56 protein-coding genes and 1 tRNA gene (1 of these 57 only partly in view) are annotated in these 57671 nt (G+C 41.4%); 9 read left to right on the forward strand and 48 right to left on the reverse strand.

The window, feature by feature from the left end:
* Positions 1 to 1072 carry the start of a DNA polymerase III subunit alpha gene (gene dnaE / locus HMPREF0623_RS02590; protein WP_036671240.1) on the reverse strand. The gene continues 2264 nt to the left of window position 1, outside the view, so the window shows 1072 of its 3336 coding nt (coding positions 1-1072); it begins with the start codon at positions 1070 to 1072; its stop codon lies off the left edge, out of view.
* 126 nt (positions 1073 to 1198) lie between these two features.
* Between dnaE and HMPREF0623_RS09370 the strand changes: the two genes are divergently transcribed.
* Positions 1199 to 1375 (forward strand): YjzD family protein, encoded by a 177-nt coding sequence (locus tag HMPREF0623_RS09370; RefSeq protein ID WP_002831889.1) that lies wholly within the window; start codon positions 1199 to 1201, stop codon positions 1373 to 1375.
* Positions 1376 to 1482: 107 nt separating this feature from the next.
* Here the strand turns inward: HMPREF0623_RS09370 and clpB are convergent, their stop codons facing one another.
* The 14 genes from clpB to rpsU form a co-directional block, all read right to left on the reverse strand.
* Positions 1483 to 4086 carry an ATP-dependent chaperone ClpB gene (clpB, locus tag HMPREF0623_RS02600; protein ID WP_004165937.1) on the reverse strand — a complete coding sequence of 868 codons (2604 nt, stop codon included), beginning with the start codon at positions 4084 to 4086 and terminating at the stop codon, positions 1483 to 1485.
* A gap of 11 nt (positions 4087 to 4097) precedes the next feature.
* On the reverse strand, positions 4098 to 4889 hold the full coding sequence (locus tag HMPREF0623_RS02605; RefSeq protein ID WP_004165938.1) for a Nif3-like dinuclear metal center hexameric protein: 792 nt from the start codon (positions 4887 to 4889) through the stop codon (positions 4098 to 4100).
* The gene (locus tag HMPREF0623_RS02610; RefSeq protein WP_004165939.1) at positions 4867 to 5577 is read right to left on the reverse strand and encodes a tRNA (adenine(22)-N(1))-methyltransferase; all 711 of its coding nucleotides are present in this window, start codon (positions 5575 to 5577) and stop codon (positions 4867 to 4869) included. The genes HMPREF0623_RS02605 and HMPREF0623_RS02610 overlap by 23 nt, the downstream gene beginning before the upstream one ends.
* A gap of 95 nt (positions 5578 to 5672) precedes the next feature.
* The gene (gene rpoD / locus HMPREF0623_RS02615; RefSeq protein WP_002830329.1) at positions 5673 to 6812 is read right to left on the reverse strand and encodes an RNA polymerase sigma factor RpoD; all 1140 of its coding nucleotides are present in this window, start codon (positions 6810 to 6812) and stop codon (positions 5673 to 5675) included.
* A gap of 17 nt (positions 6813 to 6829) precedes the next feature.
* Positions 6830 to 8686: a DNA primase gene (gene dnaG, locus HMPREF0623_RS02620; RefSeq protein WP_002830330.1), complete on the reverse strand. Its 1857-nt coding sequence runs from the start codon at positions 8684 to 8686 to the stop codon at positions 6830 to 6832.
* A gap of 346 nt (positions 8687 to 9032) precedes the next feature.
* Positions 9033 to 11105, reverse strand: a complete 2073-nt coding sequence (gene glyS / locus HMPREF0623_RS02625) for a glycine--tRNA ligase subunit beta (RefSeq protein ID WP_004165941.1) — start codon at positions 11103 to 11105, stop codon at positions 9033 to 9035.
* Positions 11105 to 12004 carry a glycine--tRNA ligase subunit alpha gene (gene glyQ / locus HMPREF0623_RS02630; RefSeq protein WP_002830333.1) on the reverse strand — a complete coding sequence of 300 codons (900 nt, stop codon included), beginning with the start codon at positions 12002 to 12004 and terminating at the stop codon, positions 11105 to 11107. Before glyQ ends, glyS begins: the two co-directional genes overlap by 1 nt.
* 285 nt (positions 12005 to 12289) lie before the next feature.
* Positions 12290 to 13051 carry a DNA repair protein RecO gene (gene recO, locus HMPREF0623_RS02635; protein WP_002830334.1) on the reverse strand — a complete coding sequence of 254 codons (762 nt, stop codon included), beginning with the start codon at positions 13049 to 13051 and terminating at the stop codon, positions 12290 to 12292.
* Between the two features lie 2 nt (positions 13052 to 13053).
* Positions 13054 to 13968, reverse strand: coding sequence for a GTPase Era (era, locus tag HMPREF0623_RS02640; protein WP_002830335.1), 915 nt, complete (start codon positions 13966 to 13968; stop codon positions 13054 to 13056).
* Between the two features lie 24 nt (positions 13969 to 13992).
* Positions 13993 to 14376, reverse strand: coding sequence for a diacylglycerol kinase family protein (locus tag HMPREF0623_RS02645; RefSeq protein ID WP_004165942.1), 384 nt, complete (start codon positions 14374 to 14376; stop codon positions 13993 to 13995).
* On the reverse strand, positions 14360 to 14830 hold the full coding sequence (gene ybeY, locus HMPREF0623_RS02650) for an rRNA maturation RNase YbeY (RefSeq protein WP_002830337.1): 471 nt from the start codon (positions 14828 to 14830) through the stop codon (positions 14360 to 14362). Before ybeY ends, HMPREF0623_RS02645 begins: the two co-directional genes overlap by 17 nt.
* Before the next feature lie 4 nt (positions 14831 to 14834).
* Positions 14835 to 15803, reverse strand: a complete 969-nt coding sequence (locus HMPREF0623_RS02655) for a PhoH family protein (RefSeq protein ID WP_002830338.1) — start codon at positions 15801 to 15803, stop codon at positions 14835 to 14837.
* An 11-nt stretch (positions 15804 to 15814) separates the two neighbouring features.
* Complete coding sequence (locus HMPREF0623_RS02660) at positions 15815 to 16258, reverse strand: GatB/YqeY domain-containing protein (RefSeq protein ID WP_002830339.1); 444 nt, start codon at positions 16256 to 16258, stop codon at positions 15815 to 15817.
* 58 nt (positions 16259 to 16316) lie between these two features.
* Positions 16317 to 16502, reverse strand: a complete 186-nt coding sequence (gene rpsU, locus HMPREF0623_RS02665) for a 30S ribosomal protein S21 (RefSeq protein ID WP_002830340.1) — start codon at positions 16500 to 16502, stop codon at positions 16317 to 16319.
* 199 nt (positions 16503 to 16701) lie between these two features.
* Here rpsU and HMPREF0623_RS02670 point away from each other — a divergent pair, with 199 nt between their 5' ends.
* Together HMPREF0623_RS02670 and HMPREF0623_RS02675 are read left to right on the forward strand one after the other, a co-directional pair.
* Complete coding sequence (locus tag HMPREF0623_RS02670; RefSeq protein ID WP_002830341.1) at positions 16702 to 17511, forward strand: pyruvate, water dikinase regulatory protein; 810 nt, start codon at positions 16702 to 16704, stop codon at positions 17509 to 17511.
* A 22-nt stretch (positions 17512 to 17533) separates the two neighbouring features.
* Positions 17534 to 17938, forward strand: coding sequence for a hypothetical protein (locus tag HMPREF0623_RS02675; RefSeq protein ID WP_004165943.1), 405 nt, complete (start codon positions 17534 to 17536; stop codon positions 17936 to 17938).
* Between the two features lie 217 nt (positions 17939 to 18155).
* On the opposite strand, the gene HMPREF0623_RS02680 is transcribed toward HMPREF0623_RS02675, so the two are convergent.
* The 6 genes from HMPREF0623_RS02680 to hisS all read right to left on the reverse strand — a co-directional run bounded on the left by HMPREF0623_RS02680 (position 18156) and on the right by hisS (position 25648).
* On the reverse strand, positions 18156 to 19046 hold the full coding sequence (locus HMPREF0623_RS02680) for a deoxyribonuclease IV (protein ID WP_004165944.1): 891 nt from the start codon (positions 19044 to 19046) through the stop codon (positions 18156 to 18158).
* Between the two features lie 2 nt (positions 19047 to 19048).
* A complete protein-coding gene (locus tag HMPREF0623_RS02685) occupies positions 19049 to 20254 on the reverse strand; it encodes a CDP-glycerol glycerophosphotransferase family protein (RefSeq protein ID WP_002830344.1) in 1206 nt (401 codons plus the stop codon).
* Positions 20247 to 21404, reverse strand: coding sequence for a CDP-glycerol--glycerophosphate glycerophosphotransferase (locus HMPREF0623_RS02690; protein WP_004165945.1), 1158 nt, complete (start codon positions 21402 to 21404; stop codon positions 20247 to 20249). The genes HMPREF0623_RS02685 and HMPREF0623_RS02690 overlap by 8 nt, the downstream gene beginning before the upstream one ends.
* A gap of 12 nt (positions 21405 to 21416) precedes the next feature.
* Entirely contained in the window at positions 21417 to 22295 is an 879-nt protein-coding gene (locus tag HMPREF0623_RS02695) for a YitT family protein (RefSeq protein ID WP_002830347.1), read from the reverse strand.
* 281 nt (positions 22296 to 22576) lie between these two features.
* Positions 22577 to 24358 carry an aspartate--tRNA ligase gene (aspS, locus tag HMPREF0623_RS02700; protein WP_002830349.1) on the reverse strand — a complete coding sequence of 594 codons (1782 nt, stop codon included), beginning with the start codon at positions 24356 to 24358 and terminating at the stop codon, positions 22577 to 22579.
* Between the two features lie 15 nt (positions 24359 to 24373).
* Positions 24374 to 25648, reverse strand: coding sequence for a histidine--tRNA ligase (gene hisS / locus HMPREF0623_RS02705; protein ID WP_004165948.1), 1275 nt, complete (start codon positions 25646 to 25648; stop codon positions 24374 to 24376).
* 413 nt (positions 25649 to 26061) lie between these two features.
* Here hisS and HMPREF0623_RS02710 point away from each other — a divergent pair, with 413 nt between their 5' ends.
* Positions 26062 to 26931: an N-acetylmuramoyl-L-alanine amidase gene (locus tag HMPREF0623_RS02710; RefSeq protein ID WP_002830352.1), complete on the forward strand. Its 870-nt coding sequence runs from the start codon at positions 26062 to 26064 to the stop codon at positions 26929 to 26931.
* On the opposite strand, the gene HMPREF0623_RS02715 is transcribed toward HMPREF0623_RS02710, so the two are convergent.
* From HMPREF0623_RS02715 to HMPREF0623_RS02760, 10 genes are all read right to left on the reverse strand, one after another.
* On the reverse strand, positions 26916 to 27539 hold the full coding sequence (locus HMPREF0623_RS02715; RefSeq protein ID WP_002830353.1) for an HAD-IA family hydrolase: 624 nt from the start codon (positions 27537 to 27539) through the stop codon (positions 26916 to 26918). The two genes, HMPREF0623_RS02710 and HMPREF0623_RS02715, sit on opposite strands and share 16 nt — an antisense overlap.
* Positions 27540 to 27629: 90 nt before the next feature.
* Positions 27630 to 28079, reverse strand: coding sequence for a D-aminoacyl-tRNA deacylase (dtd, locus tag HMPREF0623_RS02720; RefSeq protein ID WP_002830354.1), 450 nt, complete (start codon positions 28077 to 28079; stop codon positions 27630 to 27632).
* 9 nt (positions 28080 to 28088) lie between these two features.
* Positions 28089 to 30320 carry a RelA/SpoT family protein gene (locus tag HMPREF0623_RS02725; RefSeq protein ID WP_002830361.1) on the reverse strand — a complete coding sequence of 744 codons (2232 nt, stop codon included), beginning with the start codon at positions 30318 to 30320 and terminating at the stop codon, positions 28089 to 28091.
* Between the two features lie 107 nt (positions 30321 to 30427).
* Positions 30428 to 30757 carry a hypothetical protein gene (locus HMPREF0623_RS02730; RefSeq protein ID WP_002830362.1) on the reverse strand — a complete coding sequence of 110 codons (330 nt, stop codon included), beginning with the start codon at positions 30755 to 30757 and terminating at the stop codon, positions 30428 to 30430.
* Between the two features lie 14 nt (positions 30758 to 30771).
* A complete protein-coding gene (locus HMPREF0623_RS02735; RefSeq protein WP_002831910.1) occupies positions 30772 to 31509 on the reverse strand; it encodes a 16S rRNA (uracil(1498)-N(3))-methyltransferase in 738 nt (245 codons plus the stop codon).
* A 9-nt stretch (positions 31510 to 31518) separates the two neighbouring features.
* Positions 31519 to 32466 carry a 50S ribosomal protein L11 methyltransferase gene (gene prmA / locus HMPREF0623_RS02740; protein WP_004165951.1) on the reverse strand — a complete coding sequence of 316 codons (948 nt, stop codon included), beginning with the start codon at positions 32464 to 32466 and terminating at the stop codon, positions 31519 to 31521.
* A 325-nt stretch (positions 32467 to 32791) separates the two neighbouring features.
* Positions 32792 to 34090: a uracil-xanthine permease family protein gene (locus tag HMPREF0623_RS02745; protein ID WP_002831914.1), complete on the reverse strand. Its 1299-nt coding sequence runs from the start codon at positions 34088 to 34090 to the stop codon at positions 32792 to 32794.
* 223 nt (positions 34091 to 34313) lie between these two features.
* Entirely contained in the window at positions 34314 to 34613 is a 300-nt protein-coding gene (locus HMPREF0623_RS02750; protein WP_171030834.1) for a hypothetical protein, read from the reverse strand.
* A 284-nt stretch (positions 34614 to 34897) separates the two neighbouring features.
* Positions 34898 to 35362, reverse strand: coding sequence for a DUF6773 family protein (locus HMPREF0623_RS02755; protein ID WP_002831917.1), 465 nt, complete (start codon positions 35360 to 35362; stop codon positions 34898 to 34900).
* On the reverse strand, positions 35359 to 35559 hold the full coding sequence (locus tag HMPREF0623_RS02760; RefSeq protein WP_002830367.1) for a helix-turn-helix transcriptional regulator: 201 nt from the start codon (positions 35557 to 35559) through the stop codon (positions 35359 to 35361). Before HMPREF0623_RS02760 ends, HMPREF0623_RS02755 begins: the two co-directional genes overlap by 4 nt.
* A 536-nt stretch (positions 35560 to 36095) precedes the next feature.
* Here HMPREF0623_RS02760 and HMPREF0623_RS02765 point away from each other — a divergent pair.
* A complete protein-coding gene (locus HMPREF0623_RS02765) occupies positions 36096 to 37280 on the forward strand; it encodes an aminotransferase class I/II-fold pyridoxal phosphate-dependent enzyme (RefSeq protein WP_002831920.1) in 1185 nt (394 codons plus the stop codon).
* Positions 37281 to 37510: 230 nt separating this feature from the next.
* Here HMPREF0623_RS02765 and rfbB read toward each other — a convergent pair whose 3' ends face one another.
* From rfbB to HMPREF0623_RS02795, 6 genes are all read right to left on the reverse strand, one after another.
* Positions 37511 to 38506, reverse strand: coding sequence for a dTDP-glucose 4,6-dehydratase (rfbB, locus tag HMPREF0623_RS02770; RefSeq protein WP_004165952.1), 996 nt, complete (start codon positions 38504 to 38506; stop codon positions 37511 to 37513).
* Positions 38507 to 38528: 22 nt separating this feature from the next.
* Entirely contained in the window at positions 38529 to 40112 is a 1584-nt protein-coding gene (locus tag HMPREF0623_RS02775; RefSeq protein ID WP_002830371.1) for a cation:proton antiporter, read from the reverse strand.
* 174 nt (positions 40113 to 40286) lie between these two features.
* Positions 40287 to 40745 (reverse strand): flavodoxin, encoded by a 459-nt coding sequence (locus tag HMPREF0623_RS02780; RefSeq protein WP_004165953.1) that lies wholly within the window; start codon positions 40743 to 40745, stop codon positions 40287 to 40289.
* 101 nt (positions 40746 to 40846) lie between these two features.
* On the reverse strand, positions 40847 to 41296 hold the full coding sequence (locus HMPREF0623_RS02785; protein WP_004165955.1) for a GNAT family N-acetyltransferase: 450 nt from the start codon (positions 41294 to 41296) through the stop codon (positions 40847 to 40849).
* A gap of 227 nt (positions 41297 to 41523) precedes the next feature.
* Positions 41524 to 42261, reverse strand: coding sequence for an NADPH-dependent oxidoreductase (locus tag HMPREF0623_RS02790; RefSeq protein ID WP_004165956.1), 738 nt, complete (start codon positions 42259 to 42261; stop codon positions 41524 to 41526).
* Positions 42262 to 42472: 211 nt separating this feature from the next.
* On the reverse strand, positions 42473 to 42850 hold the full coding sequence (locus HMPREF0623_RS02795; RefSeq protein WP_002830377.1) for a KGG domain-containing protein: 378 nt from the start codon (positions 42848 to 42850) through the stop codon (positions 42473 to 42475).
* A 592-nt stretch (positions 42851 to 43442) separates the two neighbouring features.
* Here HMPREF0623_RS02795 and HMPREF0623_RS02800 point away from each other — a divergent pair.
* Together HMPREF0623_RS02800 and HMPREF0623_RS02805 are read left to right on the forward strand one after the other, a co-directional pair.
* Entirely contained in the window at positions 43443 to 43952 is a 510-nt protein-coding gene (locus tag HMPREF0623_RS02800) for an HdeD family acid-resistance protein (protein WP_002831926.1), read from the forward strand.
* A 122-nt stretch (positions 43953 to 44074) separates the two neighbouring features.
* On the forward strand, positions 44075 to 44341 hold the full coding sequence (locus HMPREF0623_RS02805; RefSeq protein ID WP_002831927.1) for a SemiSWEET family transporter: 267 nt from the start codon (positions 44075 to 44077) through the stop codon (positions 44339 to 44341).
* Positions 44342 to 44509: 168 nt separating this feature from the next.
* Here HMPREF0623_RS02805 and HMPREF0623_RS02810 read toward each other — a convergent pair whose 3' ends face one another.
* From HMPREF0623_RS02810 to HMPREF0623_RS02820, 3 genes are all read right to left on the reverse strand, one after another.
* Positions 44510 to 45148: a carbonic anhydrase family protein gene (locus HMPREF0623_RS02810; protein ID WP_002831928.1), complete on the reverse strand. Its 639-nt coding sequence runs from the start codon at positions 45146 to 45148 to the stop codon at positions 44510 to 44512.
* Between the two features lie 404 nt (positions 45149 to 45552).
* Positions 45553 to 46662 carry a lactate oxidase gene (locus HMPREF0623_RS02815; protein WP_002831929.1) on the reverse strand — a complete coding sequence of 370 codons (1110 nt, stop codon included), beginning with the start codon at positions 46660 to 46662 and terminating at the stop codon, positions 45553 to 45555.
* A 356-nt stretch (positions 46663 to 47018) separates the two neighbouring features.
* Positions 47019 to 47106, reverse strand: a tRNA-Ser gene (locus HMPREF0623_RS02820).
* A gap of 385 nt (positions 47107 to 47491) precedes the next feature.
* Here HMPREF0623_RS02820 and HMPREF0623_RS02825 point away from each other — a divergent pair.
* On the forward strand, positions 47492 to 48940 hold the full coding sequence (locus HMPREF0623_RS02825) for a BglG family transcription antiterminator (RefSeq protein ID WP_002831930.1): 1449 nt from the start codon (positions 47492 to 47494) through the stop codon (positions 48938 to 48940).
* Positions 48941 to 49172: 232 nt separating this feature from the next.
* Here the strand turns inward: HMPREF0623_RS02825 and HMPREF0623_RS02830 are convergent, their stop codons facing one another.
* On the reverse strand, positions 49173 to 49556 hold the full coding sequence (locus HMPREF0623_RS02830; RefSeq protein ID WP_002831931.1) for a YxeA family protein: 384 nt from the start codon (positions 49554 to 49556) through the stop codon (positions 49173 to 49175).
* A gap of 197 nt (positions 49557 to 49753) precedes the next feature.
* Positions 49754 to 50002: a GlsB/YeaQ/YmgE family stress response membrane protein gene (locus HMPREF0623_RS02835; protein ID WP_002830441.1), complete on the reverse strand. Its 249-nt coding sequence runs from the start codon at positions 50000 to 50002 to the stop codon at positions 49754 to 49756.
* Between the two features lie 223 nt (positions 50003 to 50225).
* Here HMPREF0623_RS02835 and HMPREF0623_RS02840 point away from each other — a divergent pair, with 223 nt between their 5' ends.
* On the forward strand, positions 50226 to 50822 hold the full coding sequence (locus HMPREF0623_RS02840; RefSeq protein WP_002831932.1) for a TMEM175 family protein: 597 nt from the start codon (positions 50226 to 50228) through the stop codon (positions 50820 to 50822).
* Between the two features lie 149 nt (positions 50823 to 50971).
* On the opposite strand, the gene HMPREF0623_RS02845 is transcribed toward HMPREF0623_RS02840, so the two are convergent.
* The 6 genes from HMPREF0623_RS02845 to HMPREF0623_RS02870 all read right to left on the reverse strand — a co-directional run bounded on the left by HMPREF0623_RS02845 (position 50972) and on the right by HMPREF0623_RS02870 (position 57645).
* Entirely contained in the window at positions 50972 to 52297 is a 1326-nt protein-coding gene (locus HMPREF0623_RS02845) for a Na+/H+ antiporter NhaC family protein (protein WP_004165958.1), read from the reverse strand.
* Positions 52298 to 52702: 405 nt separating this feature from the next.
* Complete coding sequence (locus HMPREF0623_RS02850) at positions 52703 to 53878, reverse strand: ArgE/DapE family deacylase (protein ID WP_002830444.1); 1176 nt, start codon at positions 53876 to 53878, stop codon at positions 52703 to 52705.
* Between the two features lie 257 nt (positions 53879 to 54135).
* Entirely contained in the window at positions 54136 to 55596 is a 1461-nt protein-coding gene (locus HMPREF0623_RS02855; protein ID WP_002831934.1) for a catalase, read from the reverse strand.
* Positions 55597 to 55779: 183 nt separating this feature from the next.
* Positions 55780 to 56556 carry a hypothetical protein gene (locus tag HMPREF0623_RS02860; RefSeq protein ID WP_002831935.1) on the reverse strand — a complete coding sequence of 259 codons (777 nt, stop codon included), beginning with the start codon at positions 56554 to 56556 and terminating at the stop codon, positions 55780 to 55782.
* Positions 56553 to 57449, reverse strand: a complete 897-nt coding sequence (locus tag HMPREF0623_RS02865) for an ABC transporter ATP-binding protein (RefSeq protein ID WP_002831936.1) — start codon at positions 57447 to 57449, stop codon at positions 56553 to 56555. The genes HMPREF0623_RS02860 and HMPREF0623_RS02865 overlap by 4 nt, the downstream gene beginning before the upstream one ends.
* A gap of 1 nt (position 57450) precedes the next feature.
* A complete protein-coding gene (locus HMPREF0623_RS02870) occupies positions 57451 to 57645 on the reverse strand; it encodes a PLDc N-terminal domain-containing protein (RefSeq protein ID WP_002831937.1) in 195 nt (64 codons plus the stop codon).
* Positions 57646 to 57671 lie beyond the last annotated feature (26 nt).

The following is a 57671-nucleotide window of genomic DNA, read 5'->3' on the forward strand; positions in this document are numbered from 1 at the left end:
CTAAAGAACCGGCCGCAGATCCGCGACCTGGACCAGTTAAAATTTGCTTTTGGTGTGCAAATTGAACCACATCGTGAATAATTAAAAAGTAATCCGCAAAGCCCATTTCTTTAATCACGGCTAATTCATGATCTAACCGTGCTTGATAACGTTCTGCGTCCGGAACATTTTCCTTCACCTGGGTTAATGCTTGCTGACATAATTGGGTCAAATAGGTGAACGAATCCTGCTGGTTAGGGGTTGCAAACTGTGGTAAACGCGGACTTACGATTGGAATTTCAAGGTTAATTCCAGCAACCACCCTATCCAGCTGGGTTAGCATTTCGGCATCACCCAACTGACCGTATTCGCGAACAAATTCAGTCGCGGGCTTCAGCCAGTTGTTACCACCGCCCTTTGCTAAAAGTTCCGGATGCTGCAAAACTTTTCCCGAATCAATGTCGCGTAGCACCTGGGTTGCGAAGTGATCTTCTTCATTTAAATATTCAACGCTGGGAAGCGGTAAACAACCAATCCCTGCTTTCTGCGCCATCTGGGTCAGTGTTTGGCGCATGACGTGAGACTGTTGCCCATTAATTCCTAAAAATAAATCTGGGGAGTCAATTGATTGTTGATATTCTTCGATTAGTGCTTGGGCATCGTTAGCCATTCCCCGCTCCAATAGTTCATTAACTTCGGAACGAACTGGGGGCACGATCACCACTAAATCTTTCCAATAAGCTCGTAAATCATTAAACGTAAGCGTTGGTTTTGCGGAGATTTCCGTCATTTTGGCAGAACTAATCCGTAGTAAATTATGATACCCGTTAATGTTTTTAGCTAGCAACACCAATGCAAACTGATTGTCGATGCCCCGGGTACTATCTAACCAAATGGTCAATCCAACGATTGGTTTTAAATCATTCTTCAAACAGGCTTGATAAAATTCAATCGCGCCGTACATCGTATTATTATCAGTGAGGGCCATCGCGGAATAACCACGATCTTTGGCAGTTTTAACCAGCTCAGCGATTTTTGTTGGACTCGTCAACAAACTATACGAACTTAAGACATGTAGCGGTACAAAAGCCATCATTTTCCCTCCCGTGTTTTTCTTAATTATACTAAATGTATTAGGCATATCCAAAATGCAAGTTTAATTTATTTTCCCTTAAGTTTGTGCTAGAATAGCTTTGTTCGAGAAAGGGGTCAATTAATAATGATGAAACAAATCGTAGTTATTTTTTGGGCATTTATTTTTGGCGAAGTACTCGGTTATATCGGTGGTGCCCTAGAAGTACTACCATACAGTAGCCTGGAGATTGGTACGATGGCTGCCATTACCGCCCTCATCACCTCTAACTTAATTCCGTGGCTTTCAAAAAAATACCGGTAATTAAGCTAAAGAGCTATCTTTTAAATTTAACCAGATAGCAACCCTATAAAAAGTAAAAACAGGTTGGAATTACTTACATTCCAGCCTGTTTTTTGTTTTATCAACCATTATTTAATTGGGGCTTCATTTTGAAAAACCAATTGGTCATTGAGCACGTCAATCATTACTGCTGACTTCGGTTTTACCCGTCCGCTAATAATCTCCTTAGCCAATGGCGTCTCTACATTCTTGACGATGTAACGTCGCAATGGCCGTGCGCCATATGCCGGATCATACGCTTGTTGGACAATGTAATCCTGGGCAGGTTCTGAAATATTCAACTTAATCTCTTGGTCTGCCAACCGGTCAGATAATTGAGTAACTAATTTTCGAACAATTTTGCGAACATCCGTCTTACTTAACGGCGTGAACATGATGATATCATCGACCCGGTTTAAAAATTCCGGCTTAAAGTATCCTTGTAAGACGTCGCGAACTTGTTGCCGAATATCTGCGTCAATGGAATTTTCCGACTGGTTCTTTAACAATAATTCCGAACCTAAATTAGAAGTCATGATTAAAATAGTATTTCGGAAGTTAACCGTTCGCCCTTGGCCATCCGTCAAACGACCGTCATCAAGCACTTGCAATAAAATATTGAAGACTTCCGGATGAGCTTTTTCAATTTCATCGAAGAGGACGATGGAATATGGGTTTCGGCGAACCGCTTCGGTTAATTGTCCGCCTTCTTCATATCCTACATACCCTGGTGCAGCTCCCACTAACCGGGAGACCGATTCTTTTTCCATGTATTCGGACATGTCAATCCGAACCATGTTGTCCTCCGAATCAAATAAAGCCTCAGCTAAAGCTTTCGACAATTCAGTTTTCCCTACTCCAGTTGGCCCTAGGAACATAAATGAACCAATGGGCCGGTTAGGATCCTGTAAACCTGCTCGAGAGCGCAACACGGCATCGGCTACGGACTGAACTGCTTCGTCTTGTCCAATTACTCGCTGATGTAATTTATCCGCTAAATGAAGTAGTTTCTCCCTTTCGCCTTCTACTAACCGCGCAACCGGAATTCCAGTCATTTGACTAATTACCCGGGCGATTTCTCTGTCAGTAACCGACTCTTCAACAAGCCATTCTTGGTGAGTGTTTTCAGACTCATTTTCTAAATCCTGCAGTTCTTTTTCCAAAGTTGGAATGGTACCATGCTGGAGAACCGCTGCCCGATCTAAGTCGTAGGCACTTTCAGCTTCTTGTAAGTCATGTTTTGCCTTATCAAGTTCGTTTTTCTTATCACTGATTTTTTTAATTTCCGCTTTTTGGGCCGCCCAACGAGATTCTAACTTAACTTTTTCCTCTTTAGTAGTTGCCAATTCCTTTTGCAGTGCCTTTAAGCGTTTTGCGGATTCTTCATCCGTTTCGTTTTTTAACGCCCGTTCTTCAACCTGCAGCCGCATCAACTGGCGGTTAACTTGATCAAGTTCGGTAGGGTTTGAGTTCATTTCCACTTTAATCTTTGCAGAAGCCTCGTCAATCAGGTCAATTGCCTTATCTGGCAAATAACGGTCGGTAATGTACCGGCTAGATAACTTGGCTGCCGCCACTAATGCATTATCATGGATTCGCACACCGTGATGAATTTCAAAACGTTCCTTTAGCCCTCGTAAAATACTAATCGTGTCCTCTACCGAAGGTTCCTTTACCAAAACCCGTTGGAACCGCCGTTCTAAGGCTTTATCCTTTTCAATGTTTTCGCGATATTCGTCTAACGTCGTAGCCCCGATTAGGTGGAGTTCACCACGTGCCAACATTGGTTTGAGTAAGTTACCAGCGTCCATGCTGCCTTCGGTCTTGCCAGCGCCAACGATTGTGTGAATTTCATCGATGAATAAAATAATCTGGCCATCCGCCTTTGCGACCTCTTTGAGGACCGTCTTTAAGCGTTCTTCAAATTCTCCCCGGTACTTGGCTCCGGCGATTAAGGACCCCATGTCTAGGGAAATGATGGTCTTATTGGCTAAATTACTAGGAACGTCTCCCTTTGCAATTCGTTGTGCCAATCCTTCGACAATGGCAGTTTTTCCGACTCCGGGTTCTCCAATTAGAACCGGGTTATTTTTGGTTTTCCGTGATAAAATTCGAATTACGTCTAAGATTTCTTCATCCCGACCAATCACCGGATCGGGATTCTCGTTATGCGCACGTTTTACTAAGTCCGTACCATATTTCTCTAGTGCTTTATATCCGCTTTCCTGTTCTTTGGACGTCACTTTTTCACCTCCACGAAATTCTTCAATCTTCTCTAATGCTTTTTTAGCAGTTACTCCCTGCTGTTTTAAAAAATTAGCAAATTCATTATTATTCAAATCAAACAACGCTAAGAATACCGTATCCACCGCAATGAATTCATCCTGCAGCTTTTGTCGACGCTGTTCTGCTTGAATTAATAATTGATTTAATTCAGTAGAGATTGATTGACCATAACTAACTTGGCTACCACTAACGATGCTAATTTGAGCTAATTCGCGGTCTAATTCTGCTTGGACCGTCTGGTTGCTAACTCCGAGCTCCGAGAGTAAAGTTCCCACCGTTTGATCTGGTTGGGCTAAAAATTTAAACAATTCCGGAACCCCAATTTCTTGGTGCTGACGGTTAACCGCAATTTGTTGCGCCTCACCCAGTGCTTCTTGTAACGCAGTAGTCATTTTTTCAGGATTCATTCAATTACCCCCTACATAAATTGATAAGGATTGGTATTCACCGTTGACGGACAAACCTCAACTTGCCATTGGTTCGTCGCCTTCCATTGGCTAAATAACTTTGTTAATTCATCAATACAGATTTTTTCCACGTTGTGTCCCACGTCAAAAACATTAAGGTGATCCGCCAGCATATCGTGACCAGTATGATAATACACGTCGCCAGTAACAAACGCGTCCGCGCCGGCCGCCATCATTTCTGGATAAAATTTACCGCCGTCACCGCCTACGACCGCTACTTTACGGACCAATGCCTGGTTATCTTCAGCAACTACCCGCAAACCGTCAAGTTGGAAGACCTCTTTTAAGGTCTTGGCAAACTCACTCACCGTTTGGGGTTGTGCCAAACTGCCAATTCGTCCAATATTGCGGTCGTAGTGCGCAGAATAAACGGGTTGCACTTCCGTAAGGGACATTGCTTGTGCTAACCAATCGTTCATACCACCCGCCGCCACGTCTAGGTTAGTGTGGGCGGAGTAAACCCCAATGGAATGTTTAATTAAGGTAGCGTACATTTGATTCTGTGGTACGGTCAAATCCAGATTACGCACCGGTCGAAAAATCAACGGATGATGTGAGAATATAAAATCACATCCTTTGGTAATTGCCTCTGCCACAACCTCGGGACGGACGTCTAAAGTCACTAATACGCGGTGAATGGGCTGGTTAAGATCCCCAATCTGCAATCCGACCGGATCCTTAGGAAAAGCACTTTCTTTAGGTGCCATTTCTTCAAAACGTTCAATTAATTGTTTCGCCAACATTAGTCAACATCTCCTCAATTTGCGCAATCTTTTTTGATACTTCCGCTAATTTTTCGTCACCATGTTCTGGATGTCGTTCTAAATTATCCTGAATTGATTTTAGCCGTTTCAACTCCCGCTGCCACTTTCGCAAGAAAGTAGCGTTAGCAGCCTGCATTAAAAATGGGCCAAACGTTAATTCAGTTTCGGTCAATTGCATTTGTCCTGGCTCAGCAACGATGATTTCATAAAGGTGATAATCTTCAGCCACAATATCTTCATGAGTGATTTGATATCCGTGGGTGATGAGCCACTCCCGCAGTTCGTATTCCCCAACGTTAGGCTGTAAAATCAATCGTTGCACTCCAGATAACTTTACTTGGCCTTCTTCTAGAATTCGCCGAATCAACAGGCCACCCATCCCCGCGATACAAATCACGTCAACATGATCTTCTGGGTTTAGGACTGCCAATCCGTCACCTAACCGCGCATCAATCAAATCACTAACCTGATTCTTTTCAATTTCCATTTTGGAATTAGTTAACGGCCCCGGGGCAACTTCCCCAGCAATCGCAGCCGTTGCAATTTGATTTCTAACCAGGTTAATCGCTAAATAAGCATGGTCCGAACCAATATCGGCAATTTTGGATCCTTTTGGAACTAAACTCGCAACTACTTTTAGTCGTGGCGATAAATTATTTGAATTCATGAAAATAAACTCCCGGTATTTTTTGTATTTATTTTATGCTATCCCAAAAAGAGGCCCTATACAAATCTGCGACCTGTATGGAACCTCTTTAAATGCTAATCTAAGAAATCTTTTAATTGTTTTGAACGTGAAGGATGGCGCAGTTTCCGCAAAGCCTTTGCTTCAATTTGCCGGATCCGTTCACGAGTTACGCCGAAGACCTTTCCCACTTCTTCAAGGGTGCGAGTCCGGCCATCATCTAACCCAAACCGAAGCCGGAGAACATTTTCTTCTCGGTCTGTCAAGGTATCCAAAACGCCTTCTAGTTGTTCTTTAAGCAATTCATAAGCCGCATGGTCAGCAGGACTAGTTGCCTCTTGGTCTTCAATGAAGTCGCCTAGGTGTGAATCATCTTCTTCACCAATTGGAGTTTCCAAAGATACTGGTTCTTGAGCAATTTTAAGAATTTCGCGAACCTTATCCGAAGGCATGTCCATTTCTGCACCAATTTCTTCGGGCATTGGTTCACGGCCTAAATCTTGAAGCAATTGCCGTTGAATCCGGATTAATTTATTGATGGTTTCTACCATATGAACTGGGATCCGGATTGTCCGCGCTTGGTCAGCAATCGCACGCGTAATTGCTTGCCGAATCCACCAGGTCGCGTAGGTAGAAAATTTGAATCCCTTTTGGTAATCAAATTTTTCAACGGCCTTCATTAAGCCCATGTTTCCTTCTTGAATGAGGTCAAGGAACTGCATTCCCCGGCCAACGTACCGCTTAGCAATTGAAACTACTAAACGCAAGTTAGCTTCGGCAAGTTCTTGTTTTGCACGTTCGTCACCCTTTTCGATTCGGAGGGCTAGGGCAACTTCTTCATCGGCAGTTAACAGTGAAACCCGGCCAATTTCTTTTAGATACATCCGAACCGGATCGTTAATTTTAACTCCGGCCGGAGCTTTAGTATCGTCTAATTCTTCCTTTGAAATCTCTTGTGCCTTTAAGGCCTTTTCACTCGGGTCACCGTTTTCGTCAACCACACTGATTCCGGCGTCTTCGATCCGTTGAATTAAGTCATCCACGTCTTCGTCAGTCAACTTGAATTTATCGATCAAATCACGGGTAAGCTTAGTGTACTTAACCTTGTGTTCACTTTTTTGTGCTTTAATAATTTGGTTAACTGCCTTTTTAAATTCTGGTGAAGAAATGATACTTTCACTCTTTTTACGTTTGATTTCACTTTTTTTACTTGCCATAGTTAGCTGTTCCCCCTCTAATTTTGGAGCTGTTGTTGTTTTTGATAAAGAGAAATAAGTTTTAGCGTTAATTGCTGTTGTAATTCTTGGTTACCTAATCTGGTAGCTTCGTTTAAATCCGACTTAACTTTTGAAATCTGTTCGCTGAGCGGGGCCACGTCCTTAATCAAACTAATGTAGTCTTCGATTTCTTCTTCTGTGTAATCGGGGCTCAAATTAATCGACTCAATATTAGCCACTACCGACTGTAACTCTGGTTCCTTCAAATAATCCATGAAATCTGCCGCATCATATTCTTGATTCTTGGCTAGGTATCCTCCAGCCAACATATAAATAGTTTCCAGTTGCTCATTTGGAAAATAAAAATCCGGTAAGCTTTGTAATTTCAACCATACGTCGTGATGATTAAGTGCGCGGGCTAACAACCGGTACTGCGAAATATCCACACTTGATAGCTTCTTAGGAGTATTTTCAGTTTTCTCAACTTGATTTTCAAAAGTAGGTGGCGGCGCGGGGGCCGGACCCGGATCAAACTGCCGAGGAGTATGCGCAATCCGATCAGCCACGCTTTCCCTTAACTGGTTTTTCAAATCACGCTTATCAATACTAAATTCTTCAGCAAGTTGGTTAAGATATAGGTCTTGTTCCAAGGCGTCATTTAATTCACCAATCCGTTGGAGAGCTTTTTTTAGGTATTCCAGCTGATCGTTTTCGTTAGCTAAGTTTAAACCCATCCGGTCAAATTTCAATAAAAATGCCGTACTGGATTCCCCAGTCTGATTCATTAGTTTTTGAAAAGACTCAACGCCCTTATCCCGCACGTATTCGTCAGGATCACGGTTATCCGGGATAAAAATGACGCTGATTTGCAAATCACTAGTCTGTTTAATTAACGCAATGGCCTTCGCAATTGCACGTTGGCCGGGCTCGTCGCCATCAAAGCAGATTACTACACGGGAGGCAACTCTTTTAAGCGCTCGCACGTGGTCTTCTGTCAAACTAGTTCCCATCGTGGCAATTCCATTAGCCACTTGGGCCCGGTGAGCTGCAATTACATCCATAAACCCTTCATATAAAATAACGGTTTTCTTTTGGACAATTTCAGGGCGGGCTTGCGAAAAGTTATAGAGTACCTTTCCTTTGTTAAAAATGCTAGTTTCCGGACTATTTAAATATTTCGGATGTTGGTCATCCTTCACCAAGCTCCGTCCGGAAAAAGCGACAATCTTCCCATTATTATCTTTAATTGGGAACATGATTCGATTAAAAAACCGGTCCTTTAACGAACCGTCTGCTGTTTCAATAAATAGTCCTGAATCTTGCATTTGTTTTTGATCGATTTGCTGTTCCTTAAGAAAACTTAACAGCAAATCTTGGTCTGCCGGTGCAAACCCTAAATCAAAATCCTGCATGTCTGCTTCAGTAATTCCCCGCTTTTTTAAATACGCGAGGGCCTTTTCACCTAATTGCGTATTCACCAACACGTGGTGATAAAGTTCAGCAGCCTTTTCATATAAGCCAATCATCTCACTTTGAGTCGCTGAATAAGCTGACTTAGGAGACTTCTTTACGTACTTATCGTCTAGGGGGACGTTGCCAAACTCCGCCACGCGCCGGACGGCTTCTGGGAAACTAATTTTTTCCAGATCCATCAAAAACTTAAATACATTTCCTCCACGTCCACAACTGAAACAGTGAAAAATCTGCTTATCTTCGGATACTGAAAAAGAAGGTGTTTTTTCATCGTGAAATGGGCAAATGCCAAACAAATTTTTTCCAGCTTTTCTCAACTGAACGTATCGACTAACTACATCAACAATGTTCACGGCGGACCGGACGTTGTCGATAACTTCTTCTGGAATCATACCAGCCATTCTATCACCCACTTCCGTAAGATAGACTCATACGATAGTATATTACAGCACTCCCTACTAATAAGCAATCAAAACGCACCTATAATTAACACTTTTGTCAAGTATGTTAAATAAGTACTTAAATATTGGGATTACCTCATTTATAGACTAAGCTATCTCAACCTCCCCCAAAAATTTCACAAAAAATTCTAAAAACTAGCGAAGACACCGGCAGCCCTGCTAACCTTTTCACTCCACCAAAAAATCTGTTGGCAGTAATCACTTTTCAATCACTGTCAACAGATTTTAAATAACTATTGCCACAGCCTCGCTAGCGAGCTCGCAGCTTTTTTTAAAATTTCAATTTTTATTTAACCATTACCTTAGTCAAATCTCCAACACGAAGAACCAAGTTTGCTAAACGGCTCATCATGTTTAACCGGTTTGCTTTAATCTTTGCATCTTTATCCATTACCATGGTAGCGTCAAAATATTCGGTAATTGCTGGGGTCAAACTAGTCAATTCCTTAAAGAAGGCTGCCATGTCCGAATCATTCATCGCTTCAATCTTAGTGATCAAGTCAAAGAGCTTACCTTCAGTTTCGTTATTGAATAATTGCGGATCAACTGCCAAGTCACCGGCAGTGGTGTTTTTAGTAGCAATCCGTTGTACCCGGGTTAAGGCCTCGATCTCATCTTTGAAGGAATCCGCAGCCTTCGCGTTAGTTAGCACTTCGGCAGCCGCAATGATTGTCGTTACGTTGTGCTGGCTTCCGGCAAGCACGGCATCTTCAATATCATAGCTAACCGACTGGTGATCAAGGTATTGCTTAATTCGGTCATTGAAGAATTCCACCACTTCGGCAAAGTTTTTATCTACGTCTACCCCAAAGCTAGTTTGGTCGTCCGCCAACGCTTGCTTAACAGCTTCTTCAAATTTGTTCAAGTCTAGTGACCAATCACGTTGAGCAAGAATTCGAACAATCCCGTATGCGTGACGCCGTAAAGCATACGGGTCATTTGAACCGCTTGGGATCATTCCTGCACTAAAGAAGCTAAAGATATTGTCAAACTTATCGGCTAAAGCTAATACTGCTCCCACAGTGCTTTCAGGAAGTTCGCCTTCCGCACTATTTGGCATGTAGTGTTCCCGAATGGCTTGCGCTACGGCTGGTTTTTCGCCCTTCAATAGAGCATACTTTTCACCCATCACCCCTTGTAATTCAGGGAACTCACCTACCATCCCAGTAACCAAGTCAAACTTGTAAATTGCTGCAGCACGTTGCAAGTCTTCAGCTGTTTCTGCATCTAATCCGAGCATTTTAGCAATTACTTGAGCGATGGAGCCGACCCGCGTCATCTTTTCTGCCATAGTACCGATTTTATCGTGGAAGCTAACCTTTTTAAGTCGGTCAACGTAGTAGTCAATCGAATTCTTTTGATCTTCGTCGTAGAAGAAGGCAGCATCTTCAAGTCGAGCTGTTAACACTTTTTCATTTCCACGAATAACGTTTTCTAGGTGTTCCTTGTTTCCATTCCGTACGGAAATAAAGTTTGGCAACAGCTTGCCGTCCTGATTCCGCACGAAGAAGAACCGTTGATGATCACGCATGGAAGTAATTAAAACTTCTTCGGGAATTGCCAAGTACTTAGGATCAAATTTTCCGCTAAATGCCGTTGGCCATTCTACCAGATTATTTACTTCTTCTAATAAGTCAGCGTTCGGCGTCACTTCCCAGTTTTCTTCTTGGGCGATTGCTTGAATTTGTTCGCGAATCAACGCTTTGCGTTTTTCTGCGTCAACAATCACAAATTCAGCTTGTAGCTTTTCTTCGTACTCACTTGGATTAGCTAAGTCAACCGCTTTACCTAAGAAACGGTGGCCTTGGCTTTGCCGTCCGGCCTTAATGTCCAAAATTTGGAAAGGCAAAACCTCGTCGTCCAAGATGGAAACCAACCAGCGAATCGGTCTTACAAATTTAAAGTCGTAGTTCGCCCACTTCATCATGGTTGGGAAGTTCAATGATTCCACCACGTCTTTAATGCCTGGCAAAATTTCTTGGGTAGTTTTACCTTGAATTAGCTTGTGTACGTATACGTATTCCGTGCCTTTAATGGTTTTAAAGGTAATGTCGTCAACTGTTAAGCCTTGCCCTTTAGTAAAACCAATCGCCGCTTTTGTCCAATTGCCATCCGCATCTTGGGCAATTTTCCGGGCAGGCCCCTTAGCATCCTCTTCAATATCTGGCTGACGATCGCCAAGTCCATTGATTCGAATTGCTAGACGACGAGGTGTCGAAAATTGCTCAATAGAATCATAGCTGAGCCGGTTTTCCTTCAAAAATTTAGCAACTTTTTGTGCTAATTGTTGGATGCTCGGTGTCACCACGTGTGCGGGAATTTCTTCTAAACCAATTTCTAATAAATAACTATGAGCCATTATTTTACCTCCTTGTCGTCATTTTTTAATAATGGGAAACCAAGTTTTTCACGTTCTTCAACAAATGCGCGGGCTACTTTACGCGCCATGTTGCGGATTCGAGATAGGAATCCTGCTCGTTCAGTAACTGAGACCGTCCCGCGAGCATCAAGTAAGTTGAAGGTGTGGCTACATTTCAAGATGTAGTCGTAAGCCGGGTGTACTAAGCCTTTTTCGATTAACCGGTTAGCTTCGGCTTCAAAATCGTTAAACATGGTTTCCAACATTGCTTGGTTTGATTCTTCAAATGAATATTTGGAATGTTCGTATTCAGGTTCTTTAAAAATGTCACCGTATGAAACGCCATTTCCCCACTCTAAATCAAAAACGGATTCTACGTCTTGGATATAGGAGGATAGCCGTTCTAGTCCGTAAGTTACTTCGCTGGTAACGGGGTGTACTTCGAGCCCCCCCACTTGTTGGAAGTACGTAAATTGGGTAACTTCCATTCCATCAAGCCAAACTTCCCAACCAACACCGGCACAACCCATTGAAGGATTTTCCCAGTTGTCTTCTACAAACCGAATATCGTGTTCGAGGGGATCAATCCCTAAAGCCTTTAAACTACCCAAATAAAGTTCTTGGATATTTTCCGGTGACGGCTTCATCACTACTTGGAATTGATGATGTTGGTAAAGCCGGTTAGGGTTTTCCCCGTAACGACCGTCTGCTGGACGCCGAGATGGTTCTACGTAGGCAGCGTTCCATGGTTCGGGGCCAATTGCCCGTAAGAAAGTGTACGGACTCATCGTGCCCGCACCCTTTTCAGTATCGTAGGCTTCCATCAACATGCATCCTTGGTCTGCCCAATATTTTTGTAAAGTTAAAATAATTTCTTGGACCGAAAGCTTTTTATTCATAAGTTCCTCCTTTAAATTTTACGGACAAAAAAAGCCCCTACGTAGCATAAAATACACTACGTAGGGACGATAATTATCGCGGTTCCACCCTACTTCCGGTGAGTTAATTTCTCACCGACAGCTTGAAATATTTATCTCTTAAGGACTCCAAATGCCCCACGGAACCGTTCCTAACCAGCTTCCACTATCCTGGTTTCGCTAATAGTACGGAAAATCCGCTTTGTTCTTCACTGTCCGATTTAACAGAGATAATAATAAAAAACTTTTAATTGGTTGTCAATATAATTAATGCGCCCAATTTTGCATTTGATCAATAAAATGACGACTTTTAAGGTTAATCCCGACTTGATCTTGATAAATCCGCTCAGTTAACTGCCAGATTTCTCGCTTAGTTGCTGGTGAAACCGAAATCTGGCCTAATTTAAAAATACTGACCAAACTAAGCATTGCCATGGTTTTAGCTGCTTTAACGCTAAGGTGCCAGCGGTGTTCGTCTAAATGCCAGTGATTTTGACAAAGCATCCCGCCTCGCGACTCAGAATAATCTAATGCCAAATCTCGACGGCCGCAAACGACACAATGATCCCAAACGATTGCAATCCCAAAGGAATTTAGCAATTGAATCTGAATTAGATCCGTAATTACTTCCGCATCGTTACCAGCGTCAATCAGGGTCAGCGCCCGGGCTAGCCGGTCAAACCAAGCTTCAATTTTAAAATTATCATCAAATGCAGCGTCAACTAAATTTAATAAAAAAGTGGCGTAGGCATTTAATTCAATATCCTGAAAAATATTTTCAAACTGTTTAACGTCTAGGGCAGCGTTAATATACGACAGCCCGTTGCTCCGAATTAACCCCGAATAACGACCGTGGGTAAACGGCAAAATTGCCGAACGCAACTTAAAATCCTTCTTTTTGGCATTCTTGATGAAAAACATCCGTTTACCATATTCCCTGGTAAGAAATTTAACCAACAAATCGTTTTCCCGGTGATTTTTGGCAAACATCACCATGCCAGTAAAGTCCGCGTTCACCAATTGGCTCATATTTAATATTCGTCCTTTTTATAACCGAAGGATTGCAAAATCCCTTGTTTATCACGCCATCCTTCAGAAACTTTAACCCATAGTTCAAGATAAACCCGGCTACCTAGTAAATGTTCAATGTCTACTCGCGCCCGGCTGCCAATTTCTTTTAGCATCCGACCGCCTTTGCCAATGATGATTCCCTTTTGGGTGGGGCGGTCCACAATGATCGTTGCGCTAATATCCACGAGGTCATCCTTACCAGGTTTCATGGATTCAATAACTACAGCTACGGAATGGGGAACTTCTTGCCGAGTTAACTGCAATACTTTTTCCCGAATCAATTCAGAAACCACAAACCGTTCTGGATGATCGGTAACTTGGTCGCTTGGGTAATATTGCGGACCTTCGGGCATCTGTTTACTCAAGGTTGCTAAGAGCTCGTTAATGTTGTTACCTTGTAACGCTGAAATTGGGAAAACCTCGGTCCAATCCAAAGCATCCCGGTACGAATCAACAATCGGTAACAGCTCGTCTGGATGAACTAAGTCAATCTTATTAATCACCAAATAAATTGGCCGATTTTTAATTTTCTTCAACCGTTCGATAATGTAGTTATCCCCGGCACCCCGTTTTTGATCCGCATTGACCATAAACATTACCGCATCAACTTCGTTTAACGAAGATATGGCGGATTGAACCATAAAGTCCCCTAGTTTATTGTGAGCTTTATGAATACCTGGAGTGTCGATAAAGACAATTTGTTCGCGGTCCGTAGTATAAATACCTTGGATCTTATTCCGGGTAGTTTGTGGGACGTCGCTCATAATCGCTACCTTTTGACCAACAACGTAGTTTAAAAAGGTCGATTTACCAACGTTAGGCCGGCCAACGATTGCCACAAAGCCCGAATGAAAAGCTTGTTTATTTTCTTCCATAATCACGATTCCGTTTCCTTAATTTTAAAAAAAGTGGTGTGCAAAAACCAATAATCCAATCAAGACGGTGAATACTGCGGTTAGTAAGACCGCTGCTGACGCGGCATCCTTAGCCTGTTTAACTAGAAATTGGTACTTGCCATTACAAGCAAAGTCCGCCAATCGTTCAATTGCTGAATTAAAAGCTTCCGCCACAAACATTGCTCCGATACAAACCACGATCGCAATCCATTCCATCAGTGACAAGTGGATTGCTAAACCACAGCCAACGACTAACACCGCAATTAAACAGTGGTAACGGAAGTTGCGTTCACGTAGAAAAATATCTTTAACCCCGTACATCGCGTGGGCAATCGATTGGATTAGCGAGCGGTTCTTTTCGGTTTGGCGTTTATCTTTCAAGACCATAAGCACTCATAATTTCTTTTTGAAGCGGGAACATTTTTTCTTGGTCTTCCTTTTTCATGTGATCATAGCCGTTAAGATGTAAGAAACCATGGACACATAAAAACCCTAGTTCCCGTTCGTAAGAATGTCCCAAAAATTCCGCCTGTTCAGCAACTTTGTCAACCGAAATCATCAAATCCCCAATGTTATCCGGAATTTCTTCTGCCATTTCAGGATCCATAATAATATCTTCATCTTCGTCGTTAATTGCAAAACTAATTACGTCAGTAGGACGATCTACGTTGCGATATTCGCGGTTAATTTTTTGAATTTCATCATTATGCATTAAGGTAACCGAAATTTCAGTTGCCACGTCTAATTTTAAATAATTTCCGGCAAAGTCTAAAATGTTCGCAATTAAATCCAAATGTTGTTGGGGTACTTCTTCAGTATGATCAAATATTTGAATATCCATCATATTATCCTTTCGCTTCTTTTTCGTCGTAAGCTTTGACAATCTTCGCAACTACAGGATGGCGAATAACGTCGTTAGCGGTGAAGTTAACGAACGCTACCTTATTGACGTTACTTAACACAATTTGTGCTTCCTTCAAGCCACTGCGGGTGCCTCGCGGTAAGTCAATTTGGGTCACATCCCCGTTAACAATCATTTTAGAACCAAATCCCAAACGAGTTAAGAACATTTTCATCTGTTGATTAGTCGTATTTTGGGCCTCATCAAGGATTACGAACGCGTTATCGAGAGTACGTCCGCGCATATAAGCCAACGGCGCAATTTCAATTACACCACGATCTAATAAACGCGTAGTGTGTTCTGCCCCAATAATTTGATACAACGCGTCATAAACTGGTCGGAGGTATGGATCAACCTTTTCTTTCAGGTCACCTGGTAAAAATCCTAGACTTTCACCGGCTTCTACAGCTGGCCGGGTTAAAATGATTCGTTCTACGTCGCCCCGCTTTAAAGCCGCCACGGCCATCACCACCGCTAAGTATGTCTTACCAGTTCCGGCCGGACCGATTCCAAACGTCACGTCGTTATTCTTGACTGATTCCACGTACTGCCGCTGTCCAAAGTTCTTAATCCGAACTGGTTTACCCTTCGCATCCTTAATTAAGACCGTTGAATAAAGCTCGGGCAGGTAGTTTAAGGTTCCCTTTTCAGCCATCTTCATGGCACTAACGAAATCGGTGCTGCTAAGTTGCACCCCGGTTTTTAAAACTTGAACCAGCGTTTTCAAAATTGCAATGGTTTGTTCTACGTCAGTTTGTGCGCCCCTTACGGTAATTCGTTCGCCAAACGGAAGTACCTTGACGTTCATCCCTTCCTCAATAATCGGCACGAAGCGTTCCTGATTACCAAGCAGTGACATTTCTAAATTTGGATCTGATAATATGAGATTCTTTTCGAACAACTCTTCAGACACGTTACCTTCCCCTAACCTAAGGTATTTTTTACAATTTCGTTAACTTTGGCACCGTCTGCCTTACCTTTTACTTTAGGCATCAATGTCGACATTACTTTTCCAAAGTCTGCCTTCGAAGTTGCCCCGGTCTCTTCAATTACTTGGTTAATGATTTCTTGCAATTCGTCATCGCTTAGTTGTTTAGGCATGTACTTTTCAACAACCTTTAATTCAGCTTCAGTTTCTTTTACCAAGTCATCGCGGTTACCCTTTTTGAACTCAGCAATTGAATCTTTCCGTTGCTTATAAGCGCGGTTAATCACCGTAGCAAAATCATCTTCGGTTAATTCGTGACCAACCCGACCTTGTTCGTTTAAAAGTTCGGACTTGATCATCCGAATTACGCTTAAGCTTAATTTATCGTGGGCCTTCATGGCAGTTTTTAAGTCGTCGTTAATTTGCTTTGTAAAATCCATTTTTATTCTCCTTTTAGTATACAAAAAAAGCTCCTGAAATTCAGGAGCGATGATCGGATTAGAAGCGTTTCTTGTTCTTGCGCTTTCTTGCAGCTTCCGATTTCAACTTGCGTTTTACGCTAGGTTTTTCGTAAAATTCACGTTTACGATATTCTTGTAGAGTACCAGACTTTGACACCGTACGTTTAAAGCGACGAAGAGCGTCATCAAGTGACTCGTTTTTGCGAACAACTGTTTTTGACAATGTGATTCCCTCCCTCCGAGCTTTGAAATAACAATTCGTACTTAGTACTCATGTTTCTTAAACATTATAACTGAACTAAACCATACCGTCAACAACAAATAATTAACTAGTTGCATAACGATTTGTTTATCGAAACCGTTTTCTTGCCTTTTAAAGTTATGTTACTATCATATAAAAGGATAACAGGAGCGAATTAATTATGACAGAAAACAAACAAATTACTAACGTTTTTATCATTTCCGATTCCGTCGGAGATACTGGTGATCAAGTAGCCCGCGCCGCCGCTGCCCAATTTTTAGATGCCCACTTGCGTTTTTCACGCTACCCCTTCACCCAGACCATTTCTTTACTAGATAGCATTTTAAAAAAAGCTGAACGGGAAAAGGCAATGATTTTTTCTACATTTGTTGATCCAAAGCTTAACCAACGCACTAAAACTTTTTGCCAAGAAAAAAATTTAAAATATTTTGACGTTCTGACCCCCGCCATCCAGCTTTTTGCCGAGGAGACCGGCCTAACTTCTTCCAATACTCCAGGAAGACGTCACTCCCTTAATGAAAACTATTTCGATAAGATCTCAGCAATGGAATTTGCGGTAACCTACGATGATGGTAAAGATCCCGCTGGTTTCTTAAAAGCTGACATCGTTCTACTAGGGGTTTCACGGACTTCCAAGACGCCGTTATCACTCTACCTTGCTAATAAGGGGTATAAAGTAGCTAATCTGCCATTGGTGCCTAAAACCCAAATTCCTGAAGAAATTTGGCAGGTTGACCGCGATAAAATTTTTGGTTTAACCACCACCAAGGAAGTTCTCAACGGGATCCGCCGGCAACGCATGATTTCATACGGTTTGAACCCCGATTCTTCATACGCAGATATGGACAGCATTAATAAAGAACTCCAATTTGCGGACGACCTATTTAAAAAAATCGGCTGCTTAGTAATTAATACGGCTAATAAATCAATCGAAGAAACCGCGACAATTATTATGGAAAGCCTCGCGTAACCTCATTTAAGAAGGGATTAATATGAAAAAAACATTAGTGTTCTTAGGATTTGCGGTAGTGTTAATTGGAAGCATTACTTTAGGATGGCACCTCACGCATCGTCCTAGCTCTGCCACTAAGCAAGACTATGCCCAAGTTTATAACGCACACCAAAGTAAAATCGCCACCATCACTAATCATCAAAAAATTAGTTACTTATCTAACCTCCTTGGCGATTTGGGGTCAGCACGGAGAGTTCACCCAAAAAAGCCTCAGAACGGCCAGTTGCTCCGTCATTTTAAAATCGTTCAAATTAATCCGTCGGCCAAAATTGACGCTTTTATCTACCGGAACCACACCATTACGGTTAAAAATCTTCCCGTGGTTCATTCTGGAGCCTGGCACTTAAGTAGCCAGCAGTATCAAAAATTAGCGCATTTACGTTAATTTTCACAATCAGCAAAAAGAGGCAAAAAATCATTTTGGTGCATCGTTTTTAATGAAGCCAAAACTCAATTTATTCTGCTTAATTAAAAATCGCTTATTATGCCTAAGTTTGGCATAATGAGCGATTTTTAGTTAACGTTCACCAACTATTCGACTTTTCTCTGACGCGTGTTTTACAATGCACCGTTCTAGTCTACGCTTAACACCTAAACAATCACTATTCTTGCAGGACCTTCGTTAATAAATCCGGATCAAAGTCCCCTGATTTAAGCATTTGAATTTCAAGGCGGTAAGGAGCATGCTTCTTGCCATCCGCATCCTTAACCTGCGGAGTTTCCAAAATCTTGGGTATCTTCGCCAAGCGTTCATCATGAGCAATGCGATATAAAGCTTCAAAACCAATTGTCCCAAATCCAAGGTTGGCGTGCCGGTCCTTATGGCTCCCTAATCCATTTTTCGAGTCGTTTAGGTGAATTACCCCGATCCGGTCTAAACCGATCACCTGATCGAATTCAGCCAGCACATCGTCGAAATGATTCTTCACGTCGTAGCCCGCATCGTTAGTGTGACAAGTGTCAAAACAAACTGAAAGTTTATCGTTATGGGTTACCCCGTCAATGATTTGACGAATTTGTTCAAAGTTCGTGGCTACTTCAGTACCTTTTCCAGCCATCGTTTCAAGCGCAATTTGAACTTGCTGTTCCGGCGTGATGATCTGATTGAGCCCTTCAATAATTGAAGAAATTGCCGCGTCTGCTCCCGCACCTACGTGGGCGCCTGGATGGAGTACCAATTGACTAGCTCCCAACGCGTCTGCTCGTTGCACTTCTTCTCGTAAAAAGTTAACCGCAAATTTAAAATTCGCGGGTTTTAACGTATTTCCCAGGTTAACGATATATGGCGCGTGAATAACCGTTGCCTGAAAGTTATGTTGTTTAAAAAGTGCTTGGCCTTCCTCAATTTTTAATTCTGTAATTGGCTTACGCCGGGTATTCTGAGGAGCCCCGGTATAAATCATAAAGGCGTTGGCGCCGTTAGCAATGCTGGTTTCCACGGAACCCAGAAACATTTTTTTACCACTCATGCTGACGTGTGATCCAATAATCAAGATTAATCCCTCCCGTAGTGAATTTTTTTAATAATTTGTTGAGCAGCGTCCCCCTGCTCCCATTGCACAAAGCGTTTAGCAAATTGGTTAAACCGCGACTGATCTAAAATAGCAAAATCATTCTGCGCTAACTGATGAACTTCCCGGAGCAGATCTGTCGCAGTAGTGGCAATGGGGCCCGGTAGTTCGTGATAGTAGTCAAAGTAAAAGCCACGCAGATCATCCCGGTAGTAATCAAGGTCGTAGGCAAAAAACAACATTGGTCGACGTAAATTGGCGAAATCAAACATAACTGAAGAATAGTCGGTAATTAATAAGTCGGTAACCAAATAAATTTCGTTCATGTCGTTAGTGGAATCCACCACCACCCGGTCTTCGTAGCCCGAAATATCAATCCGATCCGTGACTAAGTAGTGCGGACGAATCAATAGCACCACGTCGTCAGGCAAAACGCGCAGCATCTCACCTAAATCAAAATGCCAACGAAAATGATAATGCCCCACCTTAATAAAATCATCTTCCCGCCAAGTTGGCGCATAGGTAACCACCCGGCAGTCCGGCTTGCCAATAATTTTTTGCTTTAATTTGGCAATTGCAGCAACGTTATTCTTTTGAAAAAGAACGTCGTTACGCGGATAACCAGTTTTTAAAAACTGGTGATGAAAACTAAATGCGCGTTCAAAAATATCTGCTGAATATTGGTTGGCTGCGACTAAATAGTTCCAACGATCCGCCTCCTTAACAAATTCTGCTAGGTAACGTTCCCGACTATTTCCGGGAAACTTAACCTGATCCATATCTAAAGCAAGGTGCTTTAATGGGGTTCCATGCCAAGTCTGCACGTAGGTGGTCCGACGGTTCTTTTTCCACCAGGTTGGCATCCGCGAATTAAAAATCCAATATTCAGCGGTTGCAGAAGTCCAAATCCAAGTTAACGACCAGCGTTTAACGATTTTAGCTTCCGGAAATCGAGTAGTCATTGCTTGGTAAAATTCACCCTTAACGCCCCAAACTAACTGGGAACGATTTTCCGGAAACTCCTTAAGTAATTCATCATAAATGGCCTTAGGATTATCCGTCAGCCCCTTACCATTAAAACTTTCAAATAAAACGCGGCCCTTATGAACCGGCAACTGGATCAACGCATCATTAACCAGTATTAAACCGTATCGAATTATAATTTTAAGTACTTGTTTGAGCTTACGCATTCGTCAAAATCCCTTCAATCTGCTGAATTAGTCGGGTTCCCGCATGGCCATCATTTAGCTCGTTCCACTGTTGATTTATTTTTTGCAAACTATTCTTGCTAGAATGGCGGCTTTGCAAAGCAACGTTGAGCTCGGCTACGTTCTCAACTAGCTCGTCGAAAAACATCTGTTTGAAGCTGGCTTGAATGCCAACTGTTTGTTCAAATTGTGCAAGATCGTATGTAAAGAAAATCACCGCATTGGCGTTATTTAACAAGCTAAAGTCAAATGCGATCGAAGAATAGTCGGTAATCAGCGTATCCGCTACACACAATAACTCTTGGGTGGTAACGTGATGGTCAACTAGCACCACCCGATCTGGAGAATTCGCCACCAGCTGCTGTTCCAGTTCGCTTAAGTGCGGATGCAGCCGCACCACTAAAACGGCATCTTCGGGAACTTGCAAATGGGACCAATCCTTGGGGAGCTCAAACGTAACGTCTTTGCGGTACGTTGGCGCATATAAAAGCACCCGTTGTTTTTTAAACTGCGGATAATCCCGAAAAACTTTGGCCCGGGCCTTTTGTACCCAGGCTTCATTAAAATATTGGTCGGAACGCGGGTATCCAATTTGAGCAAGTTTAGCTGAGCTAACTTTCCAGCTTTGTTCAAAGACTTCTGCCATTTTAGCTGACCCCACCACAATTTCGTCAAAGCTATTATAAACCTGTTGAAATCGTTGCTGGTCGGCTACTGACCGATGATAGGTGCTGGGGTCTTCCCAGCCAAAAGCCTTAATTGCCCCATTAGCGTGCCAGATTTGGATAAAAAATTGTTCCTTCAATTTAGCAATCGCACTTAATTCAGGATAGTAATTATCAAATAGGGCAACCCGGGCAGCCCGGATTCCCCTAACAAAACTGGTTATTTGAAATTTGCGGAACTCAAGCGTGTGGCGCACCACTCCCGCGCTTTTTAAGCGTTGGACCTCCGCTTTTACAGCCGGTTCATAAACCAGCAGCACCGCGTCAGTACCAAAATGGCTGGTTAATTGTTTAATAAACTTGGCGTTCCCCGTAAAACTCATAAAATACGCAATTTTAAAGTGCGTGGGACGTCGTCGCAAAAACCAATCAACTAGCCGAACTAGCAGCAAATATAACTTCTTCAAGAAAATAACCCCTTATAAGGTCGGCTCGTAAAAGTGACCTAGAATTTTAATTGTGTCCGTAATACTTACAAAAGCGTGCGGATCGGAAACTTCCATCGCTGCTTCTAATTCCGGCATCTCATACCGCGAAACAATCGTGAAAAGAACCGTTTTTTCTTTGTGGTTATACGCACCTTCTGCACCATGGATAATGGTAATCCCCCGCCGCATATTATTTTGGATACTATCAATCACGCTCTTAGGCCGATCTGTAATAATCATCACCTGCATTTTTTGTTGCCGCGTGTAGGTCATGTCCATCACTTTTGCGTTAACGATCAACCCAATTGCTGAGTAAAATGCGTAGGGCCAACCGTATAGGAAACCAGCGGCCGTAACAATCAAAATGTTAAAGGCGATGTTGATGCTTCCAATGCTGTGCCCCGTTTTACGAAGAATCGTGATCCCTAAAATATCTAATCCACCAGTTGAAATCCCGCTTTTAAGGGCTAATCCGGTTCCGTAACCGTTAACTGCCCCACCAAAGAGGGCACAGATAATCGGATCGGTAGTTAACGTGACCGGGTGAATCCACTTAATCATGATACTGGCTAATCCAACCGAGATAATGGTAAAAATAGTAAACCGCGGACTAATTGCCTTCCAAGCTAATACAAATAACGGGACGTTTAACGCAAAAAGTAAGATAGCGACCGAAACGTCCATCGAAAAAAATCGTTTTAAGACCGTAGCAGCCACCTGTGCCGCTCCCGTAACTCCAGAAGCATAGATGTGTCCCGGTGTCCAAAATAAATTCATCGCAATCGAAACTAACACTGCGTATATAAACGCCGTAGAAATTCGTGCAACGTACTGATGTCGTTTAACAATTTTATTTATCTGATGACCCATTTCCCTATATCAATCACTTTCATATTTTATTTAAATTCAACATTTAATATAACATTTTACCGCAGTCAAAATGAAGGTTTTCAAGCGGTTATTGGAGATTTTTAAAATAACTTCCCCTTTATCATTAAATACCGACTCATTAATGATTTTATTAGTCCGATTTAAAAATAAAAAAGGCGGAAAAACCTTTGCAATTATGAAAACATCCTAGCAACTAAGTAAATTGTCTAACCTAGTTAGATATTTTCATTCCAACAAAAGTCTTCCCGACCTTTTTAAAGTTATTTTTCAGGTTTACGAATATCAACGTCCAAAGATAGTTCAGCCAACTGTTCTTCCGATACCGGAGTTGGGGCTTCGGTCATTGGCTCTGAAGCCTTGGAGTTCTTTGGAAAGGCGATCACGTCACGAATGTTATCCCGTTTAGCTAGCAAGCGAGCAAACCGGTCTAATCCAATAGCGAGTCCGCCGTGTGGTGGGAAACCGTAGTCTAGCGCCGTTAGCAAATAGCCGAACTGGTCGTTAGCTTTTTCTAGCGTAAATCCAAGGGCCTTCAACATTTTTTCTTGAACTTCCCGGGTGTTAATCCGGATGGAGCCGCCCCCTAGTTCCAAACCATTTAAGATGATGTCGTAGCTTTGTGCATGTGCTTTATGCGGATCTTCGCCCTCATCTAGGTAATGTAAATCTTCTTCATTAGGCATGGTGAACGGGTGGTGCGCCGCAACCCAACGTTCGTCACCTTCATCATATTCAAACAGTGGCCAATCTACAACCCACAGGAAGGCGAATTGGTCTTCATCGATGAGGTCGAAGCGTTTAGCAAGTTCTACCCGCAAATAACCCAAAGTATCCGCGACAACTTTCTTGCGGTCCGCCGCAAACAACAATAAGTCGCCCACTTTAGCGTCTGTCTTAGCCATGATTTGTTTTTCGGTAGCTTCATCAAAGAACTTCGCTACTGGTCCGCTAAAGCCTTGGTCAGTAATCTTCAACCAAGCCAAGCCTTTGGCCCCGAAGCGTTCTACATACTTAGCAAGCTTGTCGATTTCCTTTCGGGAAAGTTTAGCAGCCCCATCAGGAACGGCGATTGCCTTTACCACTCCGCCGTTTGCAACTGCTCCGCTAAACACTTTAAATTCAGAATCAGCAACAATTTCACTGATGTCCTTTAATTCCATTCCAAACCGTACGTCGGGTTGGTCAGTACCGAAGCGATCCATCGATTCTTGCCATGAAATTCGATCAAATGGCAATTTAACGTCAATATCCAAGGTGTCTTTCATTACCCGGGCAATTAATCCTTCGGTAATGTCTTGAATTTCTTCCGCGGTCAAGAAACTAGTTTCTAAGTCGATTTGAGTAAATTCAGGTTGACGATCCCCACGTAAATCTTCATCACGGAAACAACGTGCCAACTGGTAGTAACGGTCAATTCCTGCTCCCATCAATAATTGTTTGAAAAGTTGTGGTGACTGTGGCAATGCATAAAAGTGTCCTGGGTAAACCCGTGATGGCACTAGATAATCACGGGCCCCTTCTGGAGTCGACTTAGTTAAGTCAGGCGTTTCAATATCTAGGAAACCTTGTTCATCTAGGTAGCTGTGTACCGCTTGAGTGATCCGATTCCGAATTTTGAGGCCCTTCAACATTTCTGGACGGCGTAAATCTAGATAACGGTACTTCATCTTCAATTCGTCAGATGCGTTCACCCCGTCTTCAATATCAAACGGTGGAGTTTTAGCTTTGTTCAAGATTTTGGCTTCGTGAACTTCAACTTCAATTTCCCCCGTCTTCATCTTCGGGTTAACGTCCTTGGGCTTGCGTTGTTTAACCACCCCGGTAACTTCAATTACGTATTCACTACGCAATTGGTCAGCAACGGCCAATGCATCCGCTGAAAATTCGTTACTAAAAACTAATTGAACAATTCCTTCCCGATCTCGCAAATCAATAAAGATTAATTGTCCTAAGTTACGTCTCTTTTGTACCCATCCCTTCAGGGTAACGGTTTGATCAAGGTATTGTTGATCAACTAGTCCCGCATACGTTGTTCTCTTCATCTTTTTCTCCTCACGTTACTTTAAATCATTTTTTATATCTTTTAGTTCATCCAGTGATAAGGTCTTTTCCGTCCCCGTAGCCATTTCTTTTAACTTGAAGACGTGCGCTTGCATTTCAGCTTCGCCCACCGTAATTACGTAACGGGCATTAAGTTTATCGGCTGATTTAAATTGCGCCTTTGGTTTTCGTTCCAAGTAATCTTGTTCGGTAACAAAGTTCATTTTACGTAATTCATGAACGATCTTAAGGGTCTCAGTTTGTACAGCTTCCCCAATGCCAACCACGTAGAAATCTAGCCGGCTAGCTTGTAAGGCTGCTTGAGTTTGTTCGTTTAATAGTAACAAGAGCCGCTCTACACCTAAGCCAAAGCCAACTCCAGAAACTTCGGGGCCGCCTAATTCCTGTACTAATCCGTTGTAACGACCACCCGCGCAGATGGTAACGTCGCCTTTTCCAAGGGCAGAATCAGCAACCATAATTTCAAAGATGGTGTGGTTATAGTAATCCAAGCCACGCACCATTGACGAATCCACTACGTAAGGAATTTCCAAAGCATCAAGTTGTTCCTTCACTTGGGCAAAGTGCTTTTGAGCATCTTCGGTTAGGTAATCTAAAATACTTGGCGCATCCTTAACGATTTCCTGATCGGTGGCATCCTTACTATCTAAAACCCGTAGCGGATTCTTATGTAGCCGTTCTTTTGAATCATCGCTAAGTTCATCGTAGTACGGTTCCAAATAATCAATTAAGGCTTGCCGATATTGCTGCCGACTTGCTTGGTCACCAAGGGTGTTAATTACCAATTTCAGTCCTGCAACCTTTAATTGGCTAAGGAAGTCCATTGCCATGGTAATGGTGTCTACGTCAATTTTAGGACTGTCACTTCCAAAGGCTTCGACCCCGATTTGGTGGAATTCACGTAACCGTCCGGATTGGGGACGTTCATAACGGAACATTGGCCCCATGTAGTAAACCTTCACTGGTTTTTGGTGTTCAGGACCATACAACTTGTTTTCCACGAAAGCCCGGACTACCCCAGCGGTACCTTCGGGACGCAAAGCAATGTGCCGGCCGCCCTTGTCATCAAAGTCATACATTTCTTTAGTGACAATATCCGAAGTATCTCCCGCACTCCGCGAAAAGACTTCGAATTTTTCAAACATCGGTGTCCGTATTTCTTCATAATTATAAAGCGCAAAAGTTTCCCGCGCTTTTTGTTCTACAAATTGCCATTCTTTAGAGTATGGCGGCAAAATATCCGCCGTTCCCTTAGGCTTTTGATACTTCATATAAATCACCTCAACTAGTTTTTAAGTCAGTAAATAAGGAATTTGGGCGAATTTAAAATACTATTATGAAAAATGCTTAGAGTCTTAAGGGACCAACAGAAAATAAAAAACGCCCTTGTATAAACAAGGGCGTTTAAACGCGGTACCACCTTAGATTGTACTCTATAGCATCATAACGGCTGCTAACCCATCTCCAAGGTGTCTTCAATACGATCCATGTACTCTTTTCCATCCCCCGAGCTCTCTACAACATGTAATCAATATTTAATAGTCCTTTTCACCGATTTATATTAACTTTATTATTAAAAGTACTAAAAAAATGCTAGTTAGTCAAGCTAGATTCTTTCATAAACCTCCGTCATATCTTTGATATAATGGACAGAGTGAATCAATAAATGTTAAGTGAGCGGAATATGAACAAAGAGATTATTTTTAACTTCATTAAAAGAAATACCTTGCAAATCATTATATCGGCTGGCTTCCTCATTGCCGCAATTTTAGTGATTGTCCCCCTATTCAGCGCCGAGAGCGTGTACGTAGGACTCGATCAAGTGGCCATTCGGAACTCGCCTAATCGCACGGCTAAAAAAGTCGGTTCCTTAGATCAATACCAAAAGGTGACCGTAGTTTCCAAAAGCAACGACTGGTACCGGATTCGTTTTGATGATACGAAAACCGGTTGGATCCCTTCCTGGATTACTAACCGAACCTTTAAAAAGGGGCAAAAAGAAACTCCGTTAGCCGAATCCAAAATTGTCCTGGACCCTGGACATGGCGGAGTTGACTCGGGAGCGTTAGCCATTAATCAAAAGCATCAAGAAAAAAAATATACGTTGCGGACCTCGCAAACCATCCAACAAACCTTAAAAAATGCTGGAGCAAAGGTTATTATGACTCGCGATGACGATGCCTTCGTGGAACTAGCTAAACGTCCCCAAATTGCCAACCAAGTTAAGGCGGATGCATTTATTAGCATTCATTACGATTCGGCTGACGTAAACAATTCGGGAACTGGTGACACAACCTATTATTATCATGATAATGGTTCAATTCAATTAGCCGAAGCGGTTAACCACCAGTTGATTAAATCAGTTCCTTTATACAATCGCGGAGTTAAATTTGCTAATTACCAAGTATTGCGGGATAACCGCCGTCCAGCCATTTTGATTGAGGGGGGCTACATCAACACTAGGGACGACTTTAAACTGATTTCAAGTGCCAGCTACCCTCAAAAGGTTGCTACTGCCGTCCGCAAAGGGCTAGAAAACTACTTAGCTAAGTAGTCCCTAATGGCAGCAAAATTAGTGGTCGTAAATTCTGGGGCACTAGTTACATCAATCAGTTGGTCTGGATCAAATAAAATTCCTTTAATAGCAGCGTGATGTGCGGCATCGATATCTAAATTTCGATCGCCAATCATGTACGCTGCTTTTTGATTAACGTGATGTTTGGTGATTAAATAATTTAAAGAGGCCGGATTGGGCTTCCGCGGAAAATCTTGATCTCCCGTCACAAAGTCGGTAAAGTAATCCCGCAACCCGTATTTTTGTAGTAAATCAATTGCAGCTTGGTTACGGTGGGTCAATAAGAAATTGTGTCCGCCTTGGGCAGTGATCTGAGCCAACAATTCTTTGACGTCGAAAAATGGCTGGGCTTCAATTAATCGTGGTGTTTCGATTTCACGAAACACCCGTTTAAATTGGTTAGCGTCAAGACCGTTAGCTTTGGCCGTCGTTTTAATCGCAAATCCTAAAGAATGTTGTCGCATTTGTTCGTAGACTAGTTGAGGATTTACCGTTACTCCTGCTTGCTGAGCAGCATCCACAAACGCGGCCACCATTACCGGATAGGTATTAAATAAGGTCCCGTCAAAATCGTAAAAAATATCCATTTTATTACTCCTTTATTACACTTAAAAAGAGGTTGCAAAAATCGGGTTTACTTGTCAGTGCACCCCATTTTCACAGCCTCTTTTACTTTATTATTCTTTATTTTGCGTATCTAAAAGAATGGTCACCGGACCATCATTAACCAACTCAACTTGCATATCCGCGCCAAATTCTCCAGTTTGTACCGGAATTCCAGTTTGGGCGAGGCGTTGGTTAAATTCATCATAAAGCTGACTAGCGGTTTCAGGATTTCCAGACTTGGTAAAACTAGGACGGTTACCCTTCTTCGTCGATGCAAATAAGGTGAACTGGGAAACTGACAGAATGGCTCCCCCAACTTCGTTGATCGACCAGTCCATCTTTCCTTCCTCATTTTCAAAAATCCGCAAGTTAGTAATTTTACGCACGGCATAATCAAGGTCAGCGGCGGTGTCCTGATCGTTAAAAGCCACCAACAGCATTAAACCTCGATTAATTTTTCCTACCGAGCGCTCGGCAATCGTTACCTGAGCCCGGCTCACTCTTTGAACTACTACTCTCATTTTTCACTCCTAATGGGTCGGGCGTTTAACTACGTAAACGTCCTTAACGTTTTTCAAACTTTCCATCACCCGTTCTAGATGGGCCAGATTATGCACTCCCATCGATAGGCTAATTACCACGATTCGGTTATGGTTAATCTTTCCGTTAATTGACGATAGATTACGCGTCGCGTTGTTGACCGATTTCAGTACGTCATTTAATAAACCGTTCCGGTTGTATCCTTGTACTTCCAAATCAGCGGAATAGTTTCCCGAAGTATCGTCGGGATCTTCCCAACTAACTTCGATAATTCGTTCACCCTGTTCTTCGGCACTCTTAACGTTCGGACAATCTTTTCGGTGAACCGAAACGCCCCGCCCTTTAGTAATGTACCCAACAATTGGGTCACCAGGAACTGGCGTACAACAATGACTCAAGCGCACCAGTAGATTATCCGCGCCCTCAATAACTACCCCTTCCGAAGATGCCTTGGTTTTACTCTTCGGACGATGGTCGTCAGTGGAAATTGCCTGATGATTTTCAAGCATTTGCCGTTGAATTTCTTTTTGGTGGTCAGCTTCAGCCTGTTCACGAATGTCTTTAGTTAGTCGGTTAGCAATCCCCACGGGGGCCAAATCACCGAACCCGACGGCAGCCAACAAGTCATCCACTTGGTTGAAATTCAATTGTTTAGCAACCTGAGCGAGATTTTCATCTTCCAAAAGTTCGCTAGGATCGTAACCAGTTTGTTCTAACTGCTTAGTTAAAATTTCACGACCCTTTTCAACATTTTCTTCATGATTAGCCTGGCGGAAGAATTGTTTGATTTTGTTACGACTCCGCCGGGTTGAAACCATTGTCAACCAGTCCCGACTTGGACCTGCTGAATTTTTTGAAGTTAAAATTTCAACGATGTCCCCGTTTTTAATCGTGTAGTCTAGCGGAACAATTTTACCATTAACTTTCGCACCGGTGGCATGATTACCGACTTCGGTATGGATGGTGTAGGCTAAATCAAGCGGACCCGCTCCCTTAGGCAGTTCAAAAACGTCGCCTTTGGGAGTAAATACGTAAACGCGGTCACCAAATAAGTCACCCTTAACACCTTCCATGAAGTCCGCTGCGTCATTGCTTTCGTCCTGTAATTCAACAATTTCCTTAAACCAATTTAACTTAGCGTCGGTAGCATTTTGGTTGACTTCGTCCGTGATGCCTTCCTTATACGCCCAGTGTGCAGCAACACCGTATTCGGCCACCCGATGCATGGCTTCCGTCCGGATTTGGAACTCCAGCGGGCGCCCTTCAGGTCCTACCACGGTCGTATGCAACGATTGGTACATGTTGGCCTTAGGCATGGCAATGTAATCTTTAAAACGCCCTGGAATTGGTTTCCATTTAGCATGGATTGCGCCTAAAACTGCATAACAGTCCCGCACCGTATCCGTGATTACCCGCACCGCCAACAGATCATAAATCTGGCTAAACTGTTTATGTTGGTCAACCATTTTCCGATAAATTGAATAGATGTGTTTCGGCCGACCATAGATATCCACGTGTTTCAAGTGGAGGTCAGCAATCGCGTCTTCTAACTCACCAATTGCCGAATTAATATATTCTTCTCGTTGAGCCCGCCGCGAATTCATTAAGTGGACAATCCGATAATATTGCTGGGGATTCAAATAACGTAAGGCAATGTCTTCTAGCTCCCATTTGATGGTGCTAATTCCTAACCGTTCGGCTAGTGGCGCGTATATTTCCAACGTTTCGTTTGAAATCCGCCGTTGCTTATCCGGACGCAAATGGCGCAACGTCCGCATATTATGCAAGCGATCAGCCAATTTAACAATGATTACCCGAATATCTTGTGACATCGCTAAAAGAAGCTTCCGGTGATTTTCAGCAAGCTGTTCTTGGTTGGACTTATACTTAATCTTGCTGATTTTAGAAACGCCGTCAACAATGACCGCCACGTCGTGACCAAATAGTTCCTCAACGTCACCCAGTGTAATCAACGTATCTTCTACTGTATCGTGTAAAAAACCAGACGCAACCGTCTCCGGATCCATCTTTAAATTGGCTAAAATTCCGGCAACTTGAATCGGGTGCATAATATACGGTTCTCCCGATTGCCGATACTGCTCCTTATGAACATAGGAAGCAAAGTCACAGGCCTTTTGCACAAACGCCGTGTGCTCTTCATTCATATATTCTCGGCACATGTTCATTACGTCATTGGCCGATAATACTGGTTCTTTGGACATTAACATCACCACCAACCTCAAAATACAATAAAAGCACGGTATCGAGTGACAACGTGCTTCGGTCTTATTGAATAAAGTATACGTTTATTATAAACAAATTGCAATGTTTAGCTATTCGATAAGTTATAGGATAATATTTCAATACAGAAATATACGATAGCAAAGTAATTTGCGTAATGCGGCAAGATTATTATTGCCCCGATTAAGTATAATACCGGAAATAAAAATAAAAACATAAAGTGCAAACCATTCGACTTAATCAGGTTACCAAACGTGTAGCTTGCTAAAGAGTTAAACACGATTAACAGCCACAAAACAATCATTACCGATGGAGTATGACATAATTTCAGCACAATTGGCAAAACAATTCCAATTAAAAACGCAAATAAAACGTAACGCCAGTGGGCTGAAATCTCCAAATTAGCGATTTTCTTCATAATTCTTCCCCTCACTATTGCAGTTCAAATTGATATGAAATTGCCGATAACACATACATTGGTGCGCTCTCGGCCCGTAAAATCCGGGGTCCGAGGCCGGCAAGTGTAAAATTGGCGTCGTTAAACGACTTGATTTCTTCAGGAGCCAGTCCGCCTTCTGGGCCAAATACTGCTAGGAGCGCATCCCCGCTAGCCGTATTTGATAAAACCCGCTTAAAATTAGCAAACTCCCCTTCTTTCGCAGATTCCTCATAAGCCACCATCCGATGCTGCACTGGTGAGTTAACCAAGTCCGCAAAGGAAATAATTTCCACCGTTGGAATCATTTGCCGGTGGGACTGTTCGGCAGCAGCCTTAGCAATTTCCTCAAAGCGTTGCAATTTGCGGTCAATTTTCTTTTCATTCCAGCGGGCAACTGAATAACGTGCTGTGAAAAATTGAAAATGACTTGCACCCATTTCCGTGCCCCGCTTAATAATTTGCTCGTTTTTATCCCCTTTAGAAATACCACAGGCAATTGTAACTTCTACCGGCAATTCCACAGATTTAGTGATCTCTTGTACCGCCTTTAAGCTCGCAGGCGCTGCATTATCAAGCAACTGACTTAGCCAAACCCTTTGATCACTACCCACTACTTCGATTTTTTCACCAATCTGTGCTCGCATTACCTTCAATAAATGGTGCGAATCCGCCTTAGAAAGTGTGAATTCATCTTGGAGTGCTAATGCTTCGTTAATAAAATACCTTTGCATAACAGCCTCCTACTCTTCAAGTTGGTGTGACGCAATTACTCCGCGCCATTCCCCGTAAGTTAGAACTTGGTTAACCTTAAAGTCATTTGCCGCCAACGTCTTTTGAATCAATGGAAGCTTGTCATCAATAATTCCCGACATAACTAACCAGCCATTTTTATTCAACAGCGACTTGGCTTGAGGAATCATTGGCACTAGTACGTCAGACAAAATATTTGCTACGATGAGGTCTACGGGTTGCTTAATTCCCTCGAGGAGGTCGTTAGGCCGCGCCGCAATTGACTTAGCGATTGGATTCAAGTCAAAATTTTCTTGAGCAGCGGCAATTGCATCATCATCGACATCAAAAGCTTCCACTTTAGCTGCGCCCAATAATTTAGCCGCAATGCTCAACACGCCGGAACCAGTTCCCACATCGTAAACAGTTTCGTTTCCACGCATGATCATTTCCATTGCTTGTAAACATAGCCGGGTCGTCGGATGGGTTCCCGTTCCAAAAGCCCGTCCCGGATCCAAACTAATCACCTTTTCATCCGGTTGACTTGCTTGGTAATCACTCCAACTCGGTTTAACCGTTAGGTAACGGGTAATCCGCACCGGATGGTAATATTTTTTCCAAGCGGTAGCCCAATCATCGTCTTGAACCTCCACGGTGGTTACGCTAGCCGGGCCAACGTCCAACCCAAAGCTGGGTAATTCGTTAAGCTTTGCTTTTAACTGGCCAACCAACTTGCTAACGTCCGTAGATTCCGGATAGTACGCCGAAACAATTGCCCCTTCCGTAATGTGGGGAATGTCTTTTAATTCATATAGTTCACTCGGATAAGAAGCCTGGTAGTTCTTAAAATCTAAGGCATCTTCAATTTTTACTCCTACAGCATCAAGCCCGTCAAAAATACTGCTTACTGCTTCAACGGCCTCGTTAGTAGTTTTTACGTTTACCTCGGTCCATTTCAAACCTGATCAGCTCCTATGTTATCTCATGTTAGATACTATAATACCGCATTTGACTAAAATTTTCGAAACGTAAAGCTAATTTTACCCATCAAAAAGTCTGCAGTTATAAAAGAGGAATTTAAACTAAACCCGGGGAGCTGGTGACACCACTATCAAGATGGCGGTCAAACAAAATTTGAGTCCTACCGTCGTTTTCAAGTTAGCTCCGAACAAACTGTCTGCTAGCAAATCTTTCTTATAGACGGTAAATAAAAATGCCTTCCAAGAACTTCAATTCTTGAAAAGCATTCCTTCTGACTAACCACTTAATTATTCAAGCTGATATTTATCTTTCACTTAACGCCTTTTGGGGAAGTACTAAATTTAAAATTATTCCGAGAACCGTTGCTACTGCTAATCCCGAAAAACTTAGATCCCCTAAGTTCAAGCTGGCATTACCAATCCCGATTACTAAAATCGAAGCCGCAATCATTAAATTGCGTTTCTGATTAAAATCAACGTGTTCATCAATCAAAATCCGTAATCCATTAGCCGCAATCGTTCCAAATAATAGGAAACTAATTCCGCCAATGACTGGACTCGGAATACTTTCAATCAAAGTGCTCAACTTGCCAATAAAGCTGAAAATAATCGCACTGACTGCCGCGCCCATTAACACGTAAACGCTATGTACTTTGGTAACGGCTAACACCCCGATGTTTTCTCCGTAGCTGGTTACTGGAGGGCCGCCAATGAATCCTGCCACGATGGAGGCAACCCCGTCCCCTGACAGAGTCCGGTGCAGTCCAGGTTCCTTGAAGAAGTTTCGGTGTGTCAAGGTATTTAAAACCATGATGTGCCCCGTGTGTTCGGTCATCGTAACGAAGGCTAGTGGCATCATACTCAGAATTGCTCCCCAGCTCAAGTGTAGATGATAGCTTACAAAAGGAATTTCAAAACTTGGAGCGATTAGCCAATGTGCGTGCGTCACTCCCGATAAATCAACCACCCCGAGAAACAACGCTACGATGTATCCGGTAATCAAACCTAGCAAAATGGGAATCAAACTAACGAATCCCTTTAAGTACATATTGAAAACGATCGTAATTAATAGGGTAATTAACGCAATTGCAAAATACTTAAGGTCATAAACACTTTGACTACCCACCGTACGCATGGTGGCATCTTTTGCGGCCGTTCCCGCCAAAGATAATCCAATTACCATGATGATTGGTCCCACCACTACCGGAGGTAAAATTCGGTCCAACCAGTCCGAACCTAGCTGGCTGATGATCAAGGCCACGATCAGATACACCACTCCGACAGAAATTGTTCCTTGGGCAATCCCCTCATATCCCGTAGTTTTCATGAGCGCCATCATCGGTACAATGAAGGTGAAACTTGAACCCATGTAAGCAGGAATCTTAGCCTTGGTAATCAGAATATACAGTAATGTACCTACTCCAGAACTAAAAAGTGCGATTCCAGGATTTAAGCCTACCAAAATCGGTACTAGAACTGTAGAACCAAACATTGCAAACATATGTTGAATCGATAGTCCGACTAAATGCGGAAACGTAGGGCATTCATTAATATCCAAAATTGCTTCCGGATTGCGGTACTGTCCTTGTTTTTGCTTTGACATAACTTGCACTACTCCCTTTCTTAATGCAAAAAGCCTCTTGGATCCAGCTGTGATCCAAGAGGCTTTTTGATGGTTTTCCCCGAATTAGTCGGAGTATTCAACGAGCAATTAGCCTTTTGGCCTCACGGGACCAAATTAAGGTTTCTTTAAGGGATAATCATACGCACATTCGATAACCCCGTCAATAGTTTATTTAAAAAATTCTCGTTTTACTGTAATTCGATTAGCGTTTGATATCCTTGACCCCGTCTTGCTCCGTCAAATGTTTCTTCAAATAAGCAAGCAGTTCATTTTCCCGGTGAAAAATTCGTGGACTTTGTTGTCCATGTAACCGCAAATCAATTTCATTAATTTTAATCCGCCCTGTCCAAGTATGGGTATACTTAATAATTACCCGATTATTAAGTTCTTCCTTACCAAATTTAAAAACGTACACGCTTTCAGGTGTCATCATTGGGCGAATATATTTCTTGCTATATTGTAACTGGTTACTCCGTAAAAATTGTTTGATTTTCTTTAAAATTGTTGACCACCTCACCCTTTTTTTATTTTCTAGTTTCCGCTGATTATGATTACTAATTCTATCCTATTCCAGTCTAAAAGTAAAATACGCCATTTCTAATAAATTTATTGATTTAATCCCGCTAAATATAGTTTTTTAACTCTATTTATTTACTAATTTTTCTAAAACAGTTCGGCTGCTTGACATTTTCCTTCACGAGCAAATTAATAACACTATATTAGTCATCATAAATAAACACTTGGGGTTACCATAACTATCATCAAAGCAGCTTGATATCTAAAAACTTATTCATCTTTATCAAAACGTCGTTCAATACGTCGTTGATTCCATAAATCAAGTTTCTTTAGTAGCTCCATTACCCAAAGTCCCAAAATTAAACTGCTAATAAAAAGGATTCCGGTCGCCGCAATAAAGTAACCAATTCGACTTCCCTGGTAGAAATGCTGGTAGCGGTGGTAGTTCTGATAGGCATTTAAACCAGTCAATCCCAGCGTAAACAATAGTAGGAAAATTTTTTCATAACGCCCATCAAAAATTCTAATGCCGTTAAACAGCATCCGGACTACTACGTAACCACCTGCTAGTACTAATCCAAAGGCCTCTACCACGTAAGCCGACCAAGGCATCTTAAAAATTGTCATTTGTAAGGCAATTGCAATCGCCAATAGCGTCAGTAAGATTGTTAAAGCTTCGTAAGCAATTTGGTTACGGATTCGTTTAACTCGTTCATCAACAACGTTTTTTCTCATGATGGGTCCTCCCAAAATAAATCATCCAATGTCTTGTCTAAAGCTTGACAAATTGCTACACATAATTTGAGCGTCGGGTTATAGTTACCTGCTTCAATCAAGCCAATGGTTTGTCGAGTTACCCCAATCAAGTTGGCCAGTTCGGCTTGGCTAAGGTCTTTTTCTAAACGAGCAATTTTTAAACGCTGATTTTTCATAACCCACCACCTTTTGTAATATATATATTGCTTAATGCAAATTATACATTACTTAGAAACCGTTTTCAATGGCCAATAATAAAAAAACCACTATCGGTTGGATAGCGGCCGGTTGGACATCCGTAAATGTCCAGTTATTGGATGGGATATCAGAGTTAATATATGGAGGCTTAAGCCTTCCAAGTTGCTAGTATAGCCCCAAAATGGCAGAAAAACTAGGGATTTTCAATAATTTGTTTCAAAAATGTCACATTAACCGTTTTCAACTTTCCCACATTCTGGTAACTTAATTTTATTGATTACCTATTCGGCTAATTCCATTTAGTGTTATCATAAATCATTAGAGGGAGATTGAGAAACCATGAGCTAAGTCCAGCCCTTTAATTTTGAGCTTTGGTATGGCCATTCGTTTTTCATCTCTAACTACCAAAGGGGGGCGTCCTATTCAAGATTAACGTTGATCTGAGGATTGGACAATAAGTCAGCGACAATCCGGCTAGTAAAAATTAACCATTTTAATACGAGGAGGACTGCACATGAGTGATAAAGTTAACGCACTATTAGAACGCATCAAACCATCTGTAAAGAATACTCAAATGGCGCAAGTTTTTAAATACAATGAAGAAATTTCTAAAATTCCAGGAGTAATTAAGCTAACCCTTGGAGAACCCGACTTCAATACCCCCGAACACGTCAAAGAGGCTGGCGTTCAAGCCATTCGGGATAACAAGAGCCATTACACCGCCACCGCTGGGGACCCCAAAGTTCGTCAAGCGGCAGCCCAATACTTAAAACAAAAATACGGTCAAGATTACGACCCAGAAAATGAACTCGTTATTACGGCTGGGGTTACCGGTGGAATGTACGCCACCCTAACGTCCATCGTTAGCGAAGGTGACGAAGTTTTAATACCAACGCCAATTTTTCCATTGTACTTCCCAATCGTTAAAACTAACCAGGGAACAATCGTCTACATGAATACGGCTGAAAATAATTTCCTACTTAGCCCTGAACAATTGGAAAGTACTCTACAAGCGCATCCGCGTGCTAAGGCAATTATTCTCAACTTCCCTTCTAATCCAACGGGGATGACTTACACTAAAGAACAATTGGCCGCTTTAGCAGATATTCTGCGAAAGTATGATATTTTCGTAATTAGTGATGAAATCTATAGCGACTTGATTTTTGATCAAAAACACTACTCGATTTCTCATCTATTACCAGATCAAACGATTGTGCTCAACGGCCTTTCTAAGTCACATGCAATGACTGGCTGGCGAGTAGGCATCATTGCCGGACCAGCTCCATTAGTTGAGCAAATTGAAAAAATTCACGAGCTGTCGGTTACCAGCATTACGACGGTTGCCCAATACGCGGCCTTGGAGGCTTTCCAAAACGGGCTCAACGATAGCGAACCGATGCGCGTAGAATACAAAAAACGGCGCGATTATTTGCATGATGCCCTCGTTAAGTTGGGGATTGAATGCAGCAAGCCGCAAGGTACCTTCTACCTAATGGCTAAAATTCCGGGTGACTTAGAACAAGATGACTTCAAATTCAGTATGCAACTTGCTAAGGAAGCTAAAGTCGCCGTTATCCCGGGTTCTAGCTTTGGTCCTGGTGGTGAAGGCTACGTTCGCTTTAGCTATGCAGCAAGTATGGACGATCTAACTAACGCAATTGCGCGGATTGAAAAATTCCTTAAAGCTAAACGAGCATAGTTAAAAACCAGGACTGAGAAAACACAAAAAAATCCTTTTCAGAGATAAAATTTTGGGGGAAATCATTTTGGTGCGTTGCTCGAATAGAAGCAAACGTACGCCAAAAGTTAGTATGTTTCCGCTCAGCCAAAAGGCGACCGTTATGCCAAATCCAGGCATAATGGTCGCCTTTTTAGTTAATGCTCAAACCATCCAATTTTGGGACCGTTCCCCTGCCTTTAATTATGGTTTTAAAGCTTACCTTTTTGATATTGCTGTAAATAAAAATCAACCGTCGCTCGTAATCCTGCGGGAAACTCCGTTTGTGGCTGCCATCCTAATTGTTGTTCGAGTAGGCTGGCGTCAATTGCGTACCGAAAATCATGCCCGGGACGATCCTTAACGTGCTGTACTAGCTGCGTATACTGTTCGACTGGTTTGCCCGTCATTTCAGCTAAAATAGCTAACAATTCTCCCACTAGTTGTTGGTTGCTCAACGGATGATCAGCACCTACGTTAAAATGTGCACCCGGTTTTGCTTGAAAAACCACCTGCCAAATTGCTTCACAGTGATCACTGACGTAGAGCCAATCGCGCACGTTCTCCCCGGTTCCATATAAGGGGATTGGTTCCCCACGGAGTGCGTTAAAAATAACCTTTGGAATCAATTTTTCCGGATGTTGGTAAGGTCCAAAATTATTACTAGCGTTCGTAATTGAAATAGGCATCCCAAAAGTTCTCCCGTAGGACTGAACTAACAGATCCGCACTTGCCTTAGAAGCCGAATACGGACTACTTGGTTGATAAGGGCTCGCTTCAGTAAAGCTCCCCGTGGCCCCTAAGAAACCATAAACTTCGTCCGTACTTACTTGGTGAAACCGTTTGTGGGTGTAATCCTCTGCCCACAATTCTTTAAACTCTTCAATGAGGTTAAACGTACCATTAACGTTGGTGGTGATAAACTTTGCTGGATCGGCAATACTTTGGTCCACGTGCGACTCGGCGGCAAAATTAATTACCACTTCTGGACGAAAATCCTGGAAGATTTGGCGAACTTGCGACCGGTCGGCAATGTCGCCCCGGCAAAAGTGGTAATTGCTTTCTTGAGAAACGGTAAGGTTATCTAGATTAGCCGCGTAAGTTAGCTTATCTAAATTCAAAAATTCAAATTTGGGGCGGCGGGGCACCCACATATTCATGAAATTGGCGCCAATAAAGCCTGCGCCCCCGGTAACTAAAATTCTCATTTTTTGCTTCCAGCCTCCAAGTTTAAACCATTTGATTTTGTGGATCTAACACCAAGGATTCCGACAATAAAATTTCGCTATAAATTTCATAGACAACGTCACTATTAACTACGTGTCGCTTAGCTAAATCATATAGGTAAGCACGTTCCGCATCAAATGCATACATCAACGCTCGACGACGTGCAACACTTTGCAGGTTAGTTAAAACTCTTTTTTCAGTGTTGATTTCACGCCATTTTTTAAAAAAGTCTCCCAAAGTATTAGCTTGAATTTGGTCTCGTATATCATACATTGCATTATCTCTGACCGCTTCTTCTAAATCTATCGACTTCAGTTTTTTAATTCCGGCCTTAACCATTCCTTCTCGTAGAAATGCCAATTGCTGTTGCCGAATTTGTTCATCAAAATCTTGGGGCAATAATATTTTGAAGATGACGGTGGGCACCGCCATACTAAGAATAATCGCAACCGTTTCTACCATTACCACAAAATTAAAGGTAGCCGGTGTTAACATCTCACTAATTGAAAAAGTCATGGCTAACGTAACCGTTCCATGAACTCCGCCTAAGGCAAACAGTAATGCTGTCTGGCGCTGTTGATCGCCAACAAATAGCCTTCCATAACAGTATCGACAAACTAACAGGATTACGTATACTAAAATACCAACCATCAACCATTCAAACGACTTAGTCATCATCGAATAGTTATCTTGTAATATACGAACTAGAACAATCCCCAAAACGACGAAAACAAAACTATTTAAAATACGATTTGCAAAAGTTACTATCTGTAATCCAAAATGCACTTGCCGTGGATCCGAAAAGCGGCTACGATTGACTTCGCCATTATGAATCAAACCGGAAACAATTACTGCAATCACTCCTGACATTCCTAGTCGCTCTGCAAAAAAATAAATTGCAAAAGGAGAAAGCAAATAAATTAGAGTCTGCGAAGAACGAACGTTATTACTTGAACGCATGAAGTATTCACGAATCGTCATCAGTATTATGGCAGTAATTGATCCAACCAGTACGCCGCCAATCATCATTTTAAAAAAATCTAATAAGTTTTGACCAATTACCAATTGTCCCTTTTGTAACCAAAGCATTGCTGCCTGCAGTAAAACAATACCGGTGGCATCATTAAATAATGATTCCGTTTTTAAGGTATCGCGGATGACGCGACGGATTTTACGCCCTTCGATTACCGAATCAAACGCGGTAGCATCAGTTGGTGTAATAATTGCTGCAATTGCTAAGGCTAACGGCGCTGCAATAGACAAAGTCACGTGCAATAACCACGTTAAAATTATCATAGTAACCGTTGCTAATAAAACGGCCGTTCCCAAAATACTACCTAACTTCTTTTTAATTCTCAATAATGGCGTTAACTGCCCTTCAAAAAATAACAACGGCGCTAAGATCAAAACCATGAATATTTCACCATTAAATGGTGCAATTAATTGGTTAGTTACTGGTAAGATACCGGTCAAAATCCCAGCTAACAAATTAACATAGTTGCCCGATACCTTAGGAATATATCGGGCAAGCACATTACTCACTCCCACTACTACTAAAATCATAAAGGTTGAAATCAAAATATTCATGACTAACTCCCCTAGCTTCTATTTAAAATTGATTAACCGAGGGAATAGTATACCATATGATATAAAGTATAATCCATGTACAACGCGTATTTTATTGCATACTATTTTAAGTCCTTAATTACATAAATAAGGGAGCTTTCGCATTTTTCTGAAAGCTCCCTTTTTATAATCCGGTTATTTCACTAGTTCATCAACCCATGCAGCTAAGTCTTTTTCGCCACCATGTCCAGCTTTCACTTGCAAATCTCCAGCCCATTCTTTGAAGGTCTTTTCAAAAATCCCCGGATCACCGCCGAACGTGTAGAATGGCGCTACCACTCCTTGATAGCCTTGTAAATCCGTTAGGAAGGAATGAATGGGGGTTGCTGGGGCTCCATTCCAAACTGGACTACCTACCAAGATTAAATCATACAAACTCACATTTGGAATCGCTTTCGAAAGTGGCGGAAAATTTCCGGTTTCCGTTTGCTTAGTTGCCTGCTCTGAAACTTCCGTCATTTCCTCACTAAAGATCCCAGGAGCCACTTCAATGGTGAACCGATCCGCATCTGGAAGCAATTCGTACAGTGCTTTCGCTACTTTGGCAGTCGTGCCTGTCCGTGAATACGTTGCAATCAAAACTTTCTTAGCCATTTAAAAACCATCCTTTCTTTGTTTAGCATTTCACATCTATACTATAACGCTTTTTAGGTACTTTGCGGCGTACTTTTGTAAAACACTTTACAAACTTTTGATCATTCCAAAACCATGTCTAGGTGCGGGATGTTATCTTCTAAATAGACATCTGAAACGGGTTTAAAGCCAAATTGCGCATAAAAATTTTGTAAGTAGCTTTGCGCAGCAATTTTAATCGGTCGAATGCCTGCCACTCGTTTAATTTCATCCAAGGTTGCTTGAACCAAACGTTGTGCTAAATGCTGCCCCCGAAACTCTTTAACCACAAGTACTCGGCCAAAACTAATATAATTTGGATCGTCATGCGGAACAATTCGAGCATATGCCACCAGCCGACCGTTTCTTTTGATCATTACATGGCGCGCGTTCTGGTCTTTCTCGTCAACTTCTTGATACGGGCAATTTTGTTCCACGACAAAAACTTTAACTCGTTCTTGAAAAACTTCCCATAATTCGGTGGAGGTCATTTCCGCCGTTGTTTTGATTGATAACGTTAAATCGTCTGCCATTGAGTTCCCCTCTTCCGCATATTTTTATTATTCAAGTCCAGTATACTCTTTCTACATCGACTGCCAGAATTTTAACAAATTTTGTAGGATCTTTTAGCAAACGAAACCTTTCGGTATATAATTTTAATCTCTCTCCTCAAGACCAAAATCATTATCACATAAAAAAATCCAACCGCAATTAAATTTAGATAAAATCTCTAAGTCCAACCAGTTGGATTAAATATTTTTCATTCTAACGTAAACCCTTGTTCCAATAAGAAAGATGCCATCTCTTCGCGTCGCGGTTCAGCAAAAAAATCGGTCATTTTCCGTATCCAGTCGGTCTCTTGGGCATGCGAAGACCGGTTCGCATAATAAGCTTGCGTAATTTTTTGGTATTCACTCAAATCTTGCGCCGCTTGCCGATCGTAACCATTTTTGAAAGTATTATTATGCAGCGGCATCCGGGGCTTAACTGCATTTTTACGCGTAGGTTTTCCAACTGTTATCCCAAATAACGGCACCGTAAATTTAGGAAGGTTTAGCAAATCGCGTACGGTTGTTAAATCGTTGCGAATTCCGCCAATATAGCAGATTCCTAAGTCTAAAGACTCTGCGGCAACTGCCAGATTTTCCCCCGCAATGGCGGTATCCACAATCGCTACCGTTAGCGCCTCCATGTTTTTAATTCCGGCTAAGTCTAGACCCTGTTGTTGCAAGATTTGGGATTGCCGATACAGATCTGCCACGAACACAAAAAAGGCTCCGCTTTGCTTTACGTAGGCAGCACTCTTTGAAATTTCAGCAAGCTGTCCCCGGATGGACGGATCCGTCACGTCAATAATCGAGGTAGCTTGTACAAAGTTCGACGAAGCACCCGCATGCGCAGCAATTATCAGTTGTTCCTTAACCTCATCCGTAAGTGATGTGTCCGCAAAATTTCTTACAGAGATATGTTTTTTTATTAATTCAATTACGTCTTCCAATAGCTTTCCCTCAATCCATGCTTACTATTTGTCAATAAAAAACAACAATCCATTATAGCACTACCCTTTCAAAAAAATATACCCAATCTTATAAGACACAAAAAACCTGATGATTAAAAGTGTTCGTGACTACTCTTAATCATCAGGTCTGGATTGTAGAAAAAAACTTGTATTTTTTTAAAAATGTTTTATACTAAATGCAAGATTATAATTAATCGTCGTCGGAGTTAGCTCTTCCACCTTTTTTACCAATTTCTTGGTAAAAGTCCTTGCCATGGGATTTGGAAGTTGCTTCTCCGCCTTTTTTTCCATTTTTTTGGTAGAATTCTTCATCATGAGCTTCTGAAGTTGCTTCTCCGCCCTTTTCGCCGATGTCTTGGTAGAAATCCTTGTCGTGAGTTTCGGAAGTTGCTTCCCCGCCTTTTTCACCAATGTCTTGGTAGAAATCCTTGTCATGCGAGTCTGCAGTTGCTTCGCCACCCTTTTTACCAATGTCTTGGTAGAAATCCTTGTCGTGTGATTTAGCGGTTGCTTCTCCGCCCTTCTTGCCTGCTTCTTCCCGAGTCATCTTTTCTTCTTCTTTAGCCATGTTTCATTCCTCCTTGAGTTAGTTTTTTTCTACGAGTGTTATGTTAAATGCTTTTTAAAGCGATTACAAATTTAACGCTTGCAGATGCTCAGAAAAAAATAGTTAGGAAAATGATAGTTTCTTACAGGTTGCTAAACCAGTTGAGATACCAGTATTTTTGGACAAGCTACACCCATTTTAATTGAACGAATTTGGGATCGCTCGTTAAAAATTGGGGCATCCTACCTATATTTTGCATAATTAGCTATCATTTTATTTGCTTAATATATTTTGCCTATTAATTTATCACGTCAGTCCGATACATGGCCGGCGTGTGCACATATAAAATTTTAAATTTACTAGACAAGTCCACATTTGTGGGCTTTTTTATATTGGTAACATAAGAAATAATTAATCAAAATCAGTTAACTTTTCTTTTTTTATTTATTATTTGCTTGTATAATACGGTTAAAATTAAATCAAGAACCATCAGTCTAAAAGGTAATGGATCCGATATAAAGTTTATTCTGGTAGTAATTTTTATATCCTTATCTACTCGATGACCAACAATCTGACGTCTATAAAAGCTGTACATTATTGGGAGGAATTTTACATGAATAAGTTATTAGACAGATTTGATCCATTCATGTTTGTCGTCGGAATCTTAAGCATTTTCGTTGCGGTTATTTCTCTAAGAAATCCTCTAGCAACCTTTAGTGCGGTAGTCGTTATTGCGGCAATTACCGCGATTTTGTCCGGGATTTACAAATTAACCGTCCTTAGAAATGCTTTAGAAAACTCTGGATGGGTGGTTTTTAACGCGGTTATTGATATTGTTATCGGGATTTTAATGTTGTTTAACGGAAAATTTGGAATTTTGTTTGTCGCAATTTCGTTTGCAATTATGTTTTTGATGGATTCGGTAATATCATTGTGGCTCTCTAACGTTATTAAATTAGTTAACGAAAAGTATTTTATGGTTGACGTTATTTTATCCGTAATTGGTATTATTTTGGGCGTTCTTTTATTAATTTATCCAGCCTTTTCAATCCTATCAATCTATTACCTAGTAGGATTATTCTTTATGATTACTGGGATTGGTGCGATTATTCATTCGATTTAATTTGCTATTTAAATTAAATCGCCTTTCCCGCTCTGGTGACCGGACACAGTTCGATTCTGTGTGCGGGAATAAGTCCAAAAATTGATGACTCTAAAAGCTAAGTTGTTTTAGGAGATGATTTCTTGCAAGAAGAAACTAAAGTTATTCGAATTATTGGCCGGATGGCTTCCGTACTCTCCGTATTGATGTACGTTTCATACATCCCCCAAATAATCTCCAATATGCATGGTGATTACGGGAATCCTATCCAACCGCTAGTTGCTGGGATTAACTGCACCGTTTGGACAATATACGGTTATTTCAAGGCTGAGCGCGACTGGCCAATTATTGTAGCCAACGTCCCGGGGATCTTTCTTGGATTCTTTACGTTCTATACAGCATTGCATTAATTCTTAAATATTTTATCGGTTAAATAAAAAAGTGACTAATCCCCAGTGGTGGTATTAGTCACTTTTTTATGATTACCTCATTCCGTTTTGAATGATCCACTTAACAATTATTGGCGATAAAGCTAATGTAAGTACTTAGTAATCGATAAACTAGCTCCTGGGGCTTTCTTAAAGTTCGTACTTCTCGATGCTCCGACCATTCAAATTTTGTAGCGCTCGATTATTAGGTGCGTCAAATACGGAGGTATATCTGTTGAGTTGTTGCAAGTCAATCGTTAGCGCATTTTCAAATACCAACCATTCCACCCCCTCGGTCAACGGAGGGGTCGTCAGGGAACCGATGTACCGAAAAAGATTCCCGTCTTGGGGGATTAACTCCTCTAAAATTAGCGGCTGGGTCACCGCTCCGTCCTCCATAGCATCTAATATCTTCTCAAACACTTCATTTTTAGGACCTATTTTAAATGTAACGCTAACCACCAGTGGTTGTTCCAAGCTACCATAATGGACAAAGTGCGCTTCTAAAACTCGTGACTCGGCTTCACCTTCAAAACGATGTTCTGCCGGATGGTGAAAATGGACCTCCATTAATTGAAAGCGACGTCGGTCAGACTTAATTTCCCCATTAGCCGTCAAAGACAGGTTATTAAGGTTGTTATGTACCTCCGTAGCGACGTACGGTTTGGTTCTACTAATTACTTGGTTTTGTTTGCCTTCTAACCCGGCTTTTTCAATCAAGATTGGTGATTGTGTCATCCGGTCTTCTTTTTCCCACTGGTCTTGGTGATTATAATTTAATTTTCGCATCGTTAATCCCTTCTTCAAATCAATTGCACGGCGCTATTTTTTGGTAATTAAAAGGGAGAATTGCTCCCCCACTTTTAATTTAGCTTAATGCTATCAATTGTAATAATCGACTACAAACAACCAAAAAGCCGATTTGGTTAAAATCACCAAATCGGCTGAGATATTTCTTGATATTGAGCTATTCAAAAATTGCTGTACTTGTTAGCGTTGCGTTGCATTATCAACCTCTTAGTCACTTAGCCAGGCTACCAGATCATCGAGGTCGCCGATCACGAAAATTAAAGTACTAATTTCTTCATCTTAGCGAAAAGCTACGGAAAAATCGTTGAACACGCACTCAGTAAGCTGATTTATTAATTACATATTTTTCTGATTATTAAGCCTGAAATGGGAAATTTTACAATCTAATATTTGATATTCAACAAACTATTATTTTTAACGTCTTCAATTGTCTTCGTCCCTGCTAGTTGCATAACAATCTCCAATTCATGGTTTAGGTGTTCGAATACCGACTGCACTCCCTTAGCTCCGCCTAAAGCTAATCCGTAAATTACTGGACGGCCTAAAGCAACTAAATCTGCTCCGCTGGCCAAAGCTTTAAACACATCCGAACCCCGGCGCACGCCGCTATCAAAGATGATTGGTACTTGTTTGTTAACCGCGGTAGCAATGTCTTCTAGGACGTCAAAAGAAGCGGGTCCCCCATTTAATTGGCGGCCCCCATGGTTGGATACGTAAATTCCGGCAGCTCCAGCATCGATTGCTCGAATGGCATCTTCAGGAGTTTGAATTCCCTTAACGATTACCGGTAAATTCGTATAATCAGCAATTCGCTTAACATCTTCCGGCCGAATGTTTTGCGCGGCAGAAGCATATATCTCTTCAATTCCTTTTCCCTGACCGTTTCCTTCAGAAAACTTAATTAAGTTCGCCATTGGCAAAGGGAACGTGAATTTATTTTTTATGTCAGCTTCCCGATATCCGTCCACGGTGGCGTCAACCGTCAAAATAATTGCCTTAACGTTAGCCTTTTTTGCTTCATCTAACAGACTCTCGTTAAAATTCCAATCCTTGCTCATGTACAGCTGGAAAAATTGGGGAGCGTCTCCGCCAGCGGCAGCAGTTTCGGCAATAGATACTGATGAATAGGTACTTTGCGCCATTAGTCCACCAACGGCTGCAAGCCCGCGCGCAGTATCCTTTTCTCCTTGAGAATGTGCTAGCCCCTGGGCAGCAGCTGGAGCCATCATTACCGGAGTATTCAAAGGAATTCCAAAAATTTCAGTGTTTAGCTCTGGCTTTTCAATCCCGCTTAAGGCCTTTGGAGCAATTTGTCGGTGATGAAACGCCATTCTATTTTGTTTAAGGGTCCACTCATCTTCAGAGCCACCAGCAATGTAACCAAATCCACCTGCTGGAATTATCTCCTCAGCCTGTTTTTCTAAGGATTCCAAATTCAAAATATCTATTTTTTCTTCCCGATCACTTTGTTCATAACCATTAATCATTGTCATGGTATCTTCCCCCCGATTAAAAATCTAACTATTCTAAAATGGCTTCATAACAAAGAATACGCTAATAATTCATTGCCGTTGTCATTTCACTTACTTATTGTAAGTAGATTGACGGTTAAATGCAAGTGTCAATTTGATATTGATCTCCTAACCATATTTTTTAGGCAAAAATCGGAGTGATAACCCTATAACATAGCACTTAAACGTGTGTAACACGATCACACCTGTAATCGTGTGATTGCGATGACATTAAATTTCATTACTATGCAAAACAATTTCCTTTTTAGACAAAAAAATAGAAATGCCGATATATCGACATTTCTATTTCTCGTATATTGCTCTAATGGTACCTATAAAGGAGAGTACAGGATTTGAACCTGCGCGCCGGTATTAACCGGTTCGCCGGATTTCGAGTCCGGTGCATTACCACTCTGCCAACTCTCCATAACAGCATTTATTATATCAGATGAATTATTAACCCGCAACACCAATCAAGTATTTTTTTTAATTTTATCATGAACTTTACCCACGAATAATAACACCCTTTTAATTATTTTAAAATCGCTTAATTCTAGTTAATTAAACTCTTTAGCGGTTTCAGCAAATTAATATAACCGCACCTCCTTCTTTAAGTGAAATTAGCTAATCTTTATGCCTATATAAAGTTTATTTAGTACTATTTTTAAAACATTTTACCGAATAACGTAAATATAGCACTCCTAAAATATCCGTTATCGAAAACATTTTTCGTTGATTAAGCATTTATCGTGTATAATTATATGTAACAGTAAATATTAAGGAGGAGCTAACCATAGATTCTACCAAATTAATGAACAAGCGCGATTTGCTTGCGTATCAATTATTACAATTTTTTAGTCAGAATAACGTAAAACCAATTAGTACCTCCTCGTTAGCTGAAATCTTCAACACGACTCCGTACAAAATTGAGGCTTCCATCGCTACTCTGAATGCTGATTTACAAACAATTACTGCTAATGACCACAGTGTTTACATAAGTGAAAAATCATATAAGGGAATTTGGAGCGGGCATAATCTTTTTCAAATCATTGTCGACAAAGTCAAATTACATTATATTGAACGGTCGACCGCTTTTCGTGCTATGGAATATTTATTGTTTTATAACGATTTGGTTACACCCAAAAAATATATTCCCAAGGCTTTCTCGAGTCGCGCCGTTTTTTATCGTCAACTAACTTTAGTTAAACAATTACTAACTGATGAGTTTAATAACTTAACAATCCAAACTGGTAAAGACCGGGAATTTCAGATTCGATTAGAAATCATTGAATTATACGAACAAATTTATAAGGGATTAAAAGAGCCCTTCCCCGAACTAGATCCATTAATAAGCGGAATTTTTGATAGCTTAACGCCCTTTTTTAAACATCAATTACAACATGGCGAAAAATTTAAATTATCAATATTTCTACGAATTTGGATATTACGCCATAATAACCACAAGTATGTTCGTTTTTCAGCGCCTCATCCGCTTAATGTTAAACGCTACGACAAAATTTATCACGTTTTAAAGCAAACCCTAGGCTGGCACTTTAAGCTAACCCATTCGGAAATGCTTTTTTTGTACGGTTTTTTATTAAATCAAGATTACTTAGATTATGCGGGGATTCCAAAGGATACGTGCAACTATCAATTAGTTAATAAAATTACGGATGATTTTCTAAATTGGATCAAATCGTTTAATATTTTAGCGGATTTTCCGTTGGAAGTTGAACAATCTTTAAGAAAAGACCTTATTAACGTCAATTTAAAATTATTTTCGTACTACGCGGAACTACTAGACGCAACTTACAAAAATTCAATCCATACCTTACGAGAAAACTATCCTACGTTTGATATTTTAATTCAGCAATTTTGGCAAAAACTTGCTGCTCAACCCGAGCTTAAAAAATACCATCTTAATAAGTACAACTTGTACTATGGTTACATGTTGGCATTAGCTAATAACATTCCCGCTAAATACAGTCGCGACCGAGTTAGAGTGGTGATTGATTTTTCAAGGGGCAGCCTGTATTCCCAGTACGTTGATAATACGCTAAAATCCTTATATGGAAATAACGTAATTTTGACTAATCATTTAGAACCACAATCCGATCTCTTCTTATCAGATACGTATTCTTACAAAATTAAAATTCCACAGCTGATTTGGAAATCATTTCCAACAGTTGCAGATTGGACCAACTTGATTACCCTAATCAAGGAAACCCGATCAGCAAAAGCTCGGCAATTTTTCAAATAACAAATTAAAAGCGTGTAAGACAAGAATCGGCTAGTTTGCGAGAATTAACTGAAAAGCGACCGTTATGAATTGGCATAACGGTCGCTTTTTGATTAAGCAAAACTAACTGATTTTTAGCACATATTTTGCCTCTATTGGAGCCAAAATACCAAAATAGCTTTTTGAGAATCCTTGAAAAATATTTCTTTAACTTTGTTCAAACCTCTCTCCAGCTCATCAGTTAAAAACATCCTTAATCGATATTCAAAATTTTACGTACCTTGTTAGGTACCTTATCCTTGCTGATCTCGTTAGGTCCCTTTATTACCCGTTTTTTCGAAATCTCAGCCTTAACGACCGCGTTAGGAGTAAAAGGTTTAACCTTTTCTCCCGTTAACTCATAATCTAGCGTACGCTTTTCGCCATTTTTTAAGACAAACTCAAATTTATAGTCGTAAGCATGCACACCAGATATTTTCTTCCCGCTGTCGTCGGTAGCTTGTTTTTTAGCTGGAACCTCATTCGGCACCACTGCGTAAGCTGTTTCCGCTTGATAATTGTCCTGATAGTACTTCCACCCAAAAATAATCACCACTGCCGCGACTAAAATCGCTAAAACTCGCCCTGCATCTCTCATTTATATTCTCCTGTCTAGTAAGCCGTTATCAAACGTCTAATATTTGTAAGAAATGATACCATTTTTCGATTTATCATTACAAAAATAATGACCTACGTTGTCCAAAATATTCCGGCGAATAAAATCTTTTTCTAGCATAAAAAAAGACGACCCCCTGCGGATCGTCCCTATTTAAAATATAAATAACTAAAAAATTGCTAATTCTTACGGCTTTGAAGGAACCAAGATACAACGGCTACTAGTACTACAGCTCCGATGATCGAAGGAATCAGTGCCATTCCAGCTAAGGATGGTCCCCAAGTTCCTAGTAAGCTTTGGCCTAACCAAGCACCTACTAAACCAGCAACGATGTTACCAATCCAACCAGCTGGTAAATCACGGCTAGTAAGCGCACCAGCAATTGCACCAATAATAGCTCCTACAATTAATGTCCAAATAATTCCCATTATTACGCCCCCCTTCACTGCACTAATAGTAACAAATGTTCATTTTATATACAAATAATATGCATTGTAACTAACTTTTGTAAAAAATAACCCGTCAAAGTAACCACAATAGTTTGCCGCTGCAATAGTGTTGTACGACTAATAATTCCACATAAAAGATGGAATCATTAGCAAAAATTCCTTTGTGCTGTATAATTTTTATTAGGCAAGAAAGGAAATTACGATGAATAAAGCAAGAGTTGAAGCATTTACTGACGCAGTCTTAGCAATAATTTTAACAATTATGATTTTAGAACTTAAAGTGCCCGATTCTAACCAACTGAGTGCTATTTTAAGCGAACTGCCATACCTCTTTTCATATACCGTTGGCTATCTACTTATTGGGGTTGCGTGGTACAGCCACCACTACATGTTTAGTAAAACTTCGGGAATTTCTAAAAGAGTTTATTGGGCAAATAATTTCTGGATGTTCACGACCTCCTTTATCCCCATGGCAACCGCCTGGATTGGGCGAGACTTAAAAGCCCAGGGTCCCGAAATCTTTTACGCCATCATCTTTTACATCTGGACCGCCGCTTACCTCATATTAAGCTACGTGATTTCTAATGACGACCTGAAAAGGAAACAATATAAAAAAGCGCACGACATTAGGAAAATGAAAATTTACCAATACCTCACCAACGTAAAATATATGCTAATTCAGACCATTTTGTTGATCATTATTTTAGTTTTCAAACCTGAATTCTTACTAGCGGTAGTCTTATGGCAAATATTGGCCTTTGCAATCTGGAATAATGACGATAGTGATAAATTATTTTAAAAAGTTCGACCCTGAATTTTTAGGTAAAACTATTCCTAAAACGCGAAGCGGTTTACCGTAGCAAATTAATCCTAGACACACAAAAACCACTTGAAATTAATCAAGTGGTTTTTTTAGGCATCTTTTATAAAATTATTTAGTAAATATTTCTAGGCTGCAGAACGTTTTGCGTTGATATAGTTAACGATAAACGTTAAGCCCATCAAGACCACTGGGTAAACCATGTAACGAATCAAGTCTAAGTAGTTCGTACTCTTCCCCGCAAGTTGAAGGGCCATCATCATCGCGGAGTCCTGAGGAATGACCATCGAGGCCGTAACCGCAAAAATGGAAATCACTCCGGCGAGCACCTTCTTATCAACTTGGTATTGGTCACCTAATTCCTTAGCAATCGGTGAAGTAATCAAAACCGAAATATTGTTATTAACGATTGCCCCGGTAACACAGAAACTCAAAATTCCAATGAGGGCTTCACAACTTGCCTTGCTCTTGATATGCCGGGTGAACACGTGGACCATCCAATCAATTCCGCCATAGTGTCGCATTAATGCAACCATTCCGTTAACCATCATCGCAAAGATTGCTAGCCAGAACATGCTTTCCATTCCGTTACCAATCGCCTTTGCGCACGCAAACAGGGAAGCTTTACCCAACGCCATCCCGATTGCACTGGCCATTACGGTACCTAAAGCTAGTACTAGTACCACGTCCATTCCCATGACAGCCAAAATTAAAACTACTAAATAAGGCAAAATGGTAATTACGTTATAACTGCCAGCATGAATATTGCTAGCACTGCTATTATTTAAACTCATTAAAGTATAAATAATAATCGTGATTACCGCTGCTGGAACGGCGATTTTAATCTGCCATAAAAACTTATCACGCATTCTTGCGCCCACTCCCGCTGCCGCTGAAATGGTAGTTCCACCGATCATTGAAAGTCCGTCTCCAAAGTACGAACCGGTGATTACCGCTGCCCCAGCCATTCCTGCGTTTAGGTGTGCAGCTGCTACTAGCGAAAAGGTCACTGGCGCCATGGTTACGATCGTCCCCGTAGAAGTTCCGATACACAGTGAAATGATTGCCGCAATCAAGAAGATTCCTGGTACCAGAAATTGGCTTGGAATCAACGAAGTTCCTAAATTAACGATTGAAGACTGTCCTCCCGAAATTGCTACGGCTGAAGAAAAGCCCCCCGCCATCATTACAATCAAGGAAAGGTTCATTACTCCTGCGTTTCCAGCGTTGTTTAGGTAGATGTTCATTTTCTTGGCAAACTTTGCCCGCGGTTCGAAGAAAATTAAAGCAAACAACAACGCCACTAAAATTGCTACCTGTCGTGGCATGTACGAAGACGGATCCTTGGCACCTTTAATCGTAAAGACCGCTAAGCAGCCTACGTACAGCACCAAAAAAATCAGTAATGGTAACAAACCAGCCGCGCCATAATCTTTGCGCGTTTTCTTTTCCATTCTCAAATCCCCTTAAACATTTATTGGTCTAGCACTTATCTATAATACCAAAATCCCGTTCAATTAACATAACTACTAAACTAAAGTTAGAGGTTACCATTAATAAGTAAATTTTTCAAATAAAAACCCTCTGTAACAGGTAGTTCGGAGAAAAGCGCCCTTTTCTCCTGAATCGTAAAGTAATTTTTTCAAAAAAAAGAGGCTGAGAAAAAATAAAGTAATCCTTTTTAAGAATGGATTTTTTGGAAAATCAGGCTGGAATGTTGCCTTTACTATCATAGAAGCAAAAGTCAATTTTTCGGTTCAATCCAAAAACGACCATTAAACCAAATTCAGGCTTAATGGTCAGTTTTCAGTAAATGTTCCTAAACTACCCAACTTTTGTCTTCCTCTTTACTTAATTGGCTAGTCTTTTTGGGCAGTTAGATATTGCGTAAATACCGTAATATACATCTTAATAAAGTTTAAATATAGGTCCTTTTCAACGTATTCATCAACTTGGTGAACTCCGTCACCGGTCGGCCCCCAAATCGCAAACGGAAAACTTTCATCCTTACCCCTTAGCAAATTAGAAGCATCGGTGACCGCCGGAATCACCCCTGGTTTAATTGGCGCACCACGAAATTCGCTACCGACTCGTTGAATTAATTCCATCAGCCGGCTTTTTCCAGTTGTTTCCACCGCATCCTGAGTCATGTAGGCTTCCAATTTAACTTGCGCGCCCGCGTCGTTTTGCTGATCGACTAATTTTTGAAGGTCAGCAATCACCTGCTGATTGGTAAAATTTGGAATCGTCCGCGCGTTAATTTCTGCTTCTGCCGTTGCCGGAATCGAATTAACCTGGTTCCCGCCCTTAAAAATTGTGGTGTGGAAGGTTAACGGCCCAAGCAATTCATTTTCAACTGCGGAATCACGGAAATGGTGATTAGCCGCGTGCAAAATTTCAATTAACGGATCAATAGCGTTTTTACCGTCCTCGGGCATCGAACTGTGTGCGGACTGCCCCTTAGAAGTTAACCTAATATCCAAGGAACCCTTATGTGAAAATGCCGGATCATAACCACTTGGTTCGCCAATCACTAAAGCATCCACGTCGTCCATCAGTCCCATTTCAGCAATTTTTTGCGATCCTTCTTCGCCCACTTCTTCACCAAAGGTCGCCATTAGCCGAATGGTGCCCTTCTTCAGCAGGCGGTTGTGCTTAATTTCAATCAAAGCGATTACCATAGCTGCTAAGCCAGATTTCATATCAGCCGCGCCACGTCCATACAAACGGCCATCACGCTCCGTTAGTTCAAATGGATTACTGGTCCATTCAGTTGGGTCACCTGCATCAACCACGTCCATGTGTCCCGAAATTCCTAGAACCGGGCTGCCTGAACCAATTTCCGCTAACAAATCTGCCCGAGTGTCACTATAGCGAAGAACTTTAGCGTCAATCCCATTTTCCTTTAATAATTTTTGTAAGTACTTTGCCACCGTAATTTCGTGATCGTTAGTAGAATTAATCGCAATTAAATCCCCTAAAATCGCTATACAATCCTCATTTGTAAATACCGGTCGTTTTAATTCAATGTCCATTTTATTCCTCCTTGCGTGCACATCTTAGTGAAAACGTCTTCATCATTAATTGAATGCATTTTATCACTAATACTCGTTAATTTACAAGAAAGACCCTCTAAAGGATTAATTTCTGGAATGTGGTGCGTTAAGTTGCTACCTTGCCTTACTAGTACGGTTTAATACGAAGTGCTCGAAAAAGAGGCTTTACCACATAGTGATTAAAGCCCCTCCAATTCTTGTTATTTATATTTTTAAATCAGAGCGCCGTTTTTGCTTTATCGTTCTGCTTCACCAACAATTTTATTGATGTCCATGCCTAAAGCTCTTGCAACTCGGGTGCCGTAATCATGATCAGCGTCATAAAATTGACTAATTTCCAGCCGTTTAATTTCGTCAGATTTAACCTGGCCTAAAGCTCCCTTAATTGTGTCGATTAACCGATCTTTTTCAGCTGCTGACATTAGGCGATAAAGGTCGCCTGCTTGAGTCGTATAATCAACCTGGTATTCATAAGGTTGTGCCAGCGCTTCTCCGTCCACCTTGAAAGGTTTAATGGAAGCATCCCGATCTTCAGTAGGTCCGTCAAAGGAGTTGGGTTCATAATTTACTTCCGGTCCCTGCGTGGCCTTCATAGCGCCATCACGTTCATAATTGTGTACCGGGACTACCGGACGATTAATCGGCAAGTCTTCAAAATTTGCTCCCAAACGATATCTTTGAGTGTCTTTATATGAAAATAACCGACCTTGCAATAATTTATCTGGCGAAGCTTCAATTCCAGGAACTAAGTTAGCAGGTGACATTGCCGCTTCTTCCACGTCCGTGAAGTTATTAGTTGGATTTTCATTTAGCACCATCTTTCCAACCTTAATCAATGGGTAATCTTTATGAGAAACCACCTTGGTTACGTCAAAGATGTCCCACTTATAGTGAAGACCTGCTTCGTACGGCAAAATCTGAACGTAGAGCGTCCACGATGGGTTCTCCCCTTGAGCAATGGCGTCATATAAATCATCTTGTAGATAGTCAGTGTCTTTAACCGTGGCCTCGGCTGCAGCTTCATTCGTCATGTTTTTAACGCCTTGGTCTGAAATGAAGTGATACTTGACCCAGAAGGCTTCACCCTTTTGGTTAACCCATTTAAAAGTATGAGAGCCATAACCGTTCATCGTTCGATAAGATGCTGGGAGCCCCCGGTCACCCATTAAATAAGTAACTTGATGCAACGATTCTGGGGAATGGGCCCAAAAGTCCCACTGCATGTCTTGAGTGCGCCGATTAGTTTGCGGATCCCGCTTTTGAGAATGGATGAAATCAGGAAACTTGAGCGGATCGTTTACAAAGAATACCGGAGTATTATTTCCAACAATGTCGTAATTACCATCCTGAGTATAAAATTTGACCGCAAATCCGCGCACATCGCGAACCGTGTCTGGGTAGCCCTTTTCTCCAGCCACTTGGGAAAAGCGCACAATCAAGGGGGTTTGTTTGCCAACGCCGTTAAAAAGGTCCGCCTTAGTATACGAACTCATGTCATTTTCTAGCTTGAAATATCCCTTCGCACCAGCACCTTTGGCGTGCACGACCCGTTCAGGAATCCGTTCCCGATCGAAATGGGCCAACTTCTCCAATAAATTGTAGTCCTGCATCAATACCGGACCGCGATTCCCAGCAGTTTGCGTGTGTTGGTTATTGGCCCACGGTTGTCCAGCCTCCGTTGTTAATTTTTCTGACATATCTACTCGACCCTTCTCTAAAAATTTTAGTAGATCTACTATTCAATAAAACTAATAACGTTATTTGCCACGAATTATAACACCCGCTCTGCCAATAAAGAAGCAATATGCCTTACGTTCTCACCTTTGACCCGCAATGGATATGCATTATCAAACTGCTTGTATACCTATCGTTACAGTAATTTATTCCGCAATTGTTTCAACTCGTCGAACCGCATGTTGGTTACGTAATGGTTTAACCATTATCAAAATTAAACATCCCACAATTAGAATTCCAATAAGTACCAGAGGTCGCCATAAATCAGTCCAACTAATCGGATGAATTAACCAATTTGTCGGGTTCAAAAGGTTGGTGGGCGACCATTTCATAAATCCTTTAAGCTGGCTAAACAGACTGCTAATTAAAACGCCAATTTCAATTACACCCGCAGCTAAAAATGGTGCGCCAGAATATATGGCAATCGTACTTGCCAAAACAACACTCATTACAATGCCTAACGCTTGTAACAGTAAACTTGGCCATACTAAGTCAAAACGAATGGTGCTGCTAAAGAAAGCCCAATCCACATAAACTGCCCAACCAGCCCCCATTACCGTGCCTAAAACCACACAAATTAATCCTGCCGCCATTTTTGGAAAATAAATTGGCCCAGCCTTTTTGGCACGTGTTAAATAAAAAAGTTGTTGTGCGGGATTTTTTCCTAAAGTACAGGCATCCGCAACCAAATATGCCATGATAAAAAGTACTACTTGCTCCGTACTTTGGAAGTAAGAAGTCATCAAACTATCCCAAGTCGGAGATGGAAGCTGAATACTGGCAGCACTGCCGCCACCAAATTTTTCTATCAGTTGATCACTATAATATGCCGATAATGGTGCTACAATCCCCATTAATGCAGCAATGAGTAATATTAAAAACATCCGCTGTTTTCGAATCCACTGTCGTAATTCTAATTTCATTTAGCTTTCTCCTTATCTTTTGCGTGAATCCACCGTTCAAAAGCATGGTTAAGGTCTTGACTACTTCGATTAATCATTACCACGTCATCAGCTAACCTACTTAATTCGCCTAGCCCTTTTTCAAAATCTTGTGCTGGAAACTCAATTTGATGTCGTTGAATCTCCTTTACCACAATTTGACATTGCTGTAAGGCAGCCACTACCCGATCCTTAGCGTTAACCGATTTAACTAATATTTCAACCGAATCATCCGTTCCTGCGATAAAATCTGTCAACGCTCCTGAAAAAATCATTTCTCCACGATTAAGTACGAGCAATCGTTCGGCAATTTGCTGGATATCATTAAGTAGATGGCTCGAAATTACCACCGTCGTAGTTTGTGCTATTTCATTAATTAAACCCAACATTGCCTGTCGACCGAACGGGTCCAGTGCACTGGTAGGTTCGTCTAAAAATAGCAGTTGGGGTTTTAAGATGTTGGCAGCGGCGATTCCTAATCGTTGCTTCATTCCTCGAGAAAATCCACCTACTAAACGGTTTTGGTGTTCCGCTAAGCCAACTTGTTGCAACACAGTTAAAATTTGTTTCTCATTTATGCGTTGATTATCCAAGCAAAGTGACTGTTGTAAAATTTCACGAGCAGTTAAATATTTTTCAAAATCGGGAGTATCTGGGCAATATGCCAATTTCGCCGTCTGGTCGATTAAGATTTGTCCATGCTCTACTGGTTCTTGACCAAAAATAGCGTGGATGAGGGTTGTTTTTCCTGCTCCATTTGGCCCAATTAGCCCCACCACTCCCGGACGGTTAGTAATTTTACCGTTCACCTTTTTTAAAGCTGCGAAATCCTTGAAGCGGACCGTTAAATCATGAATTTCTACTAAATTTCCCATTTTACCAACTCCCTTCCCGTCGTTCTAATAGATAATATGCGATTCCGCCTACCGGAATTGCTAACAATGTCACCACTATCCAACCCCATTTTGGTAAGTAATGCGTCCGTGATATTCGGCAAATATCATTAATTGTCCAAAACAGATAAATCCCACCAACTAAAATTAGCGGAACAATAATCTTTAAATAAGCCATTATTGGTTCTCCTTTCACTAAAACTG

The sequence above is a fragment of the Pediococcus acidilactici DSM 20284 genome (assembly GCF_000146325.1).
In the GTDB taxonomy this organism is placed as follows: Bacteria; Bacillota; Bacilli; order Lactobacillales; family Lactobacillaceae; genus Pediococcus; species Pediococcus acidilactici.

Bases quoted from the DNA above. Each gene is read 5' to 3' on its own strand.
- HMPREF0623_RS09370 (WP_002831889.1), top strand. From the start codon at position 1,199: ATGATGAAACAAATCGTAGTTATTTTTTGGGCATTTATTTTTGGCGAA.
- clpB (WP_004165937.1), bottom strand. From the start codon at position 4,086: ATGAATCCTGAAAAAATGACTACTGCGTTACAAGAAGCACTGGGTGAG.
- HMPREF0623_RS02605 (WP_004165938.1), bottom strand. From the start codon at position 4,889: ATGTTGGCGAAACAATTAATTGAACGTTTTGAAGAAATGGCACCTAAA.
- HMPREF0623_RS02610 (WP_004165939.1), bottom strand. From the start codon at position 5,577: ATGAATTCAAATAATTTATCGCCACGACTAAAAGTAGTTGCGAGTTTA.
- rpoD (WP_002830329.1), bottom strand. From the start codon at position 6,812: ATGGCAAGTAAAAAAAGTGAAATCAAACGTAAAAAGAGTGAAAGTATC.
- dnaG (WP_002830330.1), bottom strand. From the start codon at position 8,686: ATGGCTGGTATGATTCCAGAAGAAGTTATCGACAACGTCCGGTCCGCC.
- glyS (WP_004165941.1), bottom strand. From the start codon at position 11,105: ATGGCTCATAGTTATTTATTAGAAATTGGTTTAGAAGAAATTCCCGCA.
- glyQ (WP_002830333.1), bottom strand. From the start codon at position 12,004: ATGAATAAAAAGCTTTCGGTCCAAGAAATTATTTTAACTTTACAAAAA.
- recO (WP_002830334.1), bottom strand. From the start codon at position 13,051: ATGAGCCAATTGGTGAACGCGGACTTTACTGGCATGGTGATGTTTGCC.
- era (WP_002830335.1), bottom strand. From the start codon at position 13,968: ATGGAAGAAAATAAACAAGCTTTTCATTCGGGCTTTGTGGCAATCGTT.
- HMPREF0623_RS02645 (WP_004165942.1), bottom strand. From the start codon at position 14,376: ATGGTCTTGAAAGATAAACGCCAAACCGAAAAGAACCGCTCGCTAATC.
- ybeY (WP_002830337.1), bottom strand. From the start codon at position 14,830: ATGGATATTCAAATATTTGATCATACTGAAGAAGTACCCCAACAACAT.
- HMPREF0623_RS02660 (WP_002830339.1), bottom strand. From the start codon at position 16,258: ATGGATTTTACAAAGCAAATTAACGACGACTTAAAAACTGCCATGAAG.
- HMPREF0623_RS02670 (WP_002830341.1), top strand. From the start codon at position 16,702: ATGACAGAAAACAAACAAATTACTAACGTTTTTATCATTTCCGATTCC.
- HMPREF0623_RS02675 (WP_004165943.1), top strand. From the start codon at position 17,534: ATGAAAAAAACATTAGTGTTCTTAGGATTTGCGGTAGTGTTAATTGGA.
- HMPREF0623_RS02685 (WP_002830344.1), bottom strand. From the start codon at position 20,254: ATGCGTAAGCTCAAACAAGTACTTAAAATTATAATTCGATACGGTTTA.
- HMPREF0623_RS02695 (WP_002830347.1), bottom strand. From the start codon at position 22,295: ATGGGTCATCAGATAAATAAAATTGTTAAACGACATCAGTACGTTGCA.
- aspS (WP_002830349.1), bottom strand. From the start codon at position 24,358: ATGAAGAGAACAACGTATGCGGGACTAGTTGATCAACAATACCTTGAT.
- hisS (WP_004165948.1), bottom strand. From the start codon at position 25,648: ATGAAGTATCAAAAGCCTAAGGGAACGGCGGATATTTTGCCGCCATAC.
- HMPREF0623_RS02710 (WP_002830352.1), top strand. From the start codon at position 26,062: ATGAACAAAGAGATTATTTTTAACTTCATTAAAAGAAATACCTTGCAA.
- HMPREF0623_RS02715 (WP_002830353.1), bottom strand. From the start codon at position 27,539: ATGGATATTTTTTACGATTTTGACGGGACCTTATTTAATACCTATCCG.
- dtd (WP_002830354.1), bottom strand. From the start codon at position 28,079: ATGAGAGTAGTAGTTCAAAGAGTGAGCCGGGCTCAGGTAACGATTGCC.
- HMPREF0623_RS02725 (WP_002830361.1), bottom strand. From the start codon at position 30,320: ATGTCCAAAGAACCAGTATTATCGGCCAATGACGTAATGAACATGTGC.
- HMPREF0623_RS02730 (WP_002830362.1), bottom strand. From the start codon at position 30,757: ATGAAGAAAATCGCTAATTTGGAGATTTCAGCCCACTGGCGTTACGTT.
- HMPREF0623_RS02735 (WP_002831910.1), bottom strand. From the start codon at position 31,509: ATGCAAAGGTATTTTATTAACGAAGCATTAGCACTCCAAGATGAATTC.
- HMPREF0623_RS02745 (WP_002831914.1), bottom strand. From the start codon at position 34,090: ATGTCAAAGCAAAAACAAGGACAGTACCGCAATCCGGAAGCAATTTTG.
- HMPREF0623_RS02755 (WP_002831917.1), bottom strand. From the start codon at position 35,362: ATGAGAAAAAACGTTGTTGATGAACGAGTTAAACGAATCCGTAACCAA.
- HMPREF0623_RS02760 (WP_002830367.1), bottom strand. From the start codon at position 35,559: ATGAAAAATCAGCGTTTAAAAATTGCTCGTTTAGAAAAAGACCTTAGC.
- HMPREF0623_RS02765 (WP_002831920.1), top strand. From the start codon at position 36,096: ATGAGTGATAAAGTTAACGCACTATTAGAACGCATCAAACCATCTGTA.
- rfbB (WP_004165952.1), bottom strand. From the start codon at position 38,506: ATGAGAATTTTAGTTACCGGGGGCGCAGGCTTTATTGGCGCCAATTTC.
- HMPREF0623_RS02775 (WP_002830371.1), bottom strand. From the start codon at position 40,112: ATGAATATTTTGATTTCAACCTTTATGATTTTAGTAGTAGTGGGAGTG.
- HMPREF0623_RS02780 (WP_004165953.1), bottom strand. From the start codon at position 40,745: ATGGCTAAGAAAGTTTTGATTGCAACGTATTCACGGACAGGCACGACT.
- HMPREF0623_RS02785 (WP_004165955.1), bottom strand. From the start codon at position 41,296: ATGGCAGACGATTTAACGTTATCAATCAAAACAACGGCGGAAATGACC.
- HMPREF0623_RS02795 (WP_002830377.1), bottom strand. From the start codon at position 42,850: ATGGCTAAAGAAGAAGAAAAGATGACTCGGGAAGAAGCAGGCAAGAAG.
- HMPREF0623_RS02800 (WP_002831926.1), top strand. From the start codon at position 43,443: ATGAATAAGTTATTAGACAGATTTGATCCATTCATGTTTGTCGTCGGA.
- HMPREF0623_RS02810 (WP_002831928.1), bottom strand. From the start codon at position 45,148: ATGCGAAAATTAAATTATAATCACCAAGACCAGTGGGAAAAAGAAGAC.
- HMPREF0623_RS02815 (WP_002831929.1), bottom strand. From the start codon at position 46,662: ATGACAATGATTAATGGTTATGAACAAAGTGATCGGGAAGAAAAAATA.
- HMPREF0623_RS02825 (WP_002831930.1), top strand. From the start codon at position 47,492: ATGAACAAGCGCGATTTGCTTGCGTATCAATTATTACAATTTTTTAGT.
- HMPREF0623_RS02830 (WP_002831931.1), bottom strand. From the start codon at position 49,556: ATGAGAGATGCAGGGCGAGTTTTAGCGATTTTAGTCGCGGCAGTGGTG.
- HMPREF0623_RS02835 (WP_002830441.1), bottom strand. From the start codon at position 50,002: ATGGGAATTATTTGGACATTAATTGTAGGAGCTATTATTGGTGCAATT.
- HMPREF0623_RS02840 (WP_002831932.1), top strand. From the start codon at position 50,226: ATGAATAAAGCAAGAGTTGAAGCATTTACTGACGCAGTCTTAGCAATA.
- HMPREF0623_RS02845 (WP_004165958.1), bottom strand. From the start codon at position 52,297: ATGGAAAAGAAAACGCGCAAAGATTATGGCGCGGCTGGTTTGTTACCA.
- HMPREF0623_RS02850 (WP_002830444.1), bottom strand. From the start codon at position 53,878: ATGGACATTGAATTAAAACGACCGGTATTTACAAATGAGGATTGTATA.
- HMPREF0623_RS02855 (WP_002831934.1), bottom strand. From the start codon at position 55,596: ATGTCAGAAAAATTAACAACGGAGGCTGGACAACCGTGGGCCAATAAC.
- HMPREF0623_RS02860 (WP_002831935.1), bottom strand. From the start codon at position 56,556: ATGAAATTAGAATTACGACAGTGGATTCGAAAACAGCGGATGTTTTTA.
- HMPREF0623_RS02865 (WP_002831936.1), bottom strand. From the start codon at position 57,449: ATGGGAAATTTAGTAGAAATTCATGATTTAACGGTCCGCTTCAAGGAT.
- HMPREF0623_RS02870 (WP_002831937.1), bottom strand. From the start codon at position 57,645: ATGGCTTATTTAAAGATTATTGTTCCGCTAATTTTAGTTGGTGGGATT.